Consider the following 57,671-nt stretch of genomic DNA (forward strand, 5'->3'; position numbering starts at 1 on the left):
GGTGTCGTGGCCGACTGTGATCGCCAGCGTGACGCTGGACAACGTCGACGAGGTCGGGTCGGTCACCGAGATCAGCGGGTCGACGGTGACGGCCGGACTGCCGGAGTTGTAGATCAGGTTGCCCACGATGGAGGTGACCACCAGAGGCGGCAGATTGATCCCCACTACCGTCACCGCGGTCGCACCCGGCAGCAGGCTCGTCGCACCCTGTATATCGGTCACCGAGAACTCGATGGTGCGGACCCCGACCAGGGCGCCCGCGCCCGTCGAGAATGTCACCGACTGCAGCACCGTCTGGTAGGCCGCCGTAGAGGCGTCACCGGTCAGGGTGAGGACCCCGTTCGAGTACGTGCCGGTGATCCCGGCCGAGGGTGTGAACGTCAGCTCATCGGTCGCGTCGCCACCCAGAGCGATCGTGACCGTCGCCCCTGACAGGTTCTGCCCGGGGTCGTTCACGATCGTCACCACCGGCGATACGGTCATCGACTGCCCTGCGGTCACCGCCCCGACCGGGGTGGTCAGAATCGTGGGCGCCGCGTTGGCGACCGCCACCACCGTCAACGCTGTCACACCCGGCAGCAGCGCCTCCTGGCCGGCCGCGTCGGTCACGGAGAACTCGATGGTACGCACCCCGATCAGGCCGGCGGCATCCGTGGAGAACGAGACCGATTGCAGCACAGTCTGATAATCCGCCGACGAGGCTCCACCCGTCAGCGTGAGGACACCATTGCTGTAAGAGCCGTTGATTCCACCAGAAGCGGTAAACGTCAACTCATCTGCGGGATCTGCACCCAAGCTGATCGTGACTGTCGCCCCGGTGATGTCCTCCCCCGGGTCATTGACGATGGTCACGATGGGCGACACTGTGGTCGACTGACCGGCCGTCACCACACCCACCGGCAGTGCCACGACTGTAGGCGCGACATTGACCGCAGCCACCACGGTTATCGCCGTAACTCCGGGAACCAGCGCCTCCAACCCGGCCGCGTCGGTCACGGAGAACTCGATGGTACGCACCCCTACCAGGCCGGCAGGATCGGTGGAGAGCGAGACCGACTGTAGGACTGTCTGGTACGCCGCTACCGACGCGGATCCGGTCAGGGTGAGAACACCGTCCGCATACGAACCAGTGACACCGTTCGAAGCGGTGAACGTCAACTCGTCAGAGGGATCAGCACCCAGGGTGATCGTCACCGTCGCGCCGGAGAGATTCTGGCCGGGGTCATTGACGATGGTCACGATGGGCGATACCGCCGACGACTGACCCGCTGTGGCAACTCCCGCAGGAAGTGTGAGCACCGTCGGCGCAGTGTTCAGCGCCGCCACGACGGTCAGCGCGGTGATGCCCGGTAGCAGCGACTCTTGGCCGACGGCGTCGGTTACCGCGAATTCGATGGTGCGCACGCCCACCAACCCTGCGACATCGGTGGTGAACGAGACCGACTGCAGGACTGTCTGGTACGCCGCAGCTGTCGCGCTGCCGGTCAGCGTGAGCACACCGTTGGAATACGACCCAGAAATGCCATTCGACGGCGTGAAGGTCAACTCGTCTGACGGATCGGCACCCAGCGTGATCGTCACCGTCGCGCCGGAGAGATTCTGGCCGGGGTCATTGACGATGGTCACGATGGGCGATACCGCCGACGACTGACCCGCTGTGGCAACTCCCGCAGGAAGTGTGAGCACCGTCGGCGCAGTGTTCAGCGCCGCCACGACGGTCAGCGCGGTGATGCCCGGTAGCAGCGACTCCTGGCCGACGGCGTCGGTTACCGCGAATTCGATGGTGCGCACGCCCACCAACCCTGCGACATCGGTGGTGAACGAGACCGACTGCAGGACTGTCTGGTACGCCGCAGCTGTCGCGCTGCCGGTCAGCGTGAGCACACCGTTGGAATACGACCCAGAAATGCCATTCGACGGCGTGAAGGTCAACTCGTCTGACGGATCGGCACCCAGCGTGATGGTCACCGTGGCGCCGTCGAGCAGTTCGCCGGGCTCGTTCACGATCACCACGATCGGCGACACCGTCGTGGACTGACCGGCGGTCACCGCACCCACCGGCGTCGTGACAATCGTCGGTGCACCGTTCAACCCCCCGACCACAGTCAGCGCGGTCACCCCGGGCAGCAGCGACTCCTGACCCGCAGCATCCACAACGGAGAACTCAATCGTGCGCACCCCAACAAGCCCGGCGGCGTCAGTGGAGAAAGACACCGACTGCAGCACAGTCTGATACGCCGCAGCAGTCGCACTGCCGGTCAGGGTGAGCACACCGTCCGCATACGAACCAGTGACACCGTTCGAAGCGGTGAACGTCAACTCGTCTGACGGATCACCACCCAACGTGATCGTCACCGTCGCCCCGGTCAGGTTCTCACCGGTCTCGTTCACAATCACGACCACCGGCGACACCGTGGTCGACTGACCCGCCGTCACCGCACCCACCGGTGTCGTCACAATCGTCGGGGCGCCGTTCAACACCCCGACCACCGTCAACGCCGTAATGCCCGGTAGCAGCGACTCCTGACCGGCAGCATCCACAACGGAGAACTCGATGGTGCGCACACCCACCAAGCCGGCGGCATCAGTGGAAAACGACACCGACTGCAGCACAGTCTGATACGCCGCCGCCGACGCACTGCCGGTCAGGGTGAGAACCCCATCGGCGTAGGTGCCGGTGATCCCGCCGGATCCGGTGAAGGTCAACTCGTCTAACGGATCACCACCCAACGTGATCGTCACCGTCGCCCCGGTCAGGTTCTCACCGGGCTCACTCACAATCACCACCACCGGCGACACCGTCGTGGACTGACCCGCCGTCACCGCACCCACCGGCGTCACCACAATCGTCGGGGCGCCGTTCAACACCCCGACCACAGTCAACGCCGTGATGCCCGGTAGCAGCGACTCCTGGCCGCCGGCGTCGGTTACCGCGAACTCGATCGTGCGCACACCCACCAACCCGGCGGCATCAGTGGACAACGACACCGACTGCAGCACAGTCTGATACGCCGCAGCAGTCGCACTGCCGGTCAGGGTGAGAACCCCATCGGCGTAGGTGCCGGTGATCCCGCCGGATCCGGTGAAGGTCAACTCGTCTGACGGATCACCGCCCAAGGTAATGGTCACCGTGGCGCCATCCAGAAGTTCGCCGGGCTCGTTCACGATCACGACCACCGGCGACACCGTGGTGGACTGACCGGCGGTCACCGCACCCACCGGTGTCGTGACAATCGTCGGGGCGCCGTTCAACCCCCGACCACAGTCAACGCGGTGATGCCCGGTAGCAGCGACTCCTGGCCGCCGGCGTCGGTTACCGCGAACTCGATCGTGCGCACCCCCACCAACCCGGCGGCATCAGTGGACAACGAGACCGACTGCAGCACAGTCTGATACGCCGCCGCCGACGCAGAGCCGGTCAGGGTGAGCACACCATTCGCGTAGGTGCCGGTGATTCCGTCCGATGGCGTGAACGTCAACTCATCGCTGGGATCGCCGCCCAAGGTGATGGTCACCGTGGCGCCATCCAGCAGTTCGCCGGGCTCGTTCACGATCACGACGATCGGCGACACCGTCGTGGACTGACCGGCAGTCACGACCCCGACCGGGCTGGTCACAATCGTCGGCGCCCCATTCAACACCCCGACCACCGTCAACGCCGTCACACCCGGTAGCAGAGACTCCTGACCGGCAGCATCCACAACGGAGAACTCGATGGTGCGCACACCCACCAGACCGGCGGCATCAGTGGAGAAAGACACCGACTGCAGCACCGTCTGATACGCCGCCGCGGTCGCGGAGCCGGTCAGCGTGAGCACACCGTCCGCATACGAACCGGTGACACCGTTCGAAGCGGTGAAGGTCAACTCATCTGACGGATCAGCACCCAGGGTGATCGTCACCGTCGCCCCGGTGAGGTTCTCACCGGGCTCGTTCGCGATCACCACGATCGGCGACACCGTCGTGGACTGACCGGCAGTCACGACCCCGACCGGGCTGGTCACAATCGTCGGCGCCCCATTCAACACCCCGACCACCGTCAACGCCGTCACACCCGGTAGCAGCGACTCCTGACCGGCAGCATCCACAACGGAGAACTCGATGGTGCGCACACCCACCAAGCCGGCGGCATCAGTGGAGAAAGACACCGACTGCAGCACCGTCTGATACGCCGCCGCGGTCGCGGAGCCGGTCAGCGTGAGCACACCGTCCGCATACGAACCGGTGACACCGTTCGAAGCGGTGAAGGTCAACTCGTCTAACGGATCACCACCCAACGTGATCGTCACCGTCGCCCCGGTCAGGTTCTCACCGGGCTCACTCACAATCACCACCACCGGCGACACCGTCGTGGACTGACCCGCCGTCACCGCACCCACCGGCGTCACCACAATCGTCGGGGCGCCGTTCAACACCCCGACCACAGTCAACGCCGTGATGCCCGGTAGCAGCGACTCCTGGCCGCCGGCGTCGGTTACCGCGAACTCGATCGTGCGCACACCCACCAACCCGGCGGCATCAGTGGACAACGACACCGACTGCAGCACAGTCTGATACGCCGCAGCAGTCGCACTGCCGGTCAGGGTGAGAACCCCATCGGCGTAGGTGCCGGTGATCCCGCCGGATCCGGTGAAGGTCAACTCGTCTGACGGATCACCGCCCAAGGTAATGGTCACCGTGGCGCCATCCAGAAGTTCGCCGGGCTCGTTCACGATCACGACCACCGGCGACACCGTGGTGGACTGACCGGCGGTCACCGCACCCACCGGTGTCGTGACAATCGTCGGGGCGCCGTTCAACCCCCCGACCACAGTCAACGCGGTGATGCCCGGTAGCAGCGACTCCTGGCCGCCGGCGTCGGTTACCGCGAACTCGATCGTGCGCACCCCCACCAACCCGGCGGCATCAGTGGACAACGAGACCGACTGCAGCACAGTCTGATACGCCGCCGCCGACGCAGAGCCGGTCAGGGTGAGCACACCATTCGCGTAGGTGCCGGTGATTCCGTCCGATGGCGTGAACGTCAACTCATCGCTGGGATCGCCGCCCAAGGTGATGGTCACCGTGGCGCCATCCAGCAGTTCGCCGGGCTCGTTCACGATCACGACGATCGGCGACACCGTCGTGGACTGACCGGCAGTCACGACCCCGACCGGGCTGGTCACAATCGTCGGCGCCCCATTCAACACCCCGACCACCGTCAACGCCGTCACACCCGGTAGCAGAGACTCCTGACCGGCAGCATCCACAACGGAGAACTCGATGGTGCGCACACCCACCAGACCGGCGGCATCAGTGGAGAAAGACACCGACTGCAGCACCGTCTGATACGCCGCCGCGGTCGCGGAGCCGGTCAGCGTGAGCACACCGTCCGCATACGAACCGGTGACACCGTTCGAAGCGGTGAAGGTCAACTCATCTGACGGATCAGCACCCAGGGTGATCGTCACCGTCGCCCCGGTGAGGTTCTCACCGGGCTCGTTCGCGATCACCACGATCGGCGACACCGTCGTGGACTGACCGGCAGTCACGACCCCGACCGGGCTGGTCACAATCGTCGGCGCCCCATTCAACACCCCGACCACCGTCAACGCCGTCACACCCGGTAGCAGCGACTCCTGACCGGCAGCATCCACAACGGAGAACTCGATGGTGCGCACACCCACCAAGCCGGCGGCATCAGTGGAGAAAGACACCGACTGCAGCACCGTCTGATACGCCGCCGCGGTCGCGGAGCCGGTCAGCGTGAGCACACCGTCCGCATACGAACCGGTGACACCGTTCGAAGCGGTGAAGGTCAACTCATCTGACGGATCACCACCCAACGTGATCGTCACCGTCGCCCCGGTCAGGTTCTCACCGGGCTCACTCACAATCACCACCACCGGCGACACCGTCGTGGACTGACCCGCCGTCACCGCACCCACCGGCGTCACCACAATCGTGGGTGCACCATTCAACACCCCGACCACAGTCAACGCCGTGATGCCGGGCAGCAGCGACTCCTGGCCGCCGGCGTCGGTTACCGCGAACTCGATCGTCCGCACACCCACCAACCCGGCGGCATCAGTGGACAACGACACCGACTGCAGCACAGTCTGATACGCCGCAGCAGTCGCAGAGCCGGTCAGGGTGAGCACACCGTTTGAATACGAGCCAGAAACTCCATTCGACGGCGTGAACGTCAGCTCATCGCTGGGATCGCCGCCCAAGGTAATGGTCACCGTGGCGCCATCCAGAAGTTCGCCGGGCTCGTTCACGATCACGACCACTGGTGACACTGTCGTGGACTGACCGGCGGTCATCGCACCCACCGGTGTCGTGACAATTGTGGGTGCACCATTCAGTACACCCACGACCGTCAGCGCGGTAATGCCGGGCAGCAGCGACTCCTGGCCGACGGCGTCGGTTACCGCGAACTCGATCGTCCGCACACCCACCAAGCCTGCGGCATCAGTGGACAACGAGACCGACTGCAGTACCGTCTGATACGCCGCAGCTGTCGCAGAGCCGGTCAGGGTGAGCACACCATTCGCGTAGGTGCCGGTGATTCCGTCCGATGGCGTGAACGTCAACTCATCGCTGGGATCGCCGCCCAACGTGATGGTCACCGTCGCACCATCCAGCAGTTCGCCGGGCTCATTCACGATCACGACCATCGGCGACACCGTCGTGGACTGACCCGCAGTCACCACACCCACCGGAGTCACCACAATCGTCGGGGCCCCATTCAACACCCCGACCACCGTCAACGCCGTCACACCCGGAAGCAGCGACTCCTGACCGACGGCGTCGGTTACCGCGAACTCGATCGTCCGCACACCCACCAAGCCTGCGGCGTCGGTGGTGAACGAAACTGATTGCAGTACTGTCTGATACGCCGCAGTTGTCGCAGAGCCGGTCAGGGTGAGAACCCCATCGGCGTAGGTGCCGGTGATCCCGCCGGATCCCGTGAAGGTCAACTCGTCTAACGGATCACCACCCAGCGCGATCGTCACCGTCGCACCACCGAGCAGCTCACCTGGCTCATTCACAATCACCACGATCGGCGACACCGTGGTCGACTGACCGGCAGTCACGACCCCGACCGGGCTGGTCACAATCGTCGGCGCCCCATTCAACACCCCGACCACCGTCAACGCCGTCACACCCGGCAGCAGCGACTCCTGACCCGCAGCATCCACAACGGAGAACTCAATCGTGCGCACCCCAACAAGCCCGGCGGCATCAGTGGAAAACGACACCGACTGCAGCACCGTCTGATACGCCGCCGCCGACGCAGAGCCGGTCAGCGTGAGCACACCATTCGCGTAGGTGCCGGTGATCCCGCCCGATGGGGTGAACGTCAGCTCATCGCTGGGATCGCCGCCCAAGGTGATCGTCACCGTGGCGCCATCCAGCAGCTCACCCGGCTCATTCACGATCACGACCACCGGCGACACCGTCGTGGACTGACCGGCAGTCACGACCCCGACCGGTGTCGTGACAATCGTGGGTGCACCATTCAACACCCCGACCACAGTCAGCGCGGTGATGCCGGGCAGCAGCGACTCCTGGCCGACGGCGTCGGTTACGGAGAACTCAATCGTGCGCACCCCAACAAGCCCTGCGGCATCAGTGGAAAACGACACCGACTGCAGCACAGTCTGGTACGCCGAAGCGGTTGCAGAGCCGGTCAGGGTGAGCACACCGTTTGAATACGACCCAGAAATGCCATTCGACGGCGTGAACGTCAACTCGTCTGTCGGATCAGCGCCCAGCGTGATGGTCACCGTCGCGCCGGTCAGGTTCTCACCGGTCTCGTTCACGATCACGACCACCGGCGACACCGTCGTGGACTGACCGGCAGTAACGACCCCGACCGGGCTGGTCACGATCGTCGGGGCGCCGTTCAACACCCCGACGACAGTCAGCGCGGTCACACCCGGAAGCAGCGACTCCTGGCCGACGGCGTCGGTTACCGCGAACTCGATCGTGCGCACACCCACCAAGCCTGCGGCGTCGGTGGTGAACGAGACCGACTGCAGTACTGTCTGATACGCCGAAGTTGTCGCAGAGCCGGTCAGGGTGAGCACACCGTCCGCATACGAACCAGTGACACCGTTCGAAGCGGTGAAGGTCAACTCGTCTGACGGATCACCGCCCAAGGTGATGGTCACCGTGGCGCCGTCGAGCAGCTCACCTGGCTCATTCACGATCACGACCACCGGCGACACCGTCGTGGACTGACCGGCAGTAACGACCCCGACCGGGCTGGTCACGATCGTCGGCGCCCCATTCAACACCCCGACCACCGTCAACGCCGTGATGCCGGGCAACAGCGACTCCTGGCCGACGGCGTCGGTTACCGCGAACTCGATCGTCCGCACACCCACCAACCCTGCGGCGTCGGTGGTGAACGAGACCGACTGCAGCACAGTCTGATACGCCGCAGCTGTCGCAGAGCCGGTCAGGGTGAGCACACCATTCGCGTAGGTGCCGGTGATTCCGTCCGATGGCGTGAACGTCAACTCATCGCTGGGATCGCCGCCCAACGTGATCGTCACCGTCGCCCCGGTCAGGTTCTCACCGGTCTCGTTCACAATCACGACCACCGGCGACACCGTGGTCGACTGACCCGCCGTCACCGCACCCACCGGAGTCACCACAATCGTCGGGGCCCCATTCAACACCCCGACCACCGTCAACGCCGTCACACCCGGAAGCAGCGACTCCTGACCGACGGCGTCGGTTACCGCGAACTCGATCGTCCGCACACCCACCAAGCCTGCGGCGTCGGTGGAAAACGAAACTGATTGCAGTACTGTCTGATACGCCGCAGTTGTCGCAGAGCCGGTCAGGGTGAGAACCCCATCGGCGTAGGTGCCGGTGATCCCGCCGGATCCCGTGAAGGTCAACTCGTCTAACGGATCACCACCCAGCGCGATCGTCACCGTCGCACCACCGAGCAGCTCACCCGGCTCATTCACAATCACCACGATCGGCGACACCGTGGTCGACTGACCGGCAGTAACGACCCCGACCGGGCTGGTCACAATCGTCGGCGCCCCATTCAACACCCCGACCACCGTCAACGCCGTAATGCCGGGCAGCAGCGACTCCTGACCCGCAGCATCCACAACGGAGAACTCGATCGTGCGCACACCCACCAACCCTGCCGCATCGGTGGTGAACGACACCGACTGCAGCACAGTCTGATACGCCGCAGCTGTCGCGCCACCCGTTAAGGTCAAGACACCATTCGCGTAGGTGCCGGTGATCCCGCCGGATTCCGTGAAGGTCAACTCGTCTGACGGATCACCACCCAGCGTGATCGCCACCGTGGCACCACCGAGCAGCTCACCCGGCTCATTCACAATCACGACCACCGGCGACACCGTGGTCGATTGACCCGCAGTCACGACCCCGACCGGGCTGGTCACGATCGTCGGGGCGCCGTTCAACACCCCGACCACGGTCAGCGCGGTAATGCCGGGCAGCAGCGACTCCTGGCCGACGGCGTCGGTTACCGCGAACTCGATCGTGCGCACACCCACCAACCCTGCAGCGTCGGTGACGAACGAGACCGACTGCAGCACAGTCTGATACGCCGCAGTTGTCGCAGAGCCGGTCAGCGTGAGCACACCATCGACGTAGGTGCCGTTGATCCCGCCCGATGGGGTGAACGTCAGCTCATCGCCGGGATCACCACCCAAGGTGATGGTCACCGTGGCGCCATCCAGCAGCTCACCCGGCTCATTCACGATCACGACCACCGGCGACACCGTGGTCGACTGACCGGCAGTCACGACCCCGACCGGGCTGGTCACGATCGTCGGGGCGCCATTCAACACCCCGACCACCGTCAACGCCGTAATGCCGGGCAGCAGCGACTCCTGACCGGCAGCATCCACAACGGAGAACTCGATGGTGCGCACACCCACCAACCCTGCAGCGTCGGTGACGAACGACACCGACTGCAGCACAGTCTGATACGCCGCCGCGGTCGCACTGCCGGTCAGCGTGAGCACACCATCGACGTAGGTGCCGTTGATCCCGCCGGATCCCGTGAAGGTCAACTCGTCTGACGGATCAGCGCCCAGCGTGATGGTCACCGTGGCGCCGTCGAGCAGTTCGCCGGGCTCATTCACAATCACCACGATCGGCGACACCGTCGTGGACTGACCGGCAGTCACGACCCCGACCGGTGTCGTGACAACCGTAGGCGGCGCATTCAGAGCACCCACGACCGTCAGCGCAGTCACACCCGGCAGCAGAGACTCCTGACCCGCAGCATCCACAACGGAGAACTCAATCGTGCGCACCCCAACAAGCCCTGCGGCATCAGTGGAAAACGACACCGACTGCAGCACAGTCTGATACGCCACAGCAGTCGCACTTCCGGTCAGCGTGAGCACACCATTCGCGTAGGTGCCGGTGATCCCGCCCGATGGCGTGAACGTCAACTCATCGCTGGGATCACCACCCAGCGCGATCGTCACCGTCGCACCCCCGAGCAGCTCACCCGGCTCATTCACAATCACCACCACCGGCGACACCGTGGTCGACTGACCCGCCGTCACCACACCCACCGGAGTCACCACAACCGTAGGCGGCGCATTCAGCACCCCGACGACCACGACTTCGGTCAGACCCGGCAGGCTGGCTGTTCCGTCATCGTCCACCACGGACCAGGTGACCGTGCGCAATCCGACCAGGGCGCCGGCGTTGGTGGAGAACGACACTGTCTGTAGAACAGTCTGGTACGCCGCCACAGACGCACTACCGGTCAGCGTGAGAACACCGTTCGCATAGGTGCCGGTGATCCCGCCAGATGGCGTGAAGGTCAAGTCATCAGAGGGATCGGATCCTTGCCCGGCGATCGTGACCGTCGCACCTGACAGCAATTGAGAATCCGGATCGGTCAGAAGTACGACGGGCGAGAGCACCACAGAGTCACCCGCCACTACCGCTGCAGCAGGCGAAACGACCAGCACTGGCGGTAGATCCACGCCGATACCCGGAATGGCCACCGGCACGGTCACCGCGATGGTGTCCGGCTTCGCCAACCCGAAGAACTGTGCGATCCGGTGGAAGAAATTCTGGATGCGCCCGAACGGACCTGACAGATGCGTGCCCACCGAGTCGGTGACGACAACCGTGAAACTGTCCGTGACGCCCGTGAGAAGGTGATCCACATCGGCCGTGTACGTGAACGTCCCATCGAGATTCTTGACGACGGTGCCGAATTCGGGTTGCTCGGTGATCGTTGTGGTGACGGGATCGCAGTTCGGATCGGTCGCATTCAGATCGAAGATGGCCAATCCGGGTACATCCGGCGGTAAGACTTGTTCGACGCTCACCTGTGGCGTCCTGTTGAAGAACGTGTGGACGATCTGGCGCCGCACCCAGGCCAGGACCGTCCACAGCAGTGGCGTCTGGACCGGAGCACTGGGGCCTGTGAGCAGGAATGGCGCAAGGATGGTCGAGATGGCACCCGAGAGCATGCCGCCCAGGGTCCGCGGAACGGCGAGCAGCGCATCTACGGGGTTCAGCGACGTGGTGCTCAGCGCTATCGGCGTGGTGAAGGTGGACGCCTGGATTCCGGGCGCGCGATCCGTTGCCGGATCGGGTATTTCGAGCCCGAACGGGTTGACGGGCAAACTGTCGCCTTCATCGTCCGCGGTCGTGGGCGGCGCAGACGAATCCAGGGTTGACGCCGGATCGGGTCGAGAATCGGAACGAACGTCATGCTCCTCGGCCTCCGCGGAACCGGCTGGGACGACAGAACCATGGTCTGTTTCGGCCGAGTCAGGAACGATCGGCTCGATCTCCGGCGGTGACTCAGTCTCGACGATCACCTCGTCGTCGGCGTCATCTGGCTCCTCGAGCTCCTCGTCGTCCCCGTCGTCCTCGGTGGACGATCCGATGGTTTCGAAATCGGTCGGTTCGTCGTCTTCGTCTTCTTTGTCGTCTTCGTCGTCTTCAGGCGCCGCGTCGGTGTCCGTGTCCGCGCCGGGAGATGTCCCGGTGTTCGACGGACTCTCGCTCGATGTGCCAGACTGCGCATCGGTATCGGACTCGGTGGTGGCGTGAGCCACTCCGGGAGTCGTTGCGACGGCGACGCCCACCCCGAGCGACACAGCCAGTGCCCCTACTCGGCCGACGAACTTGGCGTACTTCGTGTCGATGGGGCGGACATGACGCGAACTTCGCCCTCGCCGCAGAGCATCGGCCGCGTCGGCCGCGACGAGCAACTGCCGGGCGTGCCAGACGTCAGGCGCGACCTCAGCTCCAATCCGGAGACGCTCCACACGATGCCGAGGTGTATTTGCGCACATGTTCAGCCTCCGAGACGGCGTTGTCTCTACCGATCCCAGGTATCGGCAGTCCAGACGAGCAACATAAATCTCGGCACATCGGTCCCGCTTGACTTTCGGCTACGTCAATTACAGCTATTTGCATCATCAAGGAAATCGACAACCGGGAATTCCGGACTTGCTCGATAACACCAGTTGAAAGCCACTAGTGGTCCGTCTGCGTATTGACCTGGTGGAGAGAGGCTCTGCCGCGTCGGACTTTGGTGATGATGTCCTCGGCGGGGGCTTTCCAGATGAAGGGTTTGGGATCGGCGTTCCAATGGGTGGCCCAGGCGATGATGGCTTCGGAGAGTTCGGCGACGCTGGTGAAGGTTCCGCGGCGCAAACGTTTGTCGGTGAGTTCTTTGAACCATCGCTCGATCAGGTTCAGCCACGAGCTCGAGGTCGGGGTGGGATGCATGTGCCAGCGGCGACGATCCTTGTGCGCCAACCACTTCGCGATCTCAGGCGTGGAATGCGCTGACAGGTTATCCAGAACGACGTGTACAGAGAGTCCACGCGCGACGCTGGCGTCGATCTGCTTGAAGAACCGCAACACGTCCGCACCGGTGTGGCCTTTGCGCAGGTCGGTCAGGACCTCGCCGGTAGCGACGTTCATCGCGGCGAACAAGTCGATGGTGCCGTTGCGCTTGTAGTCATGGGTCATGGTTCCGGCGCGGCCGGCCTTCATCGGTAACGATGGTTGAGTACGGTCCAACGCCTGGCACTGGGTTTTCTCATCGAAGCTGAACACCACCGCCCGCGCGGGTGGATTCATGTACAGCCCAACGACATCGACCAGCTTCTCCTCAAACCGCGGATCGTTGCTGACCTTGAAGGTTTCGACCTTCCACGGCTTGAGCTTGTGATCGGCCCAGATCTTGGCCACCGAGTCCTTGCCGATCCCGACCCGGGCAGCCAACGTGCGGGTACTCCAATGCGTCGAGCCGTCGGCAGGTCGCCCCTGATGGGTCAGCCTCAATACTTCTTCGACCGTGCCCGCCGGCAGACTCGACTTACGTCCACGCCCTTTGGCGATCCGGCCCACCCCCTCGATCCCCTCCTGGGCGAACCTGGAACGCCAGCGCCGCACCGTGTCCGAGTCCACACCGCTGCGCCGCGCGATCTGCTCGTTAGCCACCCCGTCAGCAGCCCACAGCAGCGCCTGCGCCTGCACCACTTGCCGATGCGGCAACGACGTCGAGGCCGCCATCCGCTCCAACTCCGCACGCTGCGCATCACTGACCGGCAACGCGACAGCTGTCATAACAGGCATACTACAAACTACCAGATTAATTCACAGACAGACCACTAGGAAGTGCGCATAAAGAAGTTGACCACGACAAAAATTGACGTCGGCGACACCGCGCTGCCAGGCACGCCCCGCCGCTCGTCCAGCAACTGCGCGTTGCGCACTGAAACAGCGAACGTCCGCGTTTGCCGGACTACGGATCCCGGCGCGCCACCACGACGGCCGCCACCAAGAACGTCGCCGTTGCAACACCGGCAAAGTACACGGCCGACCCCAGCGGACCCCACCACATGGAGAAAGACTGCAACCACGGAATTTCGGTGAATGCGTTGGCATTAGCGAATGGCAGCAGCGGGCCCACTCTGCCTCCGACACCCGGGATGGCCCCCAGCAGTGGCTCCAGCACGAACGGCAGCAGCAGCAGGATCGCGATCACCGCGGCGCTGTGGCGTACGCACGCGCCGAGCCCCACCGCCAGCAGCGCGGCCAGCACGGCATAAAGCGTCACCGCCCCGACGGTGCGCCACGGTGCCGAGCCGGTGAGCGCCAGCTGCGCGCCCTGGCGCTCATCGAGCATTGCCCGCACCAGCAGCAGCGAACCCAGCGACATGACGGCGGCGAGCACCCCGGAGAACACCATGGTGACAACGGCTTTCGCGACCAGCACCCTGGATCTGTGCGGCGTCGCCATGAACGTCGTGCGGATCATCCCGGTCCGGTACTCCCCGGTCACGGTCAGCGCGGACAGGATCATCAGCACCGGGACGCCGAACATCGCCACCCCGAGCACCGCCCGGTCCGGGCCCACCACGCTGTAGGGCAGCGCCGCCGCGGCCTGGATGGCGGCCAGGGCCAGGCTGATCCCGACCGCGGCGAGCGCCAGCCACAGCGGCGACCGGGTGCTGGTGAGCTTGATACGTTCTGCGGCGATCGTCACGGCTGCCCGCCACCCGCCCGGTACTGGACGGCCCCGTCGGTGAGATTCATATAGGCCTCCTCCAGTGACGCGGCCTGCGCGGTCAGTTCGTGCAGCACGATGCCGTTTGCCGCGGCCAGGTCACCGACCTGTTCGGTGCTGCGGCCGTCGACCAGCAGCGCCGCACCGTCACGACGGGCCCCCGGCAGCAGGGCGGCCAGCCGGTCGATCTGCGGGCTGCGCACCCGGACCGTGTCGGCCTGATTCAAGAACTCGGCCATGGTGGTGGCGGTGATCAACCGGCCACGCCCGATCACCAGCACCCGGTCGGCGGTGTTGGCCATCTCTGCCAGCAGATGGCTGGACACGAACACGGTCCGGCCCTCGGCGGCCAGGCCCCGCATCAGTGTCCGGATCCAGCGGATGCCTTCGGGATCCAGCCCGTTGACCGGTTCGTCGAACAGCAGCACCTGTGGGTCGCCGAGAAGGGCCGCCGCGATACCGAGGCGCTGCAGCATGCCCAGCGAGAACGCGCCGGCCTGTTTGCCGGCCACCTCGGTCAGACCGACCTCGGCGAGCACCTCGTCGACCCTGCGCACCGGTATCCGGTTGGTCGCCGCGATCCACCGCAGGTGCGAGCGCGCGGTGCGGTTCGGGTGCACTTGGCGGGCGTCGAGCAGTGCACCGACGGTGCGCAACGGATGCTTGTGTTCGTGATAGGGCCGGCCGGCGACGGTGACGGTGCCGGCACTGGGCCGGTCCAGCCCGACGATCATCCGCATCGTGGTCGACTTGCCCGCACCGTTGGGCCCGAGGAAACCGGTCACCACACCGGGTTCGATGGTGCAGGTCAACTCGTCGACAGCCCTGACCGAGGCGAAAGTTTTTGTCAGGCCGGTCAGTTCGATCACGATTGGAACTCTCCCACGACCAGGTCGGCCACCGCACGCATGCCCTCGGCGTTGGGGTGCAGCGGCGCGGTGTGCCCGGGGATCGGCACCGGGAATCTGCTCGGCAGGTTCGTCCAGGGTTGCGCCGACCACGGGTGGTGGTCCCGGCTCGCCTGCGCGGCCCGGACCAGCTCGCAGCCAGTGGCCTCCGCAGCAGCACCCGTCAGCCGTTCCAGTTCCGCGGCGACGCGGCGCCCCAGGGCCGTGTCGGCCGCCGACAGCGGCGGTGCCGCGCCGTCCGGCGGAAGCAGGGTCAGGTAGTCGACGAACATCACCCGGGCCTGTGGGCAGCGGTGCCGGATGACCCGGCCGACCTCGATGAGTTCGTCGGCCACCGCGGTCAGCGCCCGCTCGCGCGCGCCGGCATCGCGCATACCGCGCAGCGGCGGCAGCCACCGCAACGGCGCGGGCAGTGCCGCCGCGCACAGCATCGGGACGTACCCGACGTCGTTACCGCCGATGGTGACCGTGATCAGTGTCTCGGTCCCGTCGAGCGCATCGACCTGTGGAGGTTCGCCGTGCTGGCGTTCGGTCAGGAGGTTGGCGGTGGTGGCGCCCGAATAGGTCACGTCGACCAGTTCCAGGTCCAGGCGTTGCGCGACGAGGTGCGGATAGTTGCGCTGCGAACGCATCGCCAACAGCGGCGACCCGGGCGCCGTCGGCGCGATGCCGGGACCGGCCGCCATCGACGAGCCAAGCGCCACGTATCGGGTCACAGGATGGCGGGGCTCGATGCCTGCGCCCAGAAACGCTTGGGGATCCGCCCGGCGTGCCGGGCCAGATGTCCTGCGGTGACGGCGGCCGCCATCGCCGCGGCCATCGCGGCCGGATCGGCGGCGCGGGTCACCGCGGTGGCCAGCAGCACGGCGTCGCAGCCCAGTTCCATCGCCAACGCGGCGTCACTGGCGGTACCGATGCCCGCGTCCAGTATCACCGGGACGTTCGCCGCATCGACGATCATCTCGATATGGTGCGGGTTCGCGATGCCCAGGCCGGTGCCGATGGGTGAGCCCAGCGGCATGACGGCCGCGCAGCCGGTGTCCTCGAGGCGTCGGGCCAGCACGGGATCGTCGTTCGTGTAGGGCAGCACGACGAAGCCGTCATCCACCAGTTGTTCAGCGGCCCTGACCAACTCGATCGCGTCGGGCAGCAGGGTGCGCTCGTCGGCGATCACCTCCAGCTTCACCCATTCGGTGCCGAGTGCCTCGCGGCCCAGCTGGGCGGTGAGCACCGCCTCGGCCGCGCCGCGGCAGCCGGCCGTGTTCGGCAGCGGGGTGATCCCCAGCTTGTTGAGCAGATCCAGGACGCCGGTACCGGATTCGGCATCGACACGGCGCATGGCGACGGTGGTCAGTTCGGTGCCCGAGGCGATCAGTGCCTCCTCGAGCACGGCCAGGTTCGCCGCGCCACCGGTGCCCATGATCAGCCGGGAGCCGAACTCCCGGCCCGCGATCGTGAGTGTCTCAGCCACCCTGCACCGCCGTCACCACTTCCACCCGGGCGCCGCCGGCCAGCGCGGTGTGCCACGACGACCTGGGCAGCACCTCCCAGTCCACCGCCACCGCGATGCCTTTCTCGGGAAAACCCAACTGGTGCACCAATTCCTCGACCGTGGTGCCGTCGGGCACATCGGCTTCATCACCGTTGACCAGCAAGATCATGTCGCCCCTCTGCGTGCTACAAGTTCCATGGCAATCCGCTCCGCCGTCCACGGCGCCAGCAGAAAGCCGTTGCGTCCGTGGCCGGTGGCGGCCAGCGTGCACTCGTCGAGCCTACCGACCAGTGGCAACCCGTCCGGTGTCATCGGGCGTAATCCGGCCGCGCACTCGGCGAGTTCGTACTCGCCCAGGCCGGGCATCACCGCGCAGGCATCGTCGAGCAGGTCCCGCACACCGCGGACCACCGGAGCGGTGTCGCGGCCGTGCTCGTACTGGGTGGCACCCACCACCACCCCGTCGCCACGCGGCACCAGGTATACCGCCCTGCCGTGCACGCGGGCCCGAACAACGCGTTGCGGCAACGGCATACAGCCCTTGCGCCAGCGCAGCCGCAGCACCTCACCCTTGACCGGGTGCACCGCCAGACTCGGCCACAGGGTGGGCGCGTCGATACCGTTGGCGATCACCCGCTGATCGGCGTCCACGGCGGCCAGCTCGTAGACCGGCGGCGCCCACTGCACACCGAGCTCCGCACAGGCCCGCTCCAGGGCCGCGACCAACGCCCGATTGTCCACGGCCAGTTCGGTATCGGCGCGGAAGCCGTGTCGGATGCCCTGGGCCAGCAGCGGTTCGACATCACGGGCGGCCGTCGTCACCGTGACCGGGTGTCCTTGCCCGGACAGCCAGTCGGCCACCGTCTTGAGGTCCGCGACATCAGCCCGGTCGACCGCCACCACCAGCGATTCGTGGGCGGTCACCACCTCGGGGGGCAGCCCGTCCAGAAACCCGGTATGCCAGAGCTTGAGGGATTCGAGGCCGATCGCCAGCAGCGCGTCCTCCCCCGGCCAGCCCTCACTGTGCGGGGCCAGCATGCCACCGGCCACCCAGGAAGCGCCCTGCGCCTCGGTCCGGTGCACGCGCACCGACCAGCCGTCCTGGGCGGCGCGCCGGGCCACCGACAGACCGATGACTCCGCCGCCGATCACGGCAAGAGATCCAGCCATCATTTCCTCTCCCTTCGCCGGCATGACCCGGATCAGGTACGACGGTCAGGGCCGGTCACGCGCCCACTCTCAGTCCCCGGTCCCGGGACTCCCGTGTTCAGCTGTCAGGATACTCGGGTGTCCGATCGCCTCGAACGCCTCACGACCGCGTCGCTGTACCTGTGCACGGATGCCCGGCGCGAACGCGGTGACCTGGCCGAGTTCGCGGACGCGGCGCTCGCCGGCGGGGTGGACATCATCCAGCTGCGGGACAAGGGCTCGGCGGGCGAGCAGCAGTTCGGTCCGCTGGAGGCCCGCCAGGAACTCGACGCGCTGGCGGTGCTCGCCGATGCGGCCCGCCGCCACGGCGCGCTGTTCGCGGTCAACGACCGCGCCGATATCGCGCGGGCGGCCGGGGCCGATGTGCTGCACCTCGGCCAGGACGATCTGCCGCTGGACATCGCACGCGACGTCATCGGGCCCACACCGGTCATCGGGCGCTCCACCCACGATGCCGGTCAGGTCGCGGCCGCGATAGACGAGGCGGTGGACTACTTCTGCGTCGGACCGTGCTGGCCCACCCCGACCAAACCGGGGCGCAGCGCGCCCGGGCTGGATCTGATCCGCCAGGTGGCCGCGTTGACACCGGCCAAACCGTGGTTCGCGATCGGCGGGATCGACGAGCAGCGGCTGCCCGAGGTCCTGGAAGCCGGTGCGCGCCGCGTTGTCGTGGTGCGCGCCATCACCGCAGCCGAGGATCCGCAGGCGGCGGCCCAAGCGCTCAAGAAATCAATGGGATCTCAGCCGTAACCGTGCGCAGCCGCTCCCAGCTGGCGGCGAAACCGGGATGCAGCGGCAGCGCTGCCACCTCGTGTTCGGGCACCCAGCGCAGCTCGGAACTCTCCCGGTTCGGGGTGGTGCGCAGCTGCTCGGCGGCATCGGCGATGACGGTGGTGTAGCTCCAGCCCGGCACCTCGTGGGTGACGACGCAGACCCGCACCGTCATCTGAGCGGCCTGTACCCCGGCCTCCTCGAACGCCTCCCGGACCGCGGCCTCCTCGACGGACTCGTGGCTGTCGCGGGCGCCACCGGGCAACGCCCAGGTGCCGCCCTGGTGGCTCCACGGGGCTCGATGCTGCAACAGCACGGCGAAGGTACCGTCGGGACCGGGCGCGCGCAGCAGTAGTCCGGCCGCGCCGTGGCGTCCCCAGAAGTGGCCGCCACCGTCCGATACCACCCAACCGTCACCATCACCGTGCACGACATCAGAATAGGGGCACGTGAATTCCCACACGTCACTCCAATGTCTCTTAGACTTCTTAGAAACACCGAGGAGGTCGGCCTACACGTGACCGTGGAGTTGGCGCACCCGTCGACCGAACCGCTGGCTTCACGTTCGCCGACCAATCCCGTGCACCCGCGTTGGTGGTTTCTGTGGACCACGCCCGGGCGCATCCTGACCATCGGCGTGGTGCTGTCCGCTCTCGTCATCGCGTGCGCGTTCGCGACCTCGACGACGATCAACGATCGCCAGGAGGCGCTCACCACGGTGCTCGACCACAGCGAACCGCTGGCCTTCGCCGCCGGTCAGCTGTACACCACGCTGTCGGTCGCCGACGCGGCCGCCGCGACCGCCTTCATCGCAGGGGCCGAACCGCAGGACGTCCGGCAGCGCTATGAACAGGCCATCACCGATGCCTCGGTCGCCGTCACCCGCGCCTCTGCCGGGCTGACCACCGAACCCATGATCGAGCTGCTGGGCCGGGTCAACGCCGAGTTGGCCGTCTATACCGGTCTGGTCGAAACCGCCAGGACCAACAACCGCGCGGGCAATCCGGTGGGCTCGTCCTACCTGTCCGAAGCGTCGGCCCTGATGCAGTCCAAGATCCTGCCCGACGCGCAGCGGCTCTACGAGTCGACCTCGGCGCGGGTGGACGCCGAGACGACAGCCTCCACCCGCATCCCCGCGCCGGTCATCCTGGTGGTGCTTGCCACCGTCATGTTCGGGTTGTTCGCCAACAGGTGGCTGACCAAGCGGACCCGACGGCGGGTCAACATCGGTTTCGTGGCGGGCGGACTGGCCGTGCTGATTATGGTGGTGTGGGTGGGCACCGCACTCGTCATCTCCACCTCCGACAGCCGTAGCGCCAAAAACACTGCGGCACAGTCGCTCAAGACGGTTACCACGATGGCCATCACCGCGCAGCAGGCCCGTGCCGACGAGACCCTGGCCCTGGTGCGCCGCGGCGACGAGGACGTTCGCAAGCAGTCCTACTATCAGCGCATCGACAGCATGCACCAGCAGCTGAACACGTTCTTGAGCACCAACAACGACATCGACAAACAAGATCTGGCCGACGCCGGAGATCTGCTGCGCAAGTGGCGCGCCTCCAACGACCGGATCAACGCCTACATCTCCGTCGGTGACTACCAGGCCGCCACCCAAGTGGCACTGGGAACCGGCGAGGACAACTCCACTCCGGCCTTCAGCAGTCTGGACGCCGCGCTGGCCAAGGCCATCGAGCAGAGCCGCGGCCAGTTGCGCTCCGATATCGTCAACGCCCGCCGGGTGCTGTCGGGGGCGACGGTCGGCGCCGCGGCGCTCAGCGTGATCGCGGCCTTCGCCGTGGCGCTCGGGCTGTGGCCGCGACTCAGCGAGTACCGCTAGTGAAGAAACTCCTGGGCGTTCTGATCACCGCAGCGGTGCTGACCGGCTGCCAGCAGGCCTCCACGATCGACCCGATTCCCGCGGTGACGCTGTCCCCGCCCACGCCGGCCGGGATGGAGGAGTCCCCGCCAGACGCGAGTCCGCCCGAGTTGCCGGACGAGGACGACTGCGACCGGACCGCGAGCCTGCGCCCCTTTCCGACCCGCGCCCAGGCCGATGACGCGGTGGAGAACATCCGCAATCGCGGCCGGTTGATCGTCGGGCTCGACATCGGCAGCAACCTGTTCTCCTTCCGCGATCCCATCACCGGTGAGATCACCGGGTTCGACGTCGACATCGCCGGCGAGGTGGCCCGTGACATCTTCGGCACCCCATCTCAGGTGGAGTACCGCATCCTGTCCTCGGCGGACCGGATCGAGGCGCTGGAGAACAATCAGGTCGACATCGTGGTGAAGACCATGAGCATCACCTGCGAACGTCGCGAGCAGGTCGACTTCTCCACCGAGTACCTGTCGGCGAACCAACGCATCCTGGCCCCGCGGGACTCACCGATCCGGCAGGCCAGCGACCTGTCCGGCAAGCGGGTGTGCGCGGTGAAGGGCACCACCTCCCGCACGCGCGTCCAGCAGATCCAGCCTCCGGTGAACCTGGTGGACGTGGTGACCTGGGCGGACTGCCTGGTGGCGCTGCAGCAACGGCAGGTCGACGCGGTCAGCACCGACGACTCGATCCTCGCCGGGCTGGTGAGCCAGGATCCCTACCTGCACATCGTCGGCCCCAGCATGAACCAGGAGCCCTACGGAATCGGCGTCAACAAGGACAACCCCGGCCTGGTCCGCTTCGTCAACGGCACACTGGAGCGCATTCGCCGCGATGGCACCTGGAATACGCTGTACCGCAAGTGGCTGACGGTGCTGGGGCCTACCCCGGCGCCCCCGGTGGCGAGGTATTCCGACTGATGAGCCGCTGCTGATGAACGACGACGACCCCGGTACCCAGCCCGCCGCGCTGTCCGACCTCGAAGACTATGACGAGGATTCGGTCGCGACGATCCGCCCCATGGCCACCCAGGCCGTGTACCGGCCCGACTTCGACGACACCGACCGCGCGTCCACGGTGTCCACCGAGCCGTCCGAGGGCATGACGTCGATGACCCGGCCGCGCTCGCCCATCCGCCGTCTCGGTGGCGGCCTGGTCGAGGTGCCTCGTGTCTACGAGCGCGACCCGCTGACCGCGCTGATGACCAATCCGGTGGTGGCCGAGGCGAAACGCTTCTGCTGGAACTGCAACCGGCCGGTGGGGCGTGCCGTCAAAGAAGATGCAGACGGGCCGGCCCGCGCAGGGCTTTCCGAGGGAACCTGCCCCCGCTGCGGCAGCCCGTTCTCGTTCCTGCCGCAACTCAGTCCCGGGGACATGGTCGCCGACCAATACCGGATCAAGGGCTGTATCGCGCACGGCGGTCTCGGCTGGGTGTATCTGGCCTTCGACAACAATGTGAACGGACGGCCGGTCGTGCTCAAGGGCCTGGTGCATTCCGGCGACGCCGAGGCGCAGGCCGCCGCGATGGCCGAGCGGCAGTTCCTCGCCGAGGTGACCCATCCGGCGATCGTGAAGATCTTCAACTTCGTCGAGCATGCCGACAAACACGGTGAGCCGGTCGGCTATATCGTGATGGAGTACGTCGGCGGCACCTCGCTCAAACAGCCCAAGGACGCCAAACTACCAGTGGCGCAGGCGATCGCCTACATGATGGAGATCCTGCCAGCGCTGGGATACCTGCACTCTCTCGGCCTGGTCTACAACGACCTGAAGCCCGAGAACATCATGATCACCGCCGAGCAGCTCAAGCTCATCGACCTCGGTGCGGTGTCCCGGATCAATTCGTTCGGATACCTTTACGGCACACCGGGTTACCAGGCGCCGGAGATAGTGCGTACCGGGCCCACGGTGCAAACCGACATCTATACGGTGGGGCGCACGCTGGCCGCGCTCACCCTCAAGCTGCGTACCCGAAAGGGCCGCTATGTGGACGGCCTGCCCGAAGACGACCCGGTGCTGGCCAAGTACGACTCGTTCGGCCGGCTGCTGCGCCGGGCGATCGACCCGGATCCGCACCGCCGCTTCGCCAGTGCCGACGAGATGTCCAGCCAGTTGCTGGGCGTGCTGCGCGAGGTCGTGGCCCAGGACACCGGGGTGGCCCGGTCGGGCCTGTCCACCGTCTTCAGCCCGCCGCGGTCCACCTTCGGCGTCGACCTGCTGGTCGCGCACACCGATGTATACCTGGACGGTCAGGTGCACTCGGAGAAGCTCACCGCCCCGGAGATCGTGAAGGCGCTCCAGGTTCCGCTGGTCGACCCCGCCGATGTCGGCGCGCCCATCCTGTCCGCCACCGTGCTCAGTCAGCCTGTGCAGACCCTCGATTCACTGCGGGCGGCGCGGCACGGCACGCTGGACTCCGAGGGTATCGATCTGTCCGAGTCGGTGGAGCTGCCGCTGATGGAAGCGCGGGCACTGCTTGACCTCGGCGATGTCGCCAAGGCGACCCGCAAGCTCGACGACCTGTTCGAGCGGGTGGGCTGGCGCTGGCGGCTGAGCTGGTTCCGCGGCGTGGCCGCCCTGCTGACCGCCGACTATGACACCGCCACAAAATATTTCACCGAGGTGCTGGACACGCTACCCGGCGAGTTGGCACCAAAACTGGCGTTGGCCGCCACGGCCGAACTGGCGGGCAGCTCCGATGAACGCCGGTTCTACCAGACGGTGTGGCGCACGGACAACGGCGTCATCTCTGCGGGATTCGGGCTGGCCCGGGCCCAGTCCGCGGAGGGTGATCGCGATGACGCCGTGCGCACCCTCGACCAGGTTCCGCCCACCTCAAGACATTTCACCGTAGCGCGGCTCACCAGCTCGGTGACACTGCTGTCCGGACGGTCCATCAGTGAGGTGTCCGAACAACAGATTCGCAGTGCCGCAAGGCGTGTGGAAGCGCTGCCCGAGAGCGAGCCGCGGGTGCTGCAGATCCGGGCGCTGGTACTGGGCACCGCGATGGACTGGCTGGCCGACAACACCGCCAGCACCAATCACATTCTCGGGTTCCCGTTCACCCAGCACGGCCTGCAGCTCGGCGTGGAGGCAGCACTGCGCGGGCTGGCGCGAGTCGCCCCGACTCAGGAGCACCGGTACGCGCTGGTCGATCTGGCCAACAGCGTGCGGCCCACGAGCACGTTCTGACTCCCCGGGTCGCTGCGCTCCAGCCCGCCGTACCTAACCCAGCACATCCACACACGCCCGGGCGATGGCCAGCTCTTCATCGGTCGGGATGACCAGCACCGTGACCGGCGACCGTTCTGCCGAGATGCGCCGCGCAACCCGCTCGGGCGCGTCGTTGAGCTGCTCGTCGATCTCGATGCCGAGGCTGGTCAGACCCGACAGCGCATCGCGACGCACCGCGGCATCGTTCTCCCCCACCCCTGCGGTGAAGGTGATGACATCTGTGTTGCCGAGCAATGCCAGGTAGGCGCCGATGTACTTGCGCAGCCGGTGGATGTAGACGTCGTAGGCCAATTGCGCTGCCTCGTCGCCGGTTTCGATCCGCTTGTGCAGCGCCCGGAAATCGATCTCGCCACCGAGCCCGAACACACCGGACCGCCGGTTGAGCATGGTCTCGATGTCCTCGACGCTCATCTTCGCCGTGCGCCACAGGTAGGTGATGACGCCGGGATCGATATCCCCGGACCGGGTGCCCATCACCAGCCCCTCCATCGGGGTCATTCCCATGGAGGTGTCGATCGGGCGCCCGCCGGCGATCGCCGAGGCCGAGGCACCGTTGCCCAGGTGCAGCACGATCTGGTTCAGCGATTCCCATGGCGCATCCAGGAAATCTGCGGCCTGCTCGCTGACATAGCGGTGGGAGGTGCCGTGGAATCCGTAGCGGCGAATGTTCCAGGTGTCGGCGACATCCCGGTCGATGGCGTACTCGGCGGCCGCCGGCGGCAGGTCGTGGAAGAAAGCGGTATCGAAGACCGCGACATGCGGCAGGCCGGGCAGCACCTTGCGCGCTTCCTTGATCCCGAGCACGGCCGGCGGGTTGTGCAACGGGGCCAGCGGCGAGAGTTCTTCGATGTCTGCGATGGTCTGATCGTCGATGAGGGTGGGCCGGTACAGCTTGTTCCCGCCGTGCACGACACGGTGTCCGACCGCGAGCAGGCCGTCCAGGCTGGGCAGCGCCGCGAACACCGCAGTCAGCGCCTGCCGGTAATCGGTCACCCGCTCTATCACGCCACTGACCAGTGAGGTACCCGAGTCGGGTTCCAGCAGATCGTATTTCACCGACGACGAGCCACTGTTGAGCACCAGCACCGTGGTCACTGCAGCGCCGCCTGGATAGCGGTGATCGCCACCGTGTTCACGATGTCCTCCACCAGGGCACCCCGGGATAGATCGTTGACGGGCTTGTTCAGACCCTGCAACACCGGCCCTATCGCGATGGCTCCGGCGCTGCGCTGTACCGCCTTGTAGGTGTTGTTGCCGGTGTTGAGGTCCGGGAAGATCAACACCGTGGCACGTCCGGCCACCTCCGATTCCGGCATCTTGGTCTTCGCGGTGGACGGATCCACCGCGGCGTCGTACTGGATCGGCCCCTCCACCAAGAGTTCCGGGGCGCGCTGGCGCACCAGTTCGGTTGCTGCCCTGACCTTGTCCACATCGGCCCCGGTGCCGGAACTGCCCGTGGAGTAGGACAGCATGGCGACCCTGGGGTCGATACCGAACTGCGCGGCGGTGCGCGCCGAGGAGATGGCGATATCGGCGAGTTGTTCGGAGGTCGGGTCGGGCACGATCGCGCAGTCGCCGTAGGCGAGTACCCGGTCCTCCAGGCACATCAGGAAGATGCTGGATACCGTGCTGACCCCGGGCAGCGTCTTGATGATCTCGAAGGCCGGGCGGACGGTGTGCGCCGTGGTGTGCCTGGCACCGGACACCATTCCGTCGACCATGTCGTTGTGCACCAGCATGGTGCCGAAATAGGAGACGTCGGAGATGGTTTCGCGGGCCTGATCGACGGTTACGCCCTTGTGGCTGCGCAGCTGGGCGTATTGCTCGGCGAACTGGTCACACAGTTCACTGGTACGCGGATCGAGCACGATGGCCGTCGACAGGTCCACACCGATTTCGGCAGCCCGCGCGCGGACCGACTTCTCCTCACCCAGGATGGTCAGGTCGGCCACGCGGTGCGCGAGCAGACGCCCGGCCGCGCGCAGAATCCGGTCGTCATCACCCTCTGGCAGCACGATACGCTGTACGTCGGCGCGGGCCTGGTCGATCAGCTGGTAGGTGAACATCTGCGGTGTGGTCACGGTGGGGATCGGGATCGACAGTGTGTCAATGAGATCCGCGGTGTCGACATGCTGTTCCATCAGGGCGAGTGCGGTGTCGACCTTGCGCTGTGAATCCACCGTGACCCGTCCGCGGGCGGAGGCGACCGCACGCGCCGTGTCATAGGTGCCCAGTTCGGTGCTGATGATCGGCAGCCGCGTGCCCAGACCCGCCACCAGCCGAGCGACTTCCGGGTGCAGCGGCAGCCCACCGTTGAGGATCACGCAGGACAGCGACGGAAACCCGGCTGCGGCATGCGCACCCATCACCGCCATCACCACATCGGAACGGTCACCGGGAGTGATGACGGCCATCCCGTCCCGCAGCCTTTCCAGCACATGCTCGGCGGTCATCCCCGCCACCAGGACACTCATCGCCTCGCGGATCAGCGAGTGCTCGTCACCGCCGGTGAGTTCGCCGTGCACGGCCCTGCGCAGCTCTGCCACCGAGGGCGCCACCAGCAGGGGTTCCTCGGGCAGGACGTAGCTCGCAGGACCCGACACCGAGATCGCAGCCAGCGCCTCGGCCACCGCGTCCAGCTGTCCGGGATCGCAGCGATTCGCCACCACCGCGGCGGTGTACGCGTGCTGGGCCGTCAGTTCCACCAGGCACACCTCGACGACCTGGGCGACCTCGGCGGGAGTGCGGTCCTTGGCCTTCACCGCGAGCACCACGGGCGCGCCGAGGTTCACCGCTATCCGGGCGTTCATGCTCAGTTCGCTCGGCGCCGCCACATCGGTGTAGTCACTGCCGACGATGAGTACCGCATCGGAGCGCTCGGCGACCCGGTGGAAACGGTCGACGATCTCGGCGATCGCCGCCTCGGGGTCCTCGTGCAACTGCTGGTAGCTGACGCCTGCGCACTCGTCGTAGGTGAGTCCGGCGGTCGCCCGCGACAGCAGCAGTTCGAGAATGTAGTCGCGTTCGCCCTCGGCGTCATCCTGGGGCGAGCGAAGCGACGGGGAAGACTCACGATGTTCGAGCCGGGTGATGGGCCGGAACACCGCGACCCTGGCAACGGTGGCCGCCAATTTGTGCAGAATGCCCAGTGCGATGGTGGATTTTCCGGTGTCCCCCTCGGGGGACGCTATGTAGATGGCCGAAGCAGCATGCGCGGTCACTGGGCCAAGCTTGCCAGCACCTCACCGAGTTCGGCAATGAAGCGGTCGACGTCGGACATCGAGAAGACCATCGGCGGCCTGATCTTGAGGACATTTCCGTCCCCGCCACAGACCGATATCAGCACCCGGCGTTCACGCATGGCGTTGACGATCCACCGCGCGGTTGCCCGATCGGGGAGCCCGACATCGTCGAGCACCTCCACTCCGAGGTACAGCCCGGCACCGCGCACCTGCCCGATGCGGGGGTGATCGGCGGCCAGCCGGGCCACCTCGGCACGCAGGTCGGCGCCCACGGTGGCGGCATTGGCGATCAGCCGTTCCCGTTCGATGACGTCGAGCACGGCGGCCGCGGCCGCCATCGAGACCGGATTGCCCCCGAAGGTGTTGAAGTACGGCACCCCGGTGGCGAAGCCGGCCAGCACGTCCCCACGGGCGGCCATGGCTGCCACCGGCAGCCCGTTGGCCATCGGCTTGCCCATGGTCACCAGGTCGGGCACCACACCATGCCGGGTGAACCCCCACATTCCCGCACCGGTGCGCCCGAATCCGGGTTGCACCTCATCGGCGATCAGCACGCCACCGGCGGCCCGGACCGCCGCGACCGCCGGCGCCAGCACCAACGGATCCGGATAGATGCCATCGGAGGAGAAGATGGTGTCGACGATCAGCGCGCTCACCCCGAAGCCGCTGTCCTGCAGATCGGTGATCGCGGCCGCGATTTCGGCGCGCTCCAGCTGCGGTGACACCGTGCGGACATGGCATCCCAGGCTGGTGCGTCCCCCGATCGAGGGCGAGATTGCCGTCACCGCTTCGGTATTGCCGTGATACGCCTCGTGGGTGACGATCACCCCGGTGGCGCCGGTGTGCATCGCCGCAACGCGCAACGCGAGATCGTTGACCTCCGAACCGGTGCACGCGTACATCACCTGGTACGAGCTGGATTGCTCAAGATCAGGGAACGTGGCCAGCAACCGCTGCGAGTAGTCGACGATGCCATCGTGCAGGTACCGGGTGTGGGTGTTGAGGGTACTCAACTGCCGTGTCACCGAATCGATCACGTGGGGATGGCAGTGCCCCACGCTGGCGACGTTGTTGTACGCGTCCAGGTAATCGTTGCCGTCGGCATCGAACAACTTGGTGCCCAACCCGCGCACCAGATGCACCGGATTGTCGTAGAACAACCGGTACGCCGGTCCCAGTACCCGGTCACGGGCAGCTATCAGGGGGTCGTCGCGCTGACCACCCTGATAGCTGTTGGAATCCATGATGTTGGAGAAGGACATGATTCCCGTCAGCGCTCGTGGGCTTCTTCCAGAACGGTACGGCCCAGTTCGCCGTACCGCTGTGGATCTTTGAACTTCAGGAACACCGCCAGCAGCACGCCGCCTATGCCGACGACACCGACGACCCACGGGATGGCGGCGAAGATCCAGTCGGTGGACGCCGTGCCCGCCGCGAACGAGGCGTTCTTGGCCAGCAGGTAGACCACGTACACCATGCCGAGCCCGCCCAGCAGCGGCGCCAGGAAGGTGGTGAACCAGTTGGCGGTCTCCGGATGACGTTTCTGTACATGGAAGTACGCGATCACCGAGAACGCGGCCAGCGCCTGGACAATCATGATCGCCGTGGTGCCCAGCAGTGCCATCAGACCGTAGAGACCGGTGTAGGGGTCACGGTGGGTGAGCTCGAAGAAGATCACGACCAGGAAGGCGAACCCGGTCTGCACGAAGCCCGCGACATGCGGTGAGCCGTGCACCCGGTGGGTGGCACCGATGGTCTTGCGCATCCCCGGGATGACGTCTTCACGACCCAGCGCGTACAGGTAGCGCGCGGCGCAGTTGTGGAACGCCAGGCCGCAGGCGAATGATCCGGTCATCAACAGGATCTTGAACAGGTCGACCGCCCACTGCCCGAGGTTGTCATGCACCGGGTTGAAGAAGATGTTCCCGGCGGTGGCCGAATCCTGGGCCAGCGCAATGGCATTCTCGGGTCCGGTGCCGACGATCGCGAGCCAGGACACCACCACGTAGAACGCACCGATGCCGATCACCGAGCTGATCACGGCGATGGGGATGATCTTCTTGGGGTTGCGCGACTCCTCGCCGTACATGGCGCTGGACTCGAAACCGACCCAGGACCAGAACGCGAAGAACAGCCCGACACCCGCGGATCCGACGACGGCCATCATAGAGCCGTCAGCGCCCTCGACCACACCCGAGAGGCTCTGAAAACCGTTGAGCGGGTTCAGCGATCCCCAGGACCAGCCCTGGGGCCCACCGCCGGTGAACAGCACAGACAGCGCCATCGCGGCCAGCATCACGATCTCGGTGACCAGGAATACCCCGAGCACCTTGGCGGCCAGATTGATGTCGAAGTAGGTGAGCAGGGCGTTGACGGCGAGCATCACCAGCGCGAACACCAGCCACGGCACCTCGACGCCGAACAGCGACGAGAACAGGTCGGTGCCGAAAAACGAGAAGATGCCGATCAGCGAGGCCTCGAACACCATGTAGGCCAGCGCGGTCAGGAAACCGGCGCCCAGCCCGACAATGCGCCCGAGTCCGTGTGAGATGTAGCCGTAGAAGGCACCCGTGGCGGTGATGTGCTTGCTCATCGCGGCGTACCCGATGGCGAACAGCGTCAGCACGATGGTGGCGACGAAGTAGCCGGCCGGCGCGTTGGCGCCGTTGCCGAAGCCGACCGCGATCGGCACGTTGCCGACCATCGCGGTGATGGGGGCGGCGGTGGCGACCGCCATGAACAGCACACCCCACAGCCCGACCGCATTCGGCTTGAGACGTTGGATGGGGTTGGCACCCGCAGGGGCCGGTGGATCGATGATCTCGCTCATTGCATCCCAATCTGAGGGCATATCCCAGACCGATATTTGGTCTGGTTTCAAAGTGTCGCCGGCCCCGATGCCGATGACGAAAGACGACGTCGGCAATTGTTACCTCGCTCAGATTCGTTGGTCAACTGGAGATTTAAGCTGGCAGTTAGCTGTGTTTCGGCAATGTTTCGAACCTGAGAGTATTGCAACGCCACCGTTAAAAACGTCGATTTGGTCTGCTTTGGCTCGACAATTGGCTCACACTGTTCGACATGCCGGGATTGCCTGCCGACCATGCGCGCTTCGCCCGGGCGGCGCTGTCCGCCTATGGCCGCGACCTCGATACCCCGCTGCGCCTGTTGAGCCTGTCGGAGAACGCCACCTACCAGGTGTGCGATGACAACCCGATCGTGCTGCGCGTGCACCGGCCCGGTTATCACTCCCTGGACGGCATCCGCTCCGAACTCGCCTGGATGGCCGCGCTGCGCCGCGACACCGTGGTCAAGACCCCCGAGCTGGTGCGCTCGGAAACCGGCCTCGATGTGGTGACCGCGTCGGTGGACGGCCGCGAGCTGCACGTCGACGCCGTCACCCTGGTTCCGGGATGTACCGCCGAGGAGGTCCCGCACGCGGTCGGTTTCGCCGAGCTGGGTGAGCTGACCGCGATCATGCACGAGCATGTCCTGGACTGGGCGGCCCCGGCCGACTTCACGCGCTTCCGCTGGGATCTCGATGACATCTTCGGCCCCGGTGCCCGCTGGGGTGACTGGCGGGAGGCCCCCGGCCTGGCCGACACGGACCGGGCCGCCATCATGCGGGCGACGCATCGCATCACCGAACAATTATCCGAGTTCGGCACCGGGGCAGACAGATTCGGTCTGATCCACGCCGACCTACGACTGTCGAACCTGATGGTCGACCCGGCCGCACCAGCGGCAGGGATCACGGTGATCGACTTCGACGACTCCGGCTGGGGCTGGAATCTGGCCGACCTGGGTGCGGTCGTGTCCTGGATCGAAGACACCCCGGAGGCCGAACGCATCGTGGCCGAGTGGCTGCGCGGCTACCTGAAGGTGCGCACGCTGCCCGAGCAGCACCTGGCACTCATCCCGACCTTCGTGATGCTGCGCCGGATCCAGCTCACCGCGTGGATCGCCTCGCACGCGGACGCCGATGCCGCCAAGGCCATCGGTCCCGGATACGCCGTCGGTACCGCCCGCCTGTCGGAGCGCTACCTCGCCGATCACACCTGGTTACGTTGAGGAGGAACATGTTCGACCTGCAGTCCCGCTCTGTCCTGGTGACCGGCGGTAGCAAGGGAATCGGCCGCGGCATCGCCACGGTCTTCGCCCGTGCCGGTGCGAATGTCGCGATCGCGGCGCGGACGGCCGCCGGCCTCGACGAGGCCGTGGCCGCGCTCGACGAACTGGGTGACGGCACGATCATCGGGGTGCGCGTCGACGTGAGCGACCGGCAATCCTGCACGGAGATGGCCGCCGCCACCGTCGAGGCCTTCGGCGGTCTGGATGTGTTGTGCGCCAACGCCGGCATCTTTCCCGATGCACCGCTGGCCACCATGACCCCCGAGCAGCTCAACGAGATCATGGGAGTCAACGTCAACGGCACGTTCTACGCGGTGCAGGCCTGCCTGGACGCGCTGATCGCATCCGGCACCGGTCGGGTCATCCTGACGTCGTCGATCACCGGCCCGATCACCGGTTACCCCGGCTGGTCGCACTACGGCGCCACCAAGGCCGCGCAGCTCGGCTTCATGCGGACGGCCGCAATCGAGCTGGCGCCCAAGGGAATCACCGTCAACGCCGTCCTGCCCGGCAACATCCTCACCGAGGGGCTGCTGGGCAACGGCGAGGACTACATCGCCAGCATGGCGCGGTCGATTCCGGCCGGCGCCCTGGGCACCCCGGAGGATATCGGTCATCTCGCGGCGTTCCTGGCCACCACCGAGGCCGCCTACATCACCGGGCAGGCGATCGCCGTCGACGGTGGTCAGGTACTGCCCGAGTCCCTGGACGCGATCATCACCTGACCTGGAATCGGGCCTGATTGTGGAGGAGACACCGGGCGGTGCGGTCGCCGAGGATGTGCGCCGGCGGATTCTGTCGATGCTGTCCAGCGGTGCGCTGCGCCCGGGTTCGCGGCTGGGCACCGAGCGGGAGATGGCCGAGCAGTTCGCCGTATCCCGCTCGACGCTGCGCAGCGCACTGTTGCCGCTGAGCCAGGCCGGGGTGCTGGAACGGCGCACCGGTCGCGCGGGGGGCACCTTCATCCGCGCAGATATGGTGCAGCGCAACGCCGCCGAGCAGGCTGGCCTGCCCGCGCGGCTGCACAGCGGAGGCCACACCAGCGATACCAAAGTGCTCGCCACCGACAGCAGGCCGGCCACCCTTGCCGAGTCGGCCGCCCTGGAGATCCCGCAGGACACCCAGGTCTTCGTCATCCGCAGACTGCGCTACGCGGACGGGGTGCCCCTGTCGGTGGACCTGTCGTGTTTCGTCGCCGCGCATGCCGCCGACCTGCTGGAACAGCCGCTCGGTGGATCGCTGTACGAGCTGTTGCGGCAGCGCTACGGACTGCAGCCCGCCGGCACCACCGAAACCATCGAGGTGGTCAGCGCCAGCCCGCGGGAAGCCAAATGGCTGCAGATCGCCCACCGCAAGCCGCTGCTGGCCATCACCCGGGTGACGCGGGACAGCGCCGGGCGCCCGTTCGAGTTCGCCTACGACCTGTTCCGCGCCGACCGGGTCCGGTTGACCGCCAGCAGCAATATCGCCGGTGTCAGCCCAGTTTCCGCAACCGTGGTTCCAGATCCCGCTTGAACAGCTCCAGGAAGCGGCGCTGGTCATGCCCGGGGGCGTGGAACACCAGGTGGTTGAGCCCCCAGTCGACATAGTCCTTGACCTTGGCGACGGCCTCATCGGGATCGGAGGCGACGATCCAGCGCTTGGCGACCTGCTCGATGGGCAGCGCGTCGGCGGCCTTCTCCATCTCGATCGGGTCGTCGATGGAGTGCTTCTGCTCGGCGGTCAGCGACAACGGCGCCCAGAACCGGGTGTTCTCCAGCGCGAGCTCCGGATCGGTGTCGTAGGAGATCTTGATCTCGATCATCCGGTCGACATCGTCTGGGTTCTTGCCCGCGGCCTCGGCACCTTCCCGCATGGCCGGGATGAGCTTCTCCTTGTAGAGCTCCTCCCCCTTGCCGGAGGTGCAGATGAACCCGTCGCCGGCACGGCCGGCGTACTTGGCGACCTGCGGCCCACCCGCGGCGATGTAGATCGGGATACCGCCCTCGGGCACGTCGTAGATCGAGGCACCCTTGGTCTTGTAGTACTCACCTTCGAAGTCGACACGGTCACCGAGCCACAGCTCGCGCATCAACCGCACCGATTCGCGCAGCCGCGCGTAACGCTCCTTGAACTCCGGCCACTCCCCCTCGTACCCGGTGGCGATCTCGTTGAGCGCCTCACCGGTGCCCACACCCAGGAAGATGCGGTCCGGGTACAGACATCCCATGGTGGCGAACGCCTGCGCGATCACGGCCGGGTTGTAGCGGAACGTCGGGGTCAGCACCGAGGTGCCCAGGATCAGTCGCTCGGTGCGCTCGCCGACGGCGGTCATCCAGGCCAGCGAGAATGGGGCATGGCCGCCCTCGTGGCGCCACGGCTGAAAATGATCACTGACGGTCGCACTGTCCATCCCGTGCGCCTCGGCCTCCACGGCCAGTTCGACGAGCTCTCGCGGGGCGAACTGCTCCGCCGACGCCTTGTATCCCAGTTTGAGTTCAGCCACGGTTCCTTTTTACTCCGTCTCCATTTCCCCTGTCGCTTCGCTCCCGCCCTCCGCCGATAGCCTGGGCAGCATGCCGGCAGCCCTCACTCGAATCACCGACACCGTGTACTTCGTCCAGACCGACCTGGTGAACTGGACGCTGGTGGCCGATGACGACGGCGTCATCCTGATCGACGCCGGCTATCCGGGTAGCCGTGACGAGGTTCTCGACTCGGTGCGTGAGCTGGGCTTCGCGGCCGAGGATGTGCGAGCCATCCTGCTGACCCACGCCCATGTGGATCACCTCGGATCGGCCATCTGGTTCGCGAAAACCCATGGCACACCGGTGTATACGCACGCCACCGAGGTCGGGCACGCCAAGCGGCAGTACCTGGAGCAGGCGTCCCCGGTGGATGTGCTGGCCCGTGCCTGGAACCCGCGCTACCTCGCCTGGTCGCTGGCGCTGGTCCGCAAAGGCGGGCTGACACATGAGGGCATCCCGACCGCCGAGGCCTATGACGAGAACATCGCGGCGGCGCTGCCCGGCGCCCCGATCGCCGTCCCAACACCGGGGCACACCGGCGGACACTGCTCGTATCTGGTCGACGGGGTACTGGTGGCAGGCGACGCCCTGATCACCGGCCATCCGGTGAGCACCCGGCGTGGGCCGCAGCTGCTGCCCGGCCTGTTCAACCACGACCAGGACGGGTGCCTGCGCAGCCTGGCCGCGCTGGGCATGCTGGACACCGAGGTGCTGCTGCCCGGGCACGGACCGGTCTGGCGCGGCCCGATCCGCGACGCCGCGGACGCGGCCACCCGATGAACGACCGCCGGCCGTTGCATCGCGACCGATCGCGGGCCACGTCCTTCGGATCGGCTGCCGCGCGCTACGACCGCTTCCGGCCCCGGTATCCCGCCGCGCTGATCGACGATCTGGTGCCCCGCACCGGTATCCGGGTGCTCGACGTGGGCGCCGGGACCGGTATCGCGACCGCGCAGCTTCGTGCGGCCGGTGCCGATGTGCTGGCGGTGGAACCCGATCCGCAGATGGCCGAGATCGCCGCCGGCAAGGGCCTGGCCGTCGAGGTGGCCACGTTCGCCGACTGGGATCCGTGCGGGCGCACCTTTGATCTCGTCGTGTTCGCCCAGTCCTTCCACTGGGTGGACCCGAAGCGCGCGCTGCGCAAGGTGGGCGCGGTACTGGCCAGGAGCGGTCGGCTGGCACTGCTGTGGAACCGGATCGTCGCGGTTCGCCCCGGTCCGGACGAGCTCGCGGGTGTGTACGCCAGTGTGGGTGCCGAGCCGCAACGCCCATCGGTCCTCGTCGAAGGCGAAGATCTGGAGCCGCTGTTGGCTGCGGCGGGCTTCACCTCCGAGCGTCGCCACTACACCGAACACCCGCATTACGGCGGCGCCGAATGGGTGGAGATGGTGAGTACCTACTCCGCGGTGTTAGGGCTGCCCGCGGCCGACCAGGATGTCTTGCGCAGCCGACTGGCGGCCACCATCGGTGACGCCGGTGTACAGGCCACCAACGACGCGCTCACCGTGCTGTGCACGCTCACGCGATGAGCGCATAGCCGAACAGGAAGACCGCGGTCACCACCAGCCCACACACCAGGACGATGGTGGGCAGCAGAATCATCTGGTCGAGTTCCTCGCTGTCGAGGGCGTCGTTCTCCGAGGGACCGAACAGCACCCGGCCTGCCGCATTCCCGCGCAGCCTGGTCACCGTGCGCCGCACCGCGGGCACCTCGCTGTTGCGTCCGACCAGTGTGCGCACACCGATGCCCAGCAGCGCAATGAACAGCGCAGCGGTCAGGATCAGAAGGCCCACGGTGGCGAGAGACACCGCGTCAGCCTACGAGCCCGTCCAGGCCTTGGCGACCAGCTCGTGCGAGCGCAACCGATCCTCGTGCCGGTACGCGACCGACGTGATGACCAGTTCGTCGGCGCCGGTGACCCGCTGCAGGTCCGACAGCCGCTGCGCCACCTCGTCGGCGTCTCCCACGAACTGCGTTGCGATGCGGTCCTTCACGAGCTCGCGCTGTTCGTCGGTCAAGGGCGGCACGGTATCCGGATCGGGGTACGGTTCGGCACCGCCGGCGGCCCGGACGGAATGCACCCAGTGCCCGAAACTTCCGGCCAGCTGCCGCGCGGTGGCATGATCGTCGGCGGCCAGCACGTCCGCCGAAACCACCACATAGGGCTCTGCCAACGCCTTGGAGGGCTGAAAGGCCTTGCGGTAGGCCTCGATCGCCTCAAACGCGGTGGCCGGTGCGATGTGATAGGCGGCGACGAACGGCAATCCCTGCGCGCCGGCGACCCGTGCACTCTGTCCTCTGCTGCTGCCGAACACCCATGGCCACAGCGCGGTGCCCTCACCGGGGGTCGCGTGCGCCTCGAACCCGCCCACCTGGAACGTGCCGTCCAGCAGGGCAACGATATCGGCGACCTGATCACCGAAATCCGGTGCCAAGGCTTCGGGTTGCTGCAACGTCGCCATGGTCGCCCGCAGGCGCGGGTTACGCATCAATGCCGACACGTCGAACGGGGTGGGGACCACAACACCGTCGACCTCATGCCATTCCCGCGGCGGTCTCGGTGCGCGCGGCTTCTCCCGGATCGCCTCGGTGCGGCGCTGCCCGGAGCGGCCCACCCCGAGGTCGATGCGCCCCGGGTGGAAGGCGTCCAGGGTCGCGAAGCTCTCCACCACCGCGATGGCGGTGGTGTGACCGAGCTGCACCGCGGCCGCGCCGACGCGAATGGTGTTGGTGGCGGCCGCAATCTGGCCGATCAAGACGGCCGGGGACGAACTGGCGACCGCGACATAGTGATGCTCGGCCACCCAATAGCGGCGGTAACCCCACTGCTCGGCATGCTGGGCGAGGTCGACGGTGTTGCGCAGCGCAGTGACGGCGTCACTGCCGGCACTGATGGGGGCCAGGTCGAGAACGGACAGTGGGACGGTCACGGCAGTACCTTCTGAAAAGCGATCGGATGGATGTGACCTTCCGCGGGCAGCGGTTCGGCCGGCCTGGTGTAGCCGGCCGATTCGTAGAGTGCCTCCGCCTCGGGCTGGCGGTCACCGGTGGTCAGATAGATGCGCCGGTAGCCCCGCTCGGCGATCACCGCCTCCAACTCCACCAGCAGTGCCTTGGCGTAGCCCCGCTGCCGGTGCCCGCTGTCGGTCCAGATCCGTTTGAGTTCGGCGGTGTCGGCATCGAAGCGCTGGAACGCACCGCCGGTCACGGGTTGCCCACCGAGCAGCCCGATCAGCAGAGCGCCGTGCGGTGCGGCGAATTCCTCGGCCGGGTGACCACGCAGCCAGGCCGCCACGCCGGCTTCGGTACCACCGTAGCGCTGCGCGTATTCGACGGTCAGTTCGGCGAGCAGCGGCTCCGCCAACGGGTCGGTCTGTTCCACCGCGACAAAGCGCAGAGATTCCACCAATGCTCCTACCATCACTTCAATGTCCAACGTGCCCAGCCGTCGCGCATTCCGGGCGGGGGTATCAGCTCAGCATGATCGAAACTGGGCCCAGGTTGCTAGCGTCATGGCTCATGCGCATGGCGATGACGACCGCACTGATGTGTGGGCTGATCGCCGGCTGCACACCCGCGGGCGAATGCTCATTGGCCCGCCTGCCGCCCGAGGTCGCGGCCACCGTGGACCTCATCGAGGCCGGCGGACCCTTCCCGCATCGGCGCAGTGACGGGGCCATCTTCGGCAATTACGAGGGCCGACTGCCCGAGCACGAGCGTGGCTACTACCGCGAGTACACCGTGCCGACCCCCGGACTGCACCACCGCGGGACGCGTCGCATCGTCGCCGGCGGTGACCCTCCGGATTTCTATTACACCGACGACCACTACGAATCCTTCTGTCTGATCGGAATCGCATGAAGACCTATCGGATCGACGGCTCCCGGATCACCTCGACGACGGACTTCTATGCCGAGATCGGTCGCGCGGTCAACGGTGACGGCGGCTATTTCGGGTCCAACCTGGACGCGTTGGCCGACTGCCTGCGCGGTGGCTTCGGCACCCCCGAGGACGGCGGATTCCGTTTCGTCATGACGTCCTACCGGCAGGTCAAGGGCGCCGTCGGCGATCAGCTGTGGAGCACCCTGCTGCACCTGTTCAGCACCGAGGGCGTCGACCTGTGGCTCACCCCCTGAGGCCACTTTCGCGAAAAACTTGACACGTGTAAAGTTCGCCGCCATGGACAACATCAGCGGCAAGACCATCGCGATCACCGGCGCGGCCCGCGGTATCGGTTATGCCACCGCCAAGGCCCTACTCGCCCGCGGCGCCCGCGTCGTGATCGGCGACCGTGACGTCGCGCTGCAGGAATCCGCCGTCGTCGAACTCACCAAACTCGGCCAGGTGTCCGGCTACCCGCTCGACGTCACCGACCGGGAGTCCTTCGAGACCTTCCTGGACAAGGCCCGCACCGACGGGGGCGGCCACATCGACGTGCTGATCAACAATGCCGGCGTGATGCCGGTGGGCCCGTTCCTGGAGGAAACCGAGCAGTCGGTCCGGTCCTCGCTGGAGGTCAACGTCTACGGCGTGCTCACCGGCTGCCAGCTCGCGTTGCCGCAGATGGTCAAGCGCCGCAGCGGCCACATCATCAACATTGCCTCGTTGTCCGGCCTCATCCCGCTGCCCGGCCAGGTGGTCTACGTCGGCGCCAAGTACGCGGTGGTGGGCCTGTCCACAGCGCTGGCCGACGAGATGGCACCGCACGGCGTCAACGTCTCGGTGATCATGCCGCCGTTCACCAATACCGAGCTGATCTCCGGCACCAAGTCCGGCGGCGCGATCAAGCCCGTCGAGCCCGAGGACATCGCCGCCGCCATCGTCAAGACGCTCGACAAGCCCAAGACCCACGTGTCGGTGCCGCCGGCGCTGCGGTTCACCGCACAGGCCGCCCAGATGCTGCCGCCCAAGGGCCGCCGCGCCATGAACAAGGCACTCGGCCTGGACACGGTGTTCCTCGAGGTCGACACCGCCAAGCGCAAGAGCTACGAGGACCGTGCCCGTGCCGCCCAGGGTGTCATCGAGTCCGACGGTAAGTAGCGGAGCCGGATCCGCCTCAGTACCGGATGGCCTCGATCAACGGTGACGGCTCATCCATCAACGCCCAGAACCGGTCCCGGATGGCGACCGTCATCGGGCCGGGCTCACCGTTGCCGATGGCTTCGCCGTCCAGGGAATTGATCGGGGTGACGCCACCGGCGGTGGTGACCGCCATCAGCTCGTCGGCGTCGTAGAGCTCATGGCTGGTGACATCGCGCAGCGTGGCCTCGATACCCATCTGGTCGGCCAGCTCGAACACCGTCTTACGGGTGATGCCCGGCAACGCATTTCGTGACGGCGACGCCAGCTTGCCGTCCTTGACGATGCAGACGTTGAATCCGGGGCCCTCGGCGACGCAGTTGTCGGAGTCCAGCAGGATCGCGGTGCGGGCGCCGCGATCCTTGGCCTCGAAGCTCGCCGCGGTGAGATCGCCCCACTGGTAGTTCTTGATCGTCGGGTCGACGGTGTTGCGCCCGGCGCGGCGGACATGACGCGGCACGATCGCGGTGGTGCCGAAGATCTGCTCGGCGGGCGGGAAGGCCCACAGGTAGGGGATGGCGTAGATGTACACCTGGTGGGTCAGCTTGGAGAGATCCTTCTCGCCCTTGCGCTTTCCGTAGCCACGGGTCACGGTGAGGTTCACGAACGACTCCCGCAGCTGGGACAGCGAGACACACTTCTTGGTGATCTCGGCGAGTTCGTCCTTGCTCATGCCGGCGTCAAGGCGCAACTTGCGCGAACCGTCGAGCAGCCGGTCGAGGTGATCACCCAGCCGGAAGATGTTGCCGTGCCAGACATGTGCCACCGTGTAGGTCAGGTCGGAGTGCCCGAACCCGGTGTCGAAGATCGAGATCTTGGCCTCTTCGGCGGGCATGTACTCGCCCTCGATCCACGCAACGCCGCCGGCGAACGGGCTGGAGGTATCCAGTTCGTAGTCGCTGTACTGGATCACCGAGCCTTCCGGGGTCGCTTCGCGGATGGCGGCGCCGGGCTCGACGGCGACCAGGTTGGAGGTGCCGGAATCGGTAACAGTCATGATGTCAGTCCTATTCGAGTTAGACGTTATGGTTTCTTGCGTATTCGACGCCGGCGTCGCCCCGGGAGAGGCGGGCCTTCAGTCCGGTGGCCCACCAGATCGCGGCGATCACCACGACACCGAGGAACACCCATTTGTTGCTGGTGAACTGCGGCAGGAACAGCAGCGTCACGGCGACGCTGAGGAAGACCACCAGCGCCGTGATGTAGATCGGCAGCCGGAACCGGCCCAGGTCGAAGGTGCCGGGGTCACCTGCCGGGATGGTGCCCTTGCGGTAGCCGACCAGCAACCCGATGGTCTGCAGGATGTAGACGAAGAAGAACAGCAGCGACGCGATGCCGATGATGTAATTGAATGCCTTCTCGTTCACGATCGCCGACAGCAGCAACAGCGTCGACAGGCAGCCCAGGCCGATGATCGAGTAGGTCGGCGTCTTGCGGGTGGGTGAAACGTGGCGCCACACATGGGAGAACGGCAGCATGTTGTCGCGGGCCATCGAGTAGGTCAACCGGGTGGCGACCAGGATGTTGGCCAACAGGCAGGCCAGGATGTTCGTCAACGCGATGGCGACGATGATCTTGGTGACGACCGGGCCGGCCTGCTGGGTGATGATCTCCTCGATCGGCGCACCCGAATTCGCTTCCACCGCAGCGGGATCCTTGATGGCAAGCACGTAGACGATGTACATCAGCAGCTCGATGACGATCGAGGTGACCAGCGCGTAGAACATCGTCTTGGGCACCACCCGGCGGGCGTCCTTGGTCTCCTCGGCGACGTCGGCGCCGGATTCCACCCCGATCAGCCCGAAGAACGGGCCGAGCGCGGCGGCCAGCCAGGCCAGCATGTAGGAGTCCTTGTCGCCCGCTTCGCCGCCGGTGAACAGCACCGAGATCGGTTGGTGGTTCTCGGGTGCGGAGAACGCGATGACGGCGATGAGTGCGGTGGCGCCGACGGTGATGACCAGTTCCAGGCTGACGCCGATGTTGTTGACCATGGTCGCGAACCGGACACCGTAGATGTTGATCAGCACGCAGACGAACACCACGGCGATGGCCAGCAGGATCTGCGTCGTCTGCGTCATGCTCCAGCCGAACAGCCCACCCAGATAGCCGGACAGGATGAACCCGACGCCGGTCATCCCGCACACCCACCCCATCAGGGCGATGAATCCGGTGAACCAGGCCAGATTCGGCCCGTTGATCCGGCTGATCCACTGATACGAGTAGCCGGCCAGCGGCAGTTTCGCGGTCAGGTCCGCGGCGATGAAGGTCCACAGCGCGAATACCGCGCCGGCGAGCAACAGCGTCCACACGAACGGCGCACCGGCGGTGAAGTAGCCGGCGCCGAAACCGGTGAACACCGCGGTGGTCGCACTGATGGTCGCGAAGCCGATGGCGAAAGACGCCAACGTGCCGACCGAGCGGTCCAACTTCTGGGTGTAGCCCAGTTCGGCGAGCTTGGAATCCTCGGCGATCATCGTGGTCGCCGAGGATTCAGGGGGTCGTACGGGGGTGTCGGTCATGGGATCTCCAGGTCGGAGCAGGGGTGAGAGGTCTGATGACAGACAATCGCCACCGGGGCGTCACCGGAAGTTCCATCTTTTGATCTTCTGATAACCAATATTTATCAGTGCTGGGTGAGGGGTGTTTCGTCGCCGTCGTCGAAGCCCCAATTCTGCTGGACATGCCTGATCAGAGCATCCGCTTGGGGGCTGAGGGTGCCGGGATGCCAGGCCAGCGCGACATGGCTGGGCGGGCGGTCGACGATCGGGACGTAGACGATTCCGGGTCGGTCATAGAACCGGGCCACCGACGAGGTGGTGAAGCTGATACCCAGCCCGCGGGCGATGGACGTGGTCTCGGCCTCGTAGGTGGCGGCGACCGCCGCGATGGTCGGCGGCCGGTTACCGCGGGCGTCCATCGCCATCCAGTAGTCCCGCCACGGTCCGGCGGTCAGCGGCGCGCAGACGATCGGGTCGTCGAGCAACTCGCCGATCTCGACCTCATGACGGCCCGCCAGCGGATGATCCCGGGGCAGGCAGGCCACCCAGGATTCGGAATCGAGCACCAGCATGCGGTACTCGGGCAGATCCACCGGTGGGCGGATCAGCGCGACCTCGGTAGTGCCACCGGACAGTCCGGCGGTGGGGTCGGCGAAATCGAACTCGATCGGTTCGACACTGACATCCGGGTAGGCGGCCTCGAAATGGCGGACCACGCGGAACAGCAGATCGGCACCGGTGCCGATGAGATAACCCAGCCGCAGCCTGCCCTGGCGGGTTCCCGACAGGGTGACCAGGTTGGCCACCACCGCATCGATCCCGGAGAGCGCCTGCTGCACCTGCGGCAACCACGCCGCACCGAGATCGGTGAGCGCGACCTCGCGGGTGTTGCGGTTGAGCAGCACCACGCCGAAGGACTGCTCGAGTGCTTTGATCGCGGTGGACAGCGCCGGCTGGGTGATGAACAGCCGCTCGGCCGCGCGACGGTAGTTCAGCTCCTCACCGAGGACGGCGAAGTAGCGCAGCTGCCGCAGCGTCAGGTCACTCACGACAGCGCTAGCCGAACTCCGGGACCGGGTCACCGTTCCGGTACGTCTCGATCGATTCCAGGTGCTCGAACAGCTGGGCGTGGGTGAACGGATGCTGGGTGGTGGTGCCGACCAGCACCACCCGCACGATCGCGCCGTCCTCGGCGGCGTCCAGCCACAGCGAGGTCACCGGCAGACCGTCCTCGACCTCCGCGCCGGACGGTTCGAAGAACCACACCGCGTAGTCGTCATCGGACTGTTCTTCGTCGAAGGTCCAGTCGCGGGCGGTGATTCGTTCATCGAACTCGGCCAGGTCGGCGACGATCCCGTCCGGGATGGCGGCCAGTTGGTCCATGATCACCGCAGGAACCCGAGCGGCCCCCTGCCGCTTCTTACGGCGCGCCTTCTTGGCATCTCCACGCTTGGACACAGCTCAGCTCAGCGCCTGGTCCAGGTCGGCAATCAGGTCCTCGGTGCCCTCCAGGCCGACCGAGACCCGCACCACGCCATCGCCGAGACCGATCGCCGCGCGCCCCTCCGGGCCCATAGCCCGGTGGGTGGTGGTGGCCGGATGGGTGATCAACGATTTGGCGTCACCGAGGTTGTTGGAGATGTCGATGATGTTCAGCTTGTCGAGCACCTGGAAGGCGCGGTCCTTACCGCCATCGAGCTCGAACGTGACCACCGTGCCGCCGCCACGCATCTGCCGCTTGGCCAGGTCGAACTGCGGATGTGATTCCAGGAAGGGGTATTTCACCCAGTTCACCCCGGCCTGCTGCTCCAGGAACTCGGCGACGCGGTGCGCCGAACGGTTCGCGTAGTCCACCCGGACCGCCAGCGTCTCAAGACCTTTGAGCATGGTCCAGGCATTGAAGGCACTGATCGCCGGACCGGTGTGGCGCATCAGCTTCTGCACCGGCCCGTCGATGTACTCCTTGTCGCCCAGGATCGCCCCGCCCAGCACGCGCCCCTGGCCATCGATGTGCTTGGTGCCCGAATAGACCACCACGTCCGCGCCCAACGGCATGCCCTGCTGCAGCAACGGTGTGGCAAACACGTTGTCCAGCACCACCTTTGCGCCGGCCGCATGCGCGAGTTCGGACACCGCGGCGATATCGACCAGCGACTGCATGGGGTTGGACGGGGTCTCGAAGAACACCGCCTGGGTGGGCGTGCTGAGCGCCTCTTCCCACTGGGACAGGTCGTCGCCGTCGACGAAGACGGTCTCGACTCCCCAGCGCGGCAGGATCTCGCTGCACACCACGAAGCACGAACCGAACAGGCTGCGGGCGGCGACCAGCCGGTCGCCGGCGCCCAGCAGCGCGCCCAGTGCGGTGAACACCGCGGCCATACCGGTGGCGGTGGCGAACGCGGCGGGCGCGTCCTCGATGAGACGCAGGCGCTCCTCGAACATCGAGATGGTCGGGTTGCCGTAGCGCGAGTACACGTACCGGTCGATCTCGCCGGTGAACGCCTTCTCCGCGTCACCCGCCGACGAGTAGACGTAGCCCGAGGTCAGGTACATCGCCTCGGAGGTCTCCTCGAAACCGGACCTCAGCAGGCCGCCGCGCACCCCGATGGTCGCCTGGCTGACGCCCTCGGGCAGCGGTGCGGGAATCCGCACCGAGGGCACCTGATGTTCTTCGGAACTGCTCATGACTGCGTCCAGGGCAGGCCGACCGCTTTCCACCCGGTGGTGCCGCGGTGGCCGTTGGCGTCGAGGTTGCCCTCGAAACCGTCGAGCACGTTGTAGGACGGGCCGATGCCCGCCTCGGTGGCGGTGATCGCCGAACCGATGGATCGGTTGCCGGACCTGCACAGGAACACGACTGCGCGCTGGCCGGGGGCGATACCGGCCTTGCCGAGGTCGTCGACGAAGTTGTCATTGTGGGAGCCGTCGGTCCTGGTCCACTCCACGTAGACGACGTCGCCGCGCAGCGAGCTCAGGTCGGGGACGCCCACGAAACGCCATTCGGCCTCGGTACGACAATCGACGAGCACGGCTTCGGGATTGGCGGACAGCAGCTCCCATGCCTGCTCAGGCGTGATGTCTCCGGCGTAGCCCGGACTCTCGGATGTGGACACCCCAATACCGTAACGGCTAGGCCGGTCCAACCGAGCACACCTTCCAGCTGCCGTCCTCGCGCACGAAGGACATGTCCACGGTGGCCTCGGTCTCCTCGTTCTCACCGAAGTGGTACCGGACGGTGGCGGTGGCGGTGTCCCCGTCGACCTTCACATTGCTCGCGCCGTCGACGTAGCGCTCCCCGCGTTGCGCCGCCGAATCCCGTTGCCGGCTGAGCACCTCGTCCTCGGTGCCGTGCTGCGCGGCGCAGGTGCTCGCCAGGAAGGCTGCGTAGTCCTGCCGCTGTAGTGCATCGTTCTGAGCGACCACGGCCCGCCCGATCTGTTCGGGATCCCCGTCACCGTCACTGCGGTTGACCACAAAAATCCCGGTGATCACAACCACGATGATGACCAGGGCCAGCAGGAACGGTGTCGCGGTGGGCCGGTCCTGATCGTCGGGTGCGTCGCTCACGACTGCCAGAGCCTACGCAGCGACACCGCGGTGCGCTGCGCGCGGTCCCTGGCGACGACGACGTCGGGAGCCGTGGCGATGGCGGCGCCCAACCGGTGCCTGCCATCGGTCTCGTCGGTCCGGTCGAACAGCAGCACGTCGCTCTCGGCCACCGCCAGCGCCTCGGCGAGCACCCCGACGATGTCGGACTCGGCCGGCACGGAAGTCTGGCCACCGGCATAGCCGATCTCGGCGGCCCCCGGCGAGATCATGATGGTGTCAACCGTCAGGCCCAGGATCGCCCGGGCGTGCAGGTCGAACTCGGAGAGCCGCTGGGTCCGCACCGTGAGGAAAGCGTTGTCGACCGGCCGCGGCCGGACCGTCGAGAAGTACACCTCGTCGCCGCGCACCAACAGTTCCACCGCGAACACCCCGCGCCCGCCGAGTGAGTTCACGATGCGGGCCGCGATCGACTTGGCGGCATCCAGCGCGGCCGGGCTGAGCCGGTGCGGCTGCCAGGTCGCCAGCGTGCCGTCCTCGGCGACCCGGTGCCCGATCGGCTCGCAGAAGTGCACGGCCGGCCCGGTCGGACCGGTGGTCCGCACCGTCAGCAGGGTGACCTCGTCGTCGACGTCGACCACCGTTTCGGCCATCACCCGGTTGGGGGTGCTGAGGTGACCCACCGCGATGGCCCGGTTCCAGGCCGGCTCGACATCCTCGGGCCGCAGCAGCACCGAGCGGCCCTCGCCCGGGGCGCCGGCGACCGGGGTGACCGCCAGCGGGAACCCGGCGTGCTCGGCGACCGCGGACAATTCCGTGGCCGAGCCGGCGAACCAGAAAGGTGCGGTCGGCAGGCCGAGCTCATCGGCGGCCAGGCGGCGCAGGCCCTCGCGGTCCAGGCTCAGCCGGGTGGCGCGCGGTGTGGGGAAGACCTCGGCGGTCTCTGCGATGGCGATCAGCGCGTCGGTGGCGACCCCACCCGCTTCGACGACGACGTAATCCGGGCGTTCCCGCTCCACCGCCGCGCCCAAGGCCTCGGGATCGTTCATCGGCACCACCGCGCTGCGATCCGCGACCCGGTGCGCGGGTGCGTCGGCGTAGCGGTCGACCGCGACGACGGTCGCGCCGAGACGCTGGAAGGACAGTGTCAGTTCACGACTCACCTCGCCGGACCCGAGCAGCATCACCACCGGTCTTGCGCTCTCTTCAGCATGTCTGGTCATCGCTCACCCAGCCTGCCAGATCCTCAGCCCATCCGGCTGTCGACATAGCACCATCGCCAGGACTCGCCGGGCTCCGCCGAACGCATCACCGCGTGACCGGTCTGCCGGAAGTGTTCGGTCGCGTGCTGATGCGGGCTGGAGTCGCAGCATCCGACGTGTCCGCAGGACAGGCACATCCGCAGATGCGCCCAGGTGCCCGCACCGGCGTGTGCGCATTCCTGGCAGCGTCCCGGGGTCAACGGCTCCGGATCTACGATGCCTACTGCGCTATGAAGGTGCTCGCAGGAAACCGGGGCTGCCGCAGCTGCCGCCGAACGGCGTCGGGAACTCTTGCGCATGTGGAACAAGGATAGGTTGATGCCGTGGCAGCGACACTGCTGGCAGTTCTGGTGGCCGCGGTCCTGCTGGCCGCGGTGAGCCGCCGACTCGATGTCTCGGCGCCGCTGGCACTGGTGGTCGCCGGTCTGGTGGCCAGCGCCATCCCCGGACTCGACGAGGTCGAGCTCGACCCCGAGCTGGTGCTGTTCGTCATCCTGCCGCCGCTGCTGTGGTCGGCGGGGCTGGAGAGCAGCTATCTCAACATGCGTCGCCATGTGCGCTCCATCGGGTCGCTGGCGGTCGGGCTGCCGCTGATCACCACACTGGCCGTCGGGGTGGTGGCCTATCACGTGGTACCGGATTTCACGCTGGCCGCGGCGCTGGTGCTGGGCGCGATCGTGGCGCCACCGGACGCGGTGTCGGCGACGGCGGTGGGCCGCCGGCTCGGCCTGCCGCGGCGCATCATGACGCTGCTCGGCGGGGAGAGCCTGCTCAACGACGCGACGGCGCTGACCGCCTACAAGGTGGCGCTGGCCGCGGCCATCGGGGCATCGGCCGGCTGGGTTTCGGGGCTGGGCACCTTCGTGCTGGCCGCCGCCGGTGGCGTCGTCGTCGGCGTGCTCGCCGGGACGGCCATCACCTTCATCCGGTCCCGGCTCGACGACCCGTTGGTCGAGAGTGCCATCGGCCTGGTGGCACCGTTCGTCATCTATCTGCTGGCCGAGGAGGCGCATGCCTCCGGTGTGCTGGCCGTCGTCGTCGCCGCCCTCATGCTCGGTCAGCGCTCCACGAAAGCCGGATACGCCACCCGACTGCAGGACGACGCGGTGTGGAAGGCCCTGCAACTCATCCTGGAGTCGTTCGCCTTCCTGCTGATCGGACTGCAACTGCCCGGAGTGGTGCGCCAGCTGTCCGGGTTGTCCGCGGCGGCGATCGCGCTCTCCTCGGTGGCGGTGCTGGCCACCGTCATCGTGGTCCGGATCGCCTGGGTGTTCGCGTTCACCTATCTGCGCAACCCACGGCCGGCGGCCGGCGAGGCCTTCGTGGTGGCATGGGCCGGGATGCGCGGGGTGGTGTCGCTGGCCGCCGCCTTCGGTGTGCCGTTGACGACGATGTCCGGTGCGCAGTTCCCGGGCCGGCCGCAGCTGGTGTTCCTGACCTTCGTCGTGGTGGTGGGCACGTTGCTGCTGCACGGGCTGACGCTGCCGTGGGTGATCCGGCGATTCGGCATCCACAGCGACGACGCACAGCGCGATGCGCTGGCCCAGGCCGCGGCGCAGGACAAGGCGGCCCGGGCCGCGGCAGACCGGCTCGACGAACTGCTCGCGCTGCATCGCCCCGACGGGACCGCCATCCAGTCCGCCGCGGTCACCGACGACGCCGCCGCGGTGCTGCGCAAGTGGAACACCGCCCGGCGCAACTCGGCGTGGGAGCGGCTGGGCCGCGGCGAGGACGAGATCGGCGAGAGCCCGGCCTCGGCGTTCCGTCGGCTGCGGCTGGAAATGCTTGCCGCCGAACGCGATACCTTCATCGCCGAACGCGACGCCGGGAACATCGATGATGAGGTGCTGCGCGAGGTACTGCGCGGCCTGGACCTCGAAGAGGCCACCCTCAACCGTCGTTAGACGCCCGGAACTCGCGCATCGCCCCGATCAAGGCGGTGAACACGCGATGCGCGGCATCGAGATCGGCGTCGGGCAGACCGGCCAGCGCCTCGGAGTTGATCCGTTGCAACGGGGTGAAGAAATCGGTGGCCACCGCGAGACCGTGATCGGCGTAGCGCAGGATCACCTTGCGCCGGTCATCGGGGTGCACCTCCCGGCGCAGATGCCCGGACGTGATCATCCGTTCCACCAGATAGGTGATCGCCGCGGCCGAGGTGCCCATCAAGGTGCGCAGGTCACCCGCGGTCAGCGGCGACCCCGAAGATTCGGCGACCATGATGTAGAGCAGGGCGCGAAAATCATTGGCAGCCAGATCATTGCGGCTCGCGAACTCGCGCCCGATCTGGTCCGATTCGGCCGTGAGGGCGCGCACATCGCCGGCGATGAACCCCTCGAGTTCTTCCCGCTCCATCCGTCCAGCATATCGTTCACTTGATTAATCGTTAAGTTTCTGAAATATTTGGCCCATGTCCAGTCGCATCTCCTGGCTCGTGGCGTTACTCGTGATCGTCGCCTCCGGCGCCGGCCTCGGCCTGCTCAGCGGTGGGGACTCCGCCTCACAGTCGCCGGTGGCGGTGCCCGCCGATGCGGAATCGGCCCGCGCCGACGCCCTGCGGGCCGAATTTCCCGGCGGCGACAGCGCTCCCGCCATCATCGTGTTCACCCGGACCGACGGCGGCCCACTACGCCCGACAGACATCGCCGCGGCAGGCCCCGGCGCGCAGGTGTCGCAGGACGGACTCGCCGCAGTGTCGGTCTCCCCGCTGTCGACCGACCTGTCCGGGTTCGCCCTCAATGACGCGGTCTCCGAGTTGCGCACCCAGACCGCCGAACGGCTACCGGAAGGCCTGCAGGCGCAGGTGACCGGCGGCCCGGCCTTCGGTGCCGATATCGCGAATTCCTTTGCCGGAGCGAATATCACCCTGCTCGCGGTGACCGCCGCGGTGGTGGCCCTGCTGCTGATCATCACCTACCGCTCCCCGGTCCTGTGGCTGGTGCCACTGCTGGTGATCGCGTTCGCCGACCGGGTCGGCTCCGTGGTCGGCACCGCGGTGGCCTCCGGCCTGGGCCTGAACCCGGACGGATCGACGGGTGGCATCACCAGCGTGCTGGTGTTCGGCGCTGGCACCAACTATGCGCTGCTACTCACCTCGCGCTATCGCGAGGAATTGGGCCGCTCGGCCGATCACCGCGATGCGCTGCGGGTCGCCACCCGCGCGGCCGGCCCCGCGATTCTCGCCAGCAACGCCACGGTCGTGCTGGCGCTGCTCACCCTTGCATTCGCCACGGCCCCCTCCAACCGCAGCCTCGGTGTACAGGCCGCGGCGGGCCTGGTGGTGGCGGCCATCTTCGTACTCCTGGTGTTACCGCCCTTCCTCGGGCTGTTCGGCAAGAAACTGTTCTGGCCGTTCATCCCACAGGTGGGCGACCAGGCCCTGACCGACAGCGGTCTCTGGCACCGGGTCGCGTCCTGGGTGGCGGGCCGTCCCGGCTGGGTGTCCGCCGGCGCGCTCGGCGTGCTGGTCGCACTGTGCTTCGGGCTGGTGGGCACGCCGGTCGGCCTGTCGCAGACCGAACAGTTCCGGGTGCAGGCCGAATCGGTCAGCGGCTACGACACGCTGGCTCAACACTTTCCGAGCGGACTGACCGATCCCGCGCTGGTGATCGCACCCACCGACGACGCCGCCGCGGTCTCGTCCGCCATCACCGCAGTACCCGGGGTGGTCTCGGCCCGGCAGGCCGGGGAATCGGGCACCGGCCTGAGCCAATGGCAGGTGGTCCTGCAGGCCGAACCGGCGTCGGATGAGGCGTTCGAAACCGTTGATGCGCTGCGTAGTTCGGTGCAGTCCGTCAGCCCCGACGCCCTGGTCGGCGGGTCCGACGCCAAGGCACGGGATTCGGCGTCGGCGGCGCAGCGCGACCGCATGGTGGTCATCCCCGCGATCCTGGCCGTGGTGCTCGCCGTGCTCTTCGTGCTGCTCCGTTCCGCCTTGGCTCCACTGGTCCTGGTGTCGGTGACGGTGCTGAGCGCACTTGCCGCGCTGGGGATCGGCGGCTGGGCCAGTGTGCACCTGTTCGGTTTCCCCGCCTTGGACAACAGCACTCCGCTGTTCGCGTTCCTGTTCCTGGTGGCACTCGGGGTGGACTACACGATCTTCCTGGTGACACGGGCGCGCGAGGAGACACCGGAATTCGGCAACCGGGAGGGCATCGTGCGCGCCGTGTCGGCGACCGGCGCCGTCATCACCAGTGCCGGCATCGTGCTGGCCGCGGTGTTCTGCGTGCTGGGCGTGCTTCCGCTGATCGTGCTGACGCAGATCGGCATCATCGTCGGCCTCGGCATTCTGCTGGACACCTTCCTGGTGCGCACGGTCATCATCCCGGCACTGTTCACCCTCATCGGTCCGCGCATCTGGGCTCCGGGGTTGCACGCCGAACGCTAGCGTGGTGGCCGTGGAGTCACGGACCGTTGCGACGCGGCTGGGACGGCTGCGCGTGCAGACCGCCGGATCTGGTGAGGCCATGCTGTTCTGGCCGAGCCTGCTGATGACCGGCGATATGTGGGCCGGGCAGGCCGCGGCGTTCCGTGACCGTGCGCAGGTGGTGCTGATCGATCCACCCGGACACGGGTCCAGCGAAAAGCTCTCGGGTACATTCACTTTCGACGATTGCGCGCAGACCGTGCTGGACGTCCTGGACGGGCTGGGCATCGAGCGGGCCCATGTCATCGGGAATTCCTGGGGCGGCATGATCGGCGGAACGTTCGCCGCCAGGCACCCGGACCGGATCGGCCGGGCGGTCTTGATGAACTGCACCGCGTCGCCGGCCGGGCGTCGTCAGCGCGTCGAGTACGGGCTGCTGTTGCGGATGGCGAAGCTGCTCGGCGGTATTCGCGGGCCGTTGACGGGACAGGTACTCAAGGCCTTCCTCGGGCCGACGACATGTCGCGACCGGCCCGACGTGGTGGCGTTCGTGCGGGACGCCGCGCGCGCCGTGGACCTGGACTCCAGTGCCTGGGCGGTGACCAGCGTGGTGCCGCGGCGGCCGGATCAACGCGCGCTGCTCGCGGCGGTGCGCACCCCGGTGCTCGTGGTGGCGGGCGCCGAGGACGCGACCTTCCCGGTCGCCGAGACGCTGGAGATGGCCGACGCCATTCCCGGTGCGGCAACCGCGGTGCTCGACGGCGTCGCGCATCTGGCCGCCCTGGAGAATCCGCGCCTCGTCAACGCGCTGATCAAGGACTTTGTGTTCAACGCGTAGCGTGTGTGCATGACAGAAGCAGCAGTTCTGCCGCCGGTCCACATGCGGCGCAACGGCTTCGACCCGGTGCCCGAACTCGGAGCGATCCGCGACGGAACCGGCGTGCAATCGGTCGTCAGCGCCCTCGGCAACACCGTGTACCTGGTGACCCGGCACGACGACGTCAAAGCCGTTCTCGCCGATCACGAGCATTTCTCCAATGCGCGGCCACCGGGCTTCACCCTGCCCGGGGCGCCGGAAATGTCCACGGAGGAACTGGCCAGGACGCGCGCGGGGAATCTGCTCGGCCAGGATCCACCCGAGCATCAGCGGTTGCGCAGGCTGCTCACCCCCGAGTTCACCATCCGCCGGATGAAGCGTCTGGAGCCCCGGATCACCGAGATCGTCGACGAGCACCTCGACGCCATGGCGGCCGGAGGCGCTCCCGCCGATCTGGTGGCCGAATTCGCCTTGCCTGTACCGTCATTGGTGATCTGCGAGCTGCTCGGTGTGCCCTACGGCGACCGGGATGACTTCCAACACCGCTCGGCCCGCCAGCTCGATCTGTCGCTGCCGATCGCGGAGCGCATGCAGCTGCAACAGCAGAGCCGCAGCTACATGCACAGCCTGGTGCAGCGAGCCCGGAAGGCGCCCGGTGAGGACATCCTCGGCATGCTCGTGCGTGAGCACGGCGATTCGCTGAGCGATGACGAGCTGGTCGGCATCGCCGGGCTGCTGCTGCTCGCCGGGCACGAGACCACGTCGAACATGCTGGGGCTGGGCACTCTTGCGCTTTTGCGCAGGCCCGACCAGCTGGCTCTGGTGCGCGATGATCCGGATGCCATCGGGCCCGCGATGGAGGAGCTGTTGCGTTGGATGTCGGTGGTGCACCATGCCATTCCACGGTTCGCCACCGCCGATGTGGAGGTGGCCGGCGTGGCCATTCCCTCGGGTTCACTGGTCTTCGCGTCGTTGCCCGCGGGCAATCGCGACCCCGCGTTCATCGACCGGCCCGACGAGTTGGATGTGCGCCGGGGTGCGCCGGGGCACCTCGCATTCGGCCACGGAGTGCACCACTGCCTGGGTGCGCCGCTGGCCCGGATGGAGATGCGCATCGCCTTCCCCGCTCTGTTCAAGCGCTTCCCCAGCCTGGCGCTGGCCGAACCGTTCGAAGATATCGAGTTCCGGGACTTCCACTTCATCTACGGACTACGGTCACTCCCAGTGAGGTGGTGACGATGAAAGTTGAAGCTGACCAGGACTCCTGTATCACTGCCGGCAACTGCGTGATGGTGGCCGATGCGGTGTTCGATCAGGACGACGACGGCGTGGTGGTGGTACTCACCGACGAGGTGCCTGCCGGCGAAGAGGAACATGCCCGCGAGGCCGTCAAGCTGTGCCCCGCGTCGGCGTTGAAGCTGCTGGATTAATTGCCCAAGCTCAGCGAGTAGTGACCGGGCCTGCCAACGCACCGATCAGAAGCACCTTCGCCGACGTGACCGCGGGTGAAACCTACTCGAATGACTTATCCACAGCCTGAAAAATGCTGCTGCCAATGTCCGACTCGGCCGGTAAAATAGCACATATGTTCGAAGTCTTGGATCGTGGCGCACTCGCCGGGCTGAGCGATGAGGCGCTCATCTCCGCGGTCACCACCATGACCCGGACCGAGGCGAGGGCCGCCGCGCAGCGTTTGGCCCTGATCGGCGAGGTGATCGCCCGCCAATGCGATGACGAGGACGACACCAGCGCTCATCAGGTGATCGATGGGTGGGCGTGGGCGCAGGCCGCGGTGTCTGCGGCCTGCAACCTGAACTCGCATGCGGCGTCCAAGCAGATGCGCATCGCCCAAGCCCTGCGCGACCGGCTCCCGCGGACCGCGGCCCTGTTCGCCGAGGGGCTCATCTCGGCGAGGGTGATCGATGCGATCACCTGGCGCACCCACCTCGTCGTCGACGAGGACGCGCTGGGGTTGATCGACACCGCCATCTCCGGGGAAGCCAGCCAGTACGGGGCGCATTCGGAGAAGCAACTGATCGGCGCGGTGGATCTGTGGGTGGAGAAATTCGACCCCGACGCCGTGGTGCGCTCTAAGCGGGCGGCCAAGGACCTGTACGTCGAGTTCGATGACAAGGATGACCCGAACGGGGTGGCCTCGTTCTGGGGGCGGCTGCGCATCACCGACAAAAAGATCCTCGAACAACGCCTCAACAACCTGGCCGACACCGTCTGCGCCAATGATCCCCGCAAGCGCGGGGAACTGCGCGCCGCCGCGCTGGCGGCATTGGGTGTGGTCGGGCCCGCCCTGGAGCGCCTGACCTGCGAATGCGGGGACGCCGGCTGTGCGGGCAGCGGGAAAGACCCACGCGCGGGCGCACTCACCATCTACGCGCTCACCGACCAAGTACCCACCGCCAGTGAAGACCGCCCCCGCCAAACCAGGCCGGGTGCTGCGGGCACCCCAGACTCCGAGCCAACCGCGACCGAGGCCGCGCCAGAGGAAAAGGAGCAGGCCGCCGAGCGCGAACCACAGACTCCGGCCGCGGAATCCGAACCCGCTGCACCCGAGCACCAGCCGCAGACACCGGCCGCGGAGTTTGAGCCCGTTGGGCCGTCCGAACCCGCCGAACCTGCGGCCCGCAATGAATCCATCGCGCCGGCTGCCCGCACCGAATCGGCTGCCACCACCGAGCCTGCCGCGCCCGCGACCTGCAACCCCAGCCCCGCCGTCACGCTCGACGGCGCCATCATCCCCGCCGCCATGCTCGCCGAACTCATCGCCGCCGGCGCCACCATCAAACCGCTATCGGAGATCGCCGACCTGCCCGCCGAACCCCGATACCGGCCCTCGACAGCCTTGACCGCGTTCGTCCGGATGCGCGCCATGACCTGCAGCTTCCCCGGCTGCAACCGCGCCGCACACCGCTGCGACTTGGATCATCTGACCCCGTGGCCGGCCGGAGCGACGCATCCGGGCAACCTCGGGCCGCTATGCCGTCTGCACCACTTGATCAAGACCTTCGGCGGCTGGACCCCCACCGCCCAACCCGACGGCACCACCCACTGGAGCGCACCCACCGGGCACCGCTATCAGAAAGCCCCCGGCGCGGCAATCCTGTTCCCGCACTGGAACATCCAGACACCCATCCCACGAAAACGGGCCATCACCCTCATCAACGACACCGACCGCGACACCAAGATGCCGGTCCGACAACGCACCCGCGCACAAGACCGCGCCCAACGCATCACCACCGAACGCACACACAACCAACTCCAACGCGCCCTCGAACGCGCCGAAAGTGACAGCGACCCACCCTTTTAGCGCTCTTTAGCGGCTGATCTCCCCTGGGCCGTCGTGGTGCAGGTCGATCACTCCGGCCCGCGTCAGGAGAAGCATGCTGACCACCAGAACCCACAGCGGGAAGGCCAGCACCACCCACATGCTTACCCCACCGGAGATCAGAAGGCTCACCGCCACAAGGTAAGTCACGATGACCAGCCAGCGCGGCATCAAGCCGGTTCGAAGCCAGATGGTGGCCAGCGAGATCATGAACACCGCCCCCATCCGCAGTGCATAGGTGGTGGTGAGACTCTCGAGCATGCCCTGACCGAAAACCGCGAGTTCATCGCGGACGGTCACATCCGGCAAGCCGACCCTGGTGGCGACCAGCCCCGCACCGACGGCCGACGACACGAACATCATTGCCAGGAACAACAATCCGCTGCCGATGAACACAGTGGAGAAGAACTTGTCCTCATAGCTGCCGAAACCGTCACGGATGACGCCGATGAACCAGAGGAACGTGATGCCTGCGAACGGCATCAGCACCGAAGCCAACTTCAGCTGGCCGCTCGCCCCGGCGATCCACTGCGATCCGTGCTCGGCACCCTCGGGCAGGGCAGTCCGGATCAACGCGAGCGCGGTCCCGAACAGCAACGCGAACAGTACACCGGCCACCGCCGCCGCCCGCGGCGTGCTGAGCTTGCGAAGGTGCCGGTCCGACGGGTGTGTGGTCACGCCGTCATGGTGACACGACTACGGCTGGCCGGGGAGCAATCTGATCATGAGGCCATTGCTCTCGGCGAGCACATTGCCCTCGGCGTCCAGCAATTCGGCGTTGACAAACGCCTTGCGGCCCTCGGCTTCCCGCAGCCAGCCACGCACCGTCAGCGGGGTGTCGATCGGCGTCACCCGGCGGTAGTCGACATGCAGGAACGCGGTCCGACTGATCGGCCGGCCCGTCGCATGGATGACCATGCCGAACACCGAATCGAACAGCAGCGGCAGCACACCGCCGTGCACGGCCTGGTTACCACCCACGTGAAAGCGGCTGAACTGCACCGTCAACTCCACGCCGTCGGCCTCGAACGTGGAGACGCGCCACGGCGGCATCAACAGACTGCCCGCACCGGGCAACGAAGGCACCCGGTTGGCCGGCCCGACGCCCTCGGCGGCCTGATGCGGTTCGAGCAGCGCCACCAGTTCCTCGGCGCGGTCCGCAGCAGCGGCCCAGGTGTCGCCGTCCGGGTTCACCGACACCGCCAGATCCTGCGCTCGGCGCATGGCGGTCAGGAACCGCTCGAAACCCGGTCCCGGGTCGGCGGCCTCGAACAGCGGAAACCCGCCGTGCCGGTCGTATTGCGGGTCGACGCGCCGCGGGTCCAGGCCGAAATCGGTCACGCCAGGATGTCCCGGCGCACGATGGTCTGCTCCCGTCCCGGGCCCACGCCGATGCACGAAACGTGAGCTCCGGCAAGCTCTTCGAGCCGCAGCACATAGTCGCGCGCCTTGGCGGGCAGATCATCGAACTCGCGCGCCCCGGAGATGTCCTCCCACCAGCCGGGCAGCTCCTCGTAGATGGGCTCGGCGCGGGCGATATCGGCCTGGGTCATCGGCATCTCGTCGGTGCGCTTGCCGTTCACGGTGTAACCCACGCACACCGGGACCGTTTCCAGGCTGGAGAGCACGTCGAGCTTGGTCAGGAAGTAGTCGGTGATGCCGTTGACGCGGGTGGCGTAGCGGGCGATGACGGCGTCGAACCAGCCGCAGCGCCGCGGCCGGCCGGTGGTGACACCGACCTCGCCACCGGTTTTGGCCAGGTACGCACCGTGCTCGTCGAACAGCTCCGTCGGGAACGGGCCCGAGCCCACCCGGGTGGTGTAGGCCTTCAGGATGCCCAGCACCGTGGTGATGCGGGTCGGCCCAATGCCCGACCCCACGGCCGCGCCGCCCGCGGTCGGATTGGACGAGGTCACGAACGGATAGGTGCCGTGGTCCACGTCGAGCAGGGTGCCCTGCGAGCCCTCCAGCAGCACCGTCTCGCCGTTCTCCAGCGCCTGGTTGAGCAGCAGGCGGGCATCGGCGATCCGGTGCTTGAACCCATCGGCCTGCTCCAGCAGCGTGGTCACCACTTCGTCGGCGTCGAGCGCCTTGCGGTTGTAGATCTTGACCAGGATCTGGTTCTTGAGCTCCAGTGCCGCCTCGATCTTCTGGGCGAGCAGGCTGGGATCGAGAACGTCGGCGGCCCGGATGCCGAGGCGCGCGACCTTGTCCTGGTAACAGGGTCCGATGCCGCGACCGGTGGTGCCGATCTTCTTGCTGCCCATGTAGCGCTCGGTCACCTTGTCGATGGCGACGTGATACGGCATGAGCAGGTGTGCATCGGCGGAGATCAGCAGCCCCGACGTGTCCACGCCCCGGTCCTCGAGCCCGGAGAGCTCGGTGAGCAACACGCCTGGGTCGACCACGACACCGTTGCCGATGACGTTGGTGACACCCGGGGTGAGGATGCCCGAGGGGATGAGGTGCAGCGCGAAGTTCTCCCCGGTCGGCAACACCACGGTATGACCCGCGTTGTTACCGCCCTGGTAGCGAACTACCCATTGCACACGCCCACCGAGTAGATCGGTGGCTTTACCTTTGCCCTCGTCGCCCCACTGGGCGCCGATGAGCACGATTGCCGGCATGGCATTTCTCCCGCTTAAAGTGATGCAGCCGGTGACCCACCCTATCCGAGCGGAGCCATAGGAGAGGCCTTGACCACCACAAACGGCCGGCCAGATTGCGCAGTGTTGCTGTTCGGCGGGCGCCGACCACCCCGTGCATTAGGCCATTTACCTGCGGTAACGGTGCAGGAAGCCGATCAGATCAAGGCCGCTGTGACCGCCCGCCGCGTCGTCGTGA

The 57,671-nt window shown here is 66.9% G+C and carries 50 protein-coding genes and 1 riboswitch (2 of these 51 only partly in view); of the genes, 19 read left to right on the forward strand and 31 right to left on the reverse strand.

Annotation, left to right across the window (positions count from 1 at the left end; genetic code table 11):
* The 9 genes from EXE63_RS11295 to thiO all read right to left on the reverse strand — a co-directional run.
* On the reverse strand, positions 1–3,210 hold the 5' portion of the coding sequence (locus EXE63_RS11295; protein WP_168142031.1) for a beta strand repeat-containing protein. Its footprint begins 246 nt before the window's first position; only the first 3,210 of its 3,456 coding nucleotides appear in the window; it begins with the start codon at positions 3,208–3,210; its stop codon lies beyond the left edge, outside the window.
* Positions 3,211–3,248: 38 nt separating this feature from the next.
* Entirely contained in the window at positions 3,249–12,122 is an 8,874-nt protein-coding gene (locus EXE63_RS11300) for a beta strand repeat-containing protein (RefSeq protein ID WP_168142032.1), read from the reverse strand.
* A 382-nt stretch (positions 12,123–12,504) separates the two neighbouring features.
* On the reverse strand, positions 12,505–13,605 hold the full coding sequence (locus tag EXE63_RS11305; RefSeq protein WP_168140352.1) for an IS630 family transposase: 1,101 nt from the start codon (positions 13,603–13,605) through the stop codon (positions 12,505–12,507).
* Between the two features lie 178 nt (positions 13,606–13,783).
* On the reverse strand, positions 13,784–14,527 hold the full coding sequence (locus tag EXE63_RS11310; RefSeq protein ID WP_168142033.1) for an ABC transporter permease: 744 nt from the start codon (positions 14,525–14,527) through the stop codon (positions 13,784–13,786).
* Positions 14,524–15,417 carry an ABC transporter ATP-binding protein gene (locus EXE63_RS11315; protein WP_168142034.1) on the reverse strand — a complete coding sequence of 298 codons (894 nt, stop codon included), beginning with the start codon at positions 15,415–15,417 and terminating at the stop codon, positions 14,524–14,526. The genes EXE63_RS11310 and EXE63_RS11315 overlap by 4 nt, the downstream gene beginning before the upstream one ends.
* Complete coding sequence (locus tag EXE63_RS11320; RefSeq protein WP_210000448.1) at positions 15,414–16,142, reverse strand: SGNH/GDSL hydrolase family protein; 729 nt, start codon at positions 16,140–16,142, stop codon at positions 15,414–15,416. Before EXE63_RS11320 ends, EXE63_RS11315 begins: the two co-directional genes overlap by 4 nt.
* A gap of 26 nt (positions 16,143–16,168) precedes the next feature.
* Complete coding sequence (locus EXE63_RS11325) at positions 16,169–16,876, reverse strand: thiazole synthase (RefSeq protein ID WP_436277755.1); 708 nt, start codon at positions 16,874–16,876, stop codon at positions 16,169–16,171.
* 43 nt (positions 16,877–16,919) lie between these two features.
* Positions 16,920–17,117: a sulfur carrier protein ThiS gene (thiS, locus tag EXE63_RS11330; protein WP_168142036.1), complete on the reverse strand. Its 198-nt coding sequence runs from the start codon at positions 17,115–17,117 to the stop codon at positions 16,920–16,922.
* Entirely contained in the window at positions 17,114–18,121 is a 1,008-nt protein-coding gene (thiO, locus tag EXE63_RS11335) for a glycine oxidase ThiO (RefSeq protein WP_168142037.1), read from the reverse strand. Before thiO ends, thiS begins: the two co-directional genes overlap by 4 nt.
* Positions 18,111–18,223, reverse strand: a riboswitch (TPP riboswitch). Its footprint overlaps the gene before it by 11 nt.
* 12 nt (positions 18,224–18,235) lie before the next feature.
* On the opposite strand from thiO, the gene thiE reads away from it, so the two are divergent.
* On the forward strand, positions 18,236–18,907 hold the full coding sequence (gene thiE, locus EXE63_RS11340; protein ID WP_168142038.1) for a thiamine phosphate synthase: 672 nt from the start codon (positions 18,236–18,238) through the stop codon (positions 18,905–18,907).
* On the opposite strand, the gene EXE63_RS11345 is transcribed toward thiE, so the two are convergent.
* On the reverse strand, positions 18,879–19,358 hold the full coding sequence (locus tag EXE63_RS11345) for an NUDIX hydrolase (RefSeq protein ID WP_168142039.1): 480 nt from the start codon (positions 19,356–19,358) through the stop codon (positions 18,879–18,881). The genes thiE and EXE63_RS11345 overlap by 29 nt on opposite strands.
* Positions 19,359–19,445: 87 nt before the next feature.
* Between EXE63_RS11345 and glnX the strand changes: the two genes are divergently transcribed.
* Genes glnX through EXE63_RS11360 form a run of 3 tightly spaced genes read left to right on the forward strand, consistent with a single transcriptional unit; the run spans position 19,446 to position 23,996 of the window.
* Positions 19,446–20,765: a protein kinase G-activating protein GlnX gene (gene glnX / locus EXE63_RS11350; protein ID WP_168142040.1), complete on the forward strand. Its 1,320-nt coding sequence runs from the start codon at positions 19,446–19,448 to the stop codon at positions 20,763–20,765.
* On the forward strand, positions 20,765–21,724 hold the full coding sequence (locus EXE63_RS11355) for a glutamate ABC transporter substrate-binding protein (protein WP_168142041.1): 960 nt from the start codon (positions 20,765–20,767) through the stop codon (positions 21,722–21,724). Before glnX ends, EXE63_RS11355 begins: the two co-directional genes overlap by 1 nt.
* Positions 21,725–21,737: 13 nt before the next feature.
* Positions 21,738–23,996, forward strand: a complete 2,259-nt coding sequence (locus EXE63_RS11360) for a serine/threonine-protein kinase PknG (protein WP_168142042.1) — start codon at positions 21,738–21,740, stop codon at positions 23,994–23,996.
* Between the two features lie 33 nt (positions 23,997–24,029).
* Here EXE63_RS11360 and EXE63_RS11365 read toward each other — a convergent pair whose 3' ends face one another.
* From EXE63_RS11365 to EXE63_RS11380, 4 genes are read right to left on the reverse strand one after another with little or no spacing between them, the layout of a single operon-like run.
* Positions 24,030–25,133 carry an acetate kinase gene (locus EXE63_RS11365; protein ID WP_168142043.1) on the reverse strand — a complete coding sequence of 368 codons (1,104 nt, stop codon included), beginning with the start codon at positions 25,131–25,133 and terminating at the stop codon, positions 24,030–24,032.
* The gene (gene pta, locus EXE63_RS11370; protein WP_168142044.1) at positions 25,130–27,259 is read right to left on the reverse strand and encodes a phosphate acetyltransferase; all 2,130 of its coding nucleotides are present in this window, start codon (positions 27,257–27,259) and stop codon (positions 25,130–25,132) included. The genes EXE63_RS11365 and pta overlap by 4 nt, the downstream gene beginning before the upstream one ends.
* Entirely contained in the window at positions 27,256–28,542 is a 1,287-nt protein-coding gene (locus EXE63_RS11375; protein ID WP_168142045.1) for an aspartate aminotransferase family protein, read from the reverse strand. Before EXE63_RS11375 ends, pta begins: the two co-directional genes overlap by 4 nt.
* Positions 28,543–28,550: 8 nt before the next feature.
* Positions 28,551–30,110: an APC family permease gene (locus EXE63_RS11380; RefSeq protein ID WP_168142046.1), complete on the reverse strand. Its 1,560-nt coding sequence runs from the start codon at positions 30,108–30,110 to the stop codon at positions 28,551–28,553.
* A gap of 251 nt (positions 30,111–30,361) precedes the next feature.
* On the opposite strand from EXE63_RS11380, the gene EXE63_RS11385 reads away from it, so the two are divergent.
* The 3 genes from EXE63_RS11385 to EXE63_RS11395 are packed head-to-tail and all read left to right on the forward strand — an operon-like array spanning position 30,362 to position 32,926.
* Entirely contained in the window at positions 30,362–31,351 is a 990-nt protein-coding gene (locus EXE63_RS11385; RefSeq protein ID WP_168142047.1) for a phosphotransferase enzyme family protein, read from the forward strand.
* An 8-nt stretch (positions 31,352–31,359) separates the two neighbouring features.
* A complete protein-coding gene (gene fabG / locus EXE63_RS11390) occupies positions 31,360–32,136 on the forward strand; it encodes a 3-oxoacyl-ACP reductase FabG (RefSeq protein WP_168142048.1) in 777 nt (258 codons plus the stop codon).
* A 19-nt stretch (positions 32,137–32,155) separates the two neighbouring features.
* Complete coding sequence (locus EXE63_RS11395; RefSeq protein ID WP_168142049.1) at positions 32,156–32,926, forward strand: GntR family transcriptional regulator; 771 nt, start codon at positions 32,156–32,158, stop codon at positions 32,924–32,926.
* On the opposite strand, the gene fgd is transcribed toward EXE63_RS11395, so the two are convergent.
* Positions 32,886–33,896 carry a glucose-6-phosphate dehydrogenase (coenzyme-F420) gene (gene fgd, locus EXE63_RS11400; protein ID WP_168142050.1) on the reverse strand — a complete coding sequence of 337 codons (1,011 nt, stop codon included), beginning with the start codon at positions 33,894–33,896 and terminating at the stop codon, positions 32,886–32,888. The genes EXE63_RS11395 and fgd overlap by 41 nt on opposite strands.
* Before the next feature lie 70 nt (positions 33,897–33,966).
* On the opposite strand from fgd, the gene EXE63_RS11405 reads away from it, so the two are divergent.
* Both EXE63_RS11405 and EXE63_RS11410 read left to right on the forward strand, forming a co-directional pair.
* On the forward strand, positions 33,967–34,698 hold the full coding sequence (locus EXE63_RS11405; RefSeq protein WP_168142051.1) for an MBL fold metallo-hydrolase: 732 nt from the start codon (positions 33,967–33,969) through the stop codon (positions 34,696–34,698).
* Between the two features lie 14 nt (positions 34,699–34,712).
* Positions 34,713–35,447 (forward strand): class I SAM-dependent methyltransferase, encoded by a 735-nt coding sequence (locus tag EXE63_RS11410; RefSeq protein ID WP_372513092.1) that lies wholly within the window; start codon positions 34,713–34,715, stop codon positions 35,445–35,447.
* Here EXE63_RS11410 and EXE63_RS11415 read toward each other — a convergent pair.
* The 3 genes from EXE63_RS11415 to EXE63_RS11425 are packed head-to-tail and all read right to left on the reverse strand — an operon-like array spanning position 35,437 to position 37,328.
* Positions 35,437–35,727, reverse strand: a complete 291-nt coding sequence (locus EXE63_RS11415; protein ID WP_168142053.1) for a hypothetical protein — start codon at positions 35,725–35,727, stop codon at positions 35,437–35,439. The two genes, EXE63_RS11410 and EXE63_RS11415, sit on opposite strands and share 11 nt — an antisense overlap.
* 9 nt (positions 35,728–35,736) lie before the next feature.
* Positions 35,737–36,849: an LLM class flavin-dependent oxidoreductase gene (locus EXE63_RS11420; RefSeq protein WP_168142054.1), complete on the reverse strand. Its 1,113-nt coding sequence runs from the start codon at positions 36,847–36,849 to the stop codon at positions 35,737–35,739.
* Complete coding sequence (locus tag EXE63_RS11425; RefSeq protein WP_168145522.1) at positions 36,846–37,328, reverse strand: GNAT family N-acetyltransferase; 483 nt, start codon at positions 37,326–37,328, stop codon at positions 36,846–36,848. Before EXE63_RS11425 ends, EXE63_RS11420 begins: the two co-directional genes overlap by 4 nt.
* A 110-nt stretch (positions 37,329–37,438) precedes the next feature.
* On the opposite strand from EXE63_RS11425, the gene EXE63_RS11430 reads away from it, so the two are divergent.
* From EXE63_RS11430 to EXE63_RS11440, 3 genes are read left to right on the forward strand one after another with little or no spacing between them, the layout of a single operon-like run.
* Positions 37,439–37,780: a guanyl-specific ribonuclease gene (locus tag EXE63_RS11430; RefSeq protein ID WP_168142055.1), complete on the forward strand. Its 342-nt coding sequence runs from the start codon at positions 37,439–37,441 to the stop codon at positions 37,778–37,780.
* Complete coding sequence (locus EXE63_RS11435; protein ID WP_168142056.1) at positions 37,777–38,055, forward strand: barstar family protein; 279 nt, start codon at positions 37,777–37,779, stop codon at positions 38,053–38,055. Before EXE63_RS11430 ends, EXE63_RS11435 begins: the two co-directional genes overlap by 4 nt.
* A gap of 43 nt (positions 38,056–38,098) precedes the next feature.
* On the forward strand, positions 38,099–38,959 hold the full coding sequence (locus EXE63_RS11440; RefSeq protein WP_168142057.1) for an SDR family oxidoreductase: 861 nt from the start codon (positions 38,099–38,101) through the stop codon (positions 38,957–38,959).
* 16 nt (positions 38,960–38,975) lie between these two features.
* On the opposite strand, the gene EXE63_RS11445 is transcribed toward EXE63_RS11440, so the two are convergent.
* The 9 genes from EXE63_RS11445 to EXE63_RS11485 form a co-directional block, all read right to left on the reverse strand.
* Positions 38,976–39,995: an aminotransferase class IV gene (locus tag EXE63_RS11445; RefSeq protein WP_168142058.1), complete on the reverse strand. Its 1,020-nt coding sequence runs from the start codon at positions 39,993–39,995 to the stop codon at positions 38,976–38,978.
* A gap of 19 nt (positions 39,996–40,014) precedes the next feature.
* On the reverse strand, positions 40,015–41,517 hold the full coding sequence (locus EXE63_RS11450) for an APC family permease (RefSeq protein WP_168142059.1): 1,503 nt from the start codon (positions 41,515–41,517) through the stop codon (positions 40,015–40,017).
* A 104-nt stretch (positions 41,518–41,621) separates the two neighbouring features.
* Positions 41,622–42,545, reverse strand: coding sequence for a LysR family transcriptional regulator (locus EXE63_RS11455; RefSeq protein ID WP_234904449.1), 924 nt, complete (start codon positions 42,543–42,545; stop codon positions 41,622–41,624).
* A 7-nt stretch (positions 42,546–42,552) separates the two neighbouring features.
* The gene (locus tag EXE63_RS11460) at positions 42,553–42,954 is read right to left on the reverse strand and encodes a hypothetical protein (protein WP_168142061.1); all 402 of its coding nucleotides are present in this window, start codon (positions 42,952–42,954) and stop codon (positions 42,553–42,555) included.
* A gap of 3 nt (positions 42,955–42,957) precedes the next feature.
* Entirely contained in the window at positions 42,958–44,181 is a 1,224-nt protein-coding gene (locus tag EXE63_RS11465; protein ID WP_168142062.1) for an O-succinylhomoserine sulfhydrylase, read from the reverse strand.
* A complete protein-coding gene (locus tag EXE63_RS11470; protein ID WP_168142063.1) occupies positions 44,178–44,609 on the reverse strand; it encodes a rhodanese-like domain-containing protein in 432 nt (143 codons plus the stop codon). The genes EXE63_RS11465 and EXE63_RS11470 overlap by 4 nt, the downstream gene beginning before the upstream one ends.
* A 16-nt stretch (positions 44,610–44,625) precedes the next feature.
* On the reverse strand, positions 44,626–45,063 hold the full coding sequence (locus tag EXE63_RS11475; protein ID WP_210000463.1) for an Rv0361 family membrane protein: 438 nt from the start codon (positions 45,061–45,063) through the stop codon (positions 44,626–44,628).
* The gene (purT, locus tag EXE63_RS11480; protein ID WP_168142064.1) at positions 45,060–46,265 is read right to left on the reverse strand and encodes a formate-dependent phosphoribosylglycinamide formyltransferase; all 1,206 of its coding nucleotides are present in this window, start codon (positions 46,263–46,265) and stop codon (positions 45,060–45,062) included. Before purT ends, EXE63_RS11475 begins: the two co-directional genes overlap by 4 nt.
* Positions 46,266–46,288: 23 nt before the next feature.
* The gene (locus tag EXE63_RS11485) at positions 46,289–46,603 is read right to left on the reverse strand and encodes a UBP-type zinc finger domain-containing protein (protein WP_168142065.1); all 315 of its coding nucleotides are present in this window, start codon (positions 46,601–46,603) and stop codon (positions 46,289–46,291) included.
* Positions 46,604–46,627: 24 nt separating this feature from the next.
* Between EXE63_RS11485 and EXE63_RS11490 the strand changes: the two genes are divergently transcribed.
* Positions 46,628–48,208, forward strand: a complete 1,581-nt coding sequence (locus EXE63_RS11490) for a Na+/H+ antiporter (RefSeq protein WP_168142066.1) — start codon at positions 46,628–46,630, stop codon at positions 48,206–48,208.
* Here EXE63_RS11490 and EXE63_RS11495 read toward each other — a convergent pair.
* Positions 48,195–48,659, reverse strand: a complete 465-nt coding sequence (locus EXE63_RS11495) for a MarR family winged helix-turn-helix transcriptional regulator (protein ID WP_168142067.1) — start codon at positions 48,657–48,659, stop codon at positions 48,195–48,197. The two genes, EXE63_RS11490 and EXE63_RS11495, sit on opposite strands and share 14 nt — an antisense overlap.
* 55 nt (positions 48,660–48,714) lie before the next feature.
* Between EXE63_RS11495 and EXE63_RS11500 the strand changes: the two genes are divergently transcribed.
* The 5 genes from EXE63_RS11500 (at position 48,715) to EXE63_RS11520 (ending at position 54,809) form a co-directional block, all read left to right on the forward strand.
* Positions 48,715–50,691 (forward strand): MMPL family transporter, encoded by a 1,977-nt coding sequence (locus EXE63_RS11500; RefSeq protein ID WP_168142068.1) that lies wholly within the window; start codon positions 48,715–48,717, stop codon positions 50,689–50,691.
* A 10-nt stretch (positions 50,692–50,701) separates the two neighbouring features.
* Positions 50,702–51,508: an alpha/beta fold hydrolase gene (locus EXE63_RS11505; RefSeq protein ID WP_234904450.1), complete on the forward strand. Its 807-nt coding sequence runs from the start codon at positions 50,702–50,704 to the stop codon at positions 51,506–51,508.
* 9 nt (positions 51,509–51,517) lie between these two features.
* Positions 51,518–52,723, forward strand: a complete 1,206-nt coding sequence (locus EXE63_RS11510; protein ID WP_168142069.1) for a cytochrome P450 — start codon at positions 51,518–51,520, stop codon at positions 52,721–52,723.
* A gap of 2 nt (positions 52,724–52,725) precedes the next feature.
* Positions 52,726–52,917 carry a ferredoxin gene (locus tag EXE63_RS11515; RefSeq protein WP_168142070.1) on the forward strand — a complete coding sequence of 64 codons (192 nt, stop codon included), beginning with the start codon at positions 52,726–52,728 and terminating at the stop codon, positions 52,915–52,917.
* 155 nt (positions 52,918–53,072) lie between these two features.
* On the forward strand, positions 53,073–54,809 hold the full coding sequence (locus EXE63_RS11520; protein WP_168142071.1) for an HNH endonuclease signature motif containing protein: 1,737 nt from the start codon (positions 53,073–53,075) through the stop codon (positions 54,807–54,809).
* Between the two features lie 6 nt (positions 54,810–54,815).
* On the opposite strand, the gene EXE63_RS11525 is transcribed toward EXE63_RS11520, so the two are convergent.
* The 3 genes from EXE63_RS11525 to EXE63_RS11535 are packed head-to-tail and all read right to left on the reverse strand — an operon-like array spanning position 54,816 to position 57,454.
* Positions 54,816–55,505, reverse strand: a complete 690-nt coding sequence (locus tag EXE63_RS11525; RefSeq protein WP_168142072.1) for a hypothetical protein — start codon at positions 55,503–55,505, stop codon at positions 54,816–54,818.
* An 18-nt stretch (positions 55,506–55,523) separates the two neighbouring features.
* Entirely contained in the window at positions 55,524–56,168 is a 645-nt protein-coding gene (locus tag EXE63_RS11530) for a PaaI family thioesterase (RefSeq protein WP_168142073.1), read from the reverse strand.
* Positions 56,165–57,454 carry an adenylosuccinate synthase gene (locus EXE63_RS11535; protein ID WP_105364291.1) on the reverse strand — a complete coding sequence of 430 codons (1,290 nt, stop codon included), beginning with the start codon at positions 57,452–57,454 and terminating at the stop codon, positions 56,165–56,167. The genes EXE63_RS11530 and EXE63_RS11535 overlap by 4 nt, the downstream gene beginning before the upstream one ends.
* Before the next feature lie 69 nt (positions 57,455–57,523).
* On the opposite strand from EXE63_RS11535, the gene EXE63_RS11540 reads away from it, so the two are divergent.
* Positions 57,524–57,671: the beginning of a peptidase M50 gene (locus EXE63_RS11540; RefSeq protein WP_276006403.1), read on the forward strand. The gene runs 530 nt beyond the window's last position; the window shows 148 of its 678 coding nt (coding positions 1–148); the start codon lies at positions 57,524–57,526; its stop codon lies off the right edge, out of view.

The sequence above is a fragment of the Mycolicibacterium frederiksbergense genome, from assembly GCF_012223425.1.
Lineage (GTDB): Bacteria > Actinomycetota > Actinomycetes > Mycobacteriales > Mycobacteriaceae > Mycobacterium > Mycobacterium frederiksbergense.

Bases quoted from the DNA above. Each gene is read 5' to 3' on its own strand.
- fabG (WP_168142048.1), top strand. From the start codon at position 31,360: ATGTTCGACCTGCAGTCCCGCTCTGTCCTGGTGACCGGCGGTAGCAAG.
- EXE63_RS11405 (WP_168142051.1), top strand. From the start codon at position 33,967: ATGCCGGCAGCCCTCACTCGAATCACCGACACCGTGTACTTCGTCCAG.
- EXE63_RS11445 (WP_168142058.1), bottom strand. From the start codon at position 39,995: ATGACTGTTACCGATTCCGGCACCTCCAACCTGGTCGCCGTCGAGCCC.
- EXE63_RS11325 (WP_436277755.1), bottom strand. From the start codon at position 16,876: ATGGGCACCGGTGGCGCGGCGAACCTGGCCGTGCTCGAGGAGGCACTG.
- thiS (WP_168142036.1), bottom strand. From the start codon at position 17,117: ATGATCTTGCTGGTCAACGGTGATGAAGCCGATGTGCCCGACGGCACC.
- EXE63_RS11465 (WP_168142062.1), bottom strand. From the start codon at position 44,181: ATGAGCAGTTCCGAAGAACATCAGGTGCCCTCGGTGCGGATTCCCGCA.
- EXE63_RS11385 (WP_168142047.1), top strand. From the start codon at position 30,362: ATGCCGGGATTGCCTGCCGACCATGCGCGCTTCGCCCGGGCGGCGCTG.
- EXE63_RS11375 (WP_168142045.1), bottom strand. From the start codon at position 28,542: ATGTCCTTCTCCAACATCATGGATTCCAACAGCTATCAGGGTGGTCAG.
- EXE63_RS11435 (WP_168142056.1), top strand. From the start codon at position 37,777: ATGAAGACCTATCGGATCGACGGCTCCCGGATCACCTCGACGACGGAC.
- purT (WP_168142064.1), bottom strand. From the start codon at position 46,265: ATGACCAGACATGCTGAAGAGAGCGCAAGACCGGTGGTGATGCTGCTC.
- EXE63_RS11515 (WP_168142070.1), top strand. From the start codon at position 52,726: ATGAAAGTTGAAGCTGACCAGGACTCCTGTATCACTGCCGGCAACTGC.
- EXE63_RS11305 (WP_168140352.1), bottom strand. From the start codon at position 13,605: ATGACAGCTGTCGCGTTGCCGGTCAGTGATGCGCAGCGTGCGGAGTTG.
- thiO (WP_168142037.1), bottom strand. From the start codon at position 18,121: ATGATGGCTGGATCTCTTGCCGTGATCGGCGGCGGAGTCATCGGTCTG.
- EXE63_RS11360 (WP_168142042.1), top strand. From the start codon at position 21,738: ATGAACGACGACGACCCCGGTACCCAGCCCGCCGCGCTGTCCGACCTC.
- EXE63_RS11520 (WP_168142071.1), top strand. From the start codon at position 53,073: ATGTTCGAAGTCTTGGATCGTGGCGCACTCGCCGGGCTGAGCGATGAG.
- EXE63_RS11495 (WP_168142067.1), bottom strand. From the start codon at position 48,659: ATGGAGCGGGAAGAACTCGAGGGGTTCATCGCCGGCGATGTGCGCGCC.
- EXE63_RS11510 (WP_168142069.1), top strand. From the start codon at position 51,518: ATGACAGAAGCAGCAGTTCTGCCGCCGGTCCACATGCGGCGCAACGGC.
- EXE63_RS11450 (WP_168142059.1), bottom strand. From the start codon at position 41,517: ATGACCGACACCCCCGTACGACCCCCTGAATCCTCGGCGACCACGATG.
- EXE63_RS11535 (WP_105364291.1), bottom strand. From the start codon at position 57,454: ATGCCGGCAATCGTGCTCATCGGCGCCCAGTGGGGCGACGAGGGCAAA.
- EXE63_RS11440 (WP_168142057.1), top strand. From the start codon at position 38,099: ATGGACAACATCAGCGGCAAGACCATCGCGATCACCGGCGCGGCCCGC.
- EXE63_RS11500 (WP_168142068.1), top strand. From the start codon at position 48,715: ATGTCCAGTCGCATCTCCTGGCTCGTGGCGTTACTCGTGATCGTCGCC.
- EXE63_RS11485 (WP_168142065.1), bottom strand. From the start codon at position 46,603: ATGCGCAAGAGTTCCCGACGCCGTTCGGCGGCAGCTGCGGCAGCCCCG.
- EXE63_RS11430 (WP_168142055.1), top strand. From the start codon at position 37,439: ATGCGCATGGCGATGACGACCGCACTGATGTGTGGGCTGATCGCCGGC.
- EXE63_RS11380 (WP_168142046.1), bottom strand. From the start codon at position 30,110: ATGAGCGAGATCATCGATCCACCGGCCCCTGCGGGTGCCAACCCCATC.
- EXE63_RS11320 (WP_210000448.1), bottom strand. From the start codon at position 16,142: ATGGCGGCCGGTCCCGGCATCGCGCCGACGGCGCCCGGGTCGCCGCTG.